The following is a 57,671-nucleotide window of genomic DNA, read 5'->3' on the forward strand; positions in this document are numbered from 1 at the left end:
TTAACTGGATATGCTCTATGATCTGATCCCTTTGCTGTTTGAAAGCGCTCCACTTATCGTCATTGGCCTTCTTAGTATCTGGAAAAAATGGTACGGCGGATGCAATAAGCTTTACCTTGCCCGAGCCGTCGTTGAGCCAAGCTAACAATTCATCCATCTGTTCTTCACCAATGATCTCGCCTTCGTCGTAATCTCGTTCCGTTCTAGTATCAGTTACAAAGAAATCACAACAGCCATCGCTAAAAGAATAAAAGTATCTATCAGGACTAGCGATGAACTTGCCTTTATTATTGTGTGGCAGTAGCGGGCTATGGCTAAGCTGGTAGATCTCATAAGCCCGAATAGCATGAGGATACTTTGTTAAATGATCTTTCTCAGTAGCATGCTTAGGCCAATTATCTTCGATTTCATGATCATCTAACGTCATGTAAGTTGGAATGTTTGCCATGAGTTGACTAATGTGAGGCTGAGAAAATGCTTCTCGATAGCGTTCGCAAAACTCATCCTTATTACTGTCAGCTCCAATAAACTTAAGATCGTCGGCATATATTTGGTCACCAACCATCAAAAGCTTATTGAGTTGGGCTCCATTTTCCATCTGGCGCAAGATTGACCGGAAGGTCTTGTCTCCCCTGTTATCAAACCAATTTCCACCAAAGAGTTTGAGTAGATACCTGCACGAACCAAAAACGAAGTTGATTTGTTCATTACTATTCTCAGTAGCCGTTTTGAATCGACCGCTGTCGCACGCTTTCCAATCCCACGACTGATCTGCAGAGAGCTCATCAAGTTCTTTGTCTGAGTAGAACCAACCCATTTGGTAATCGTAACTCTCATCAGATGAAAGGTCTTGAAAGATAGCCAAACCAGTCATGTCAAAATTTGGCGACATCTTAAAAAAGATCGGTCTTCGATAGCTACCACCAATTTTTTTAATCCTAGCGATACCAAATGCTCTTCTCGGTTCGCCATTGGCTAAGCATTCATAAGTGGCACCACCAAATACTCGTGCATGATTCGTATCAACATGACCAACTATTGGTCCTATGTTTAAGCTATTTATCTCTATCATTGCTTTCCCTTGCGCTGCTGATTAATAGTTAAATCCATTAATTACAAACGACAGTCTAGGAAGGAATTCGAGGTACAACAAAAAAGACTGTAAAGAACTGGTATAACGTTCAATATTTCTACAACCTTTAGTACGCCAACCGAGAGTATTCGACCTTTGGTAAATCTTCTACAACCATCAAAAGGTCACTTAAAGAGCGGTGGCTCCGATGCGCGTTGCAGAAACTGACGCCAAATCACGTTAATGGCATAGTAGTAATCTCGGCGAGTAGAAGGTGCCAGATGACGATTGTCACGATAAAACCGGCTGACTTGTTTTCGTCCTATCTGTTCGAGCCCTTTTACCTTCTCTTTTTCGACCATATACCCTATTACGATGCGCATTTTTTGTGCCTGTCGCTTTCGGCTCGTTTTGCCTCCGCTGCGCATATAGAGGTGAAGATGTTTTTCAAGTTGAGCTATGGCTTTGTTCATCGCGTTTCCCCCTAATACACATACACTCTCGAAATGCTTGCCCTCTCGTGGCCTAGTTGCTTTGAGATATAACTGAGAGCTTGGAAATTTAGCTCCGATGCCTCTGTAAGGAAGTCATGCACGCTTCTCAAACGAACATCACGGTAAAGACCGAATGTATCCTGGTAGGCGCAATAGAGTTCATTGGCAATAATGCGAACTTGTTGCTTTCTATCATAATGATTGTCGATTGGCGCAATCACTGAGAGCCCCCGTCTAGCAAAGAACAGCTCATATAGCGTCCTAGCAAACTCGCGGCGCTGAGTATGGGTGCGATATCCGATTTTCCCTATTTGTCGGTAATAGAAGCTTCGATACTTTTTGTAGCTGCTATTTTTGGGGATCATCGATTTGTGGTCGCCTTGATATTTAGTTGCATTTTCCAAGGCTTGATATTGAGAGTCACAAAACACGTCAACTCTCCTGGGTTTACCTCCTTTCGTACCGGCAGTGATGGAAATGTATTCATTCCGCTGCGCTTCTCGCAGTGCTCGGTGAGCATTGAGCTTCGCAGCCTCCTCAAATCTCAGCCCAAACGCGCGCTGTAGCGAAGCTATGCTGAACTCTCTTCCTCCCAAAAGCCTCTGTAAGCTTTGAAATTCCTCATCAGAGCTGCCTTTAGCTATGCCATATTCAAACGCACGCTTCGATAGCTGAGCTTCCGTTCCAGTTACTCGACATTCACTGTCGCCTCTCGCCTGCGAAAGTATCGTGTTCACGGCAGACAAGTAGTTCTGTGCCCAAGACGCGCTCTTTTGAGTGCTATTAGCTACAGTACGCAAATGCTTTGCATAACCTTCGACATGCTCACGTCTTACTCTGCGCATGTCCTTAATCTGATAGCGTTCTTGCATGTAGTGCACAAAGAACGCAAACCTTTTTACTTGCTGATGACGCGAGCTAAAACCGCATGCGCTGGCAAGGCGTCGCTCCTCCATTGCGTGTTCCGCAGCTTTCAGCATACAGCGCGCCCTGAGCCCAAAGTTACGAGCATTGGGATTAGCGCGCTCAAACCGATGCCTAGAAGGAACTTCATTTCTTTTAGACATACCAATCTCCTGAGTGGTTGCGGAATGGAGACTAGGGAACAGTAATAGTGAGTGTTAGTGGTAGGTGAAACACCTACACGCGCGAATACGTCGCGCAGCGCTGTCTCCTTTTATGTTTTTCGAGGTTTGGTATTGACCCCACAGCTTAGCGCCCTATCGCGGACTTGCTTACCATGATAAGCGAGTCATTTAGCTGCCTACTGCACCTGTTCAGAGCGACATTCGTCGTTTTTCGTCCTAGATACATGGGGGTTGTTTAGCTGCTTAGTTCTTGAATAGAAGATAAAAAATACATATGCGAGGAACCGATTTAAGTTGCCTCTATGTTTTTTCCTATATTCGAACCACACCTCTTCACGAGGAAACCTCGAGCAGCAATTGGGTAAGATTTGTCTACGTATCGGGCGATACGGGCAGATGCGAAGCGCATCTATGGTCGGGCTCTTAGCCCCGAGGGTGCGTAGCACGCATTACTATTGAGTGCTAATTAGATGAAGCAGTGGTCAGTGACATGAGTCTGCTCATATAAAGGTTATATCCCATTTTGCCCTGGGACTGAGTGGGTTGTGATGTATTTGTACATCAGAGTCGTTGGCAGCGACCCAGCTGTGCTGGAGATTGGAGCAACATAACAATGTGAACCAAATCGCCATTAGAATAATTAGAGTTCAGCAGAGAATGGAGGAAATGCAACGTAGTTTGGTTTGAGCACTCGTTTTTGGCTGCTTAAAACGTGTTTGTAATTCTTATCTTTAAATTTCATTAAAGTATCTATTGATCCTCTCACTATTGCTCTTCTGTTCATTATCCTGAGGGAGCATGGAGTGCACGTCGACCTTTTGAATTAATAACTCCCGCAAATCTATATCATTAGAGCAAAAATCATACATCGACTTCATAGTCAGCATGGTGTTCTCCATTACTTTTTGGCTCAATTCTGGGCTAACATTGAGTGTGTTGTTCGCATTTGTTGACAACAAAGACCGAATATCTTTATGGTGCTGCACATAACCCGAGTCTCTTAGTTCAAATGTCTCTACAACTAGCTCGTTGTTTTCGAAGATAGCAATATACGGTGAAAAACTGAGTGTCCCGAAGCTAATAGTCATCACTAAGTTCTCATAATAAAGTTCTATCCTACGATCCCAAATCGAACCGCCTTTTCCGGCTATGAACTGCAACGGGATACAACCCGACTCTCCTTTAATGATAGCTTCCATGCATACTTGGGATTCAGCACCTTTGTCTCTCTCTAGCGCTGAACAATTAATCGCTTCCAGCTCGACATTCTGAATCTCGATCTCGTTATAAGTAAAATTATTTTCATGGAACAGGCGCATAAGCCCAGCAATTGCGTGTACACCCATATCTAACCCCAAACCAGCTCCACCAGAATCTGGAAGACTTAGAAGTTTTCTCTTGTTTATGGCTGACAATCTTCTTTCAAAGCTGTATTCGCCCCACTCACCATACCTTTCCAATGGATTGTCCATTGCTAAAGCAATTACCTTTTTTGGTAGCCCATAAGAATCAAAGACATTCCTAACTCTATCGCTATCAAATACTGGAGAGACCATTGCACTATCAATGAAGTAAACAGTCACATTTTTTTTATTTAATGCTGGCACGAGTGCGGTGAAACCAGATTTGACTTCGTCAAGAGAGAATGAAGGCTTTTCAAGAACTACCAACGCGTTTTTAAATTGTGTATCTTCAGCCAGCTCTCTGAGAATCGAATAATGGCTACCTAAAGGCGTTAGTATCAACACTGCAGCAATCACCATATCGTTTTGGTGTTGAGTGTAATCATTTATGTTGGTAAAACATAGGTCGAAGCACAACCCAAGAGATTCACTATGAGAATTTAAGTCGACAGCCTCAAGATTAGAATCTATCGCTATTATATGGTATTCATCTTGAAGGTTTATTAGCAGTTCTAAATACAGCCTAATAACCGACGTACTTGGTTCCCCTAAAGCGCCAAATACTAGAATATTACTTTTCACCATAACAGCTCTCTGAATCGACGTCCAAAATAAAACCCTCCTCTAAGCACTCGCTTGGTTATAACCCTTAAAGGAGGTTCCCAATACTAGAATTGATATTGTACAGCTACCGCAAGCTCATTGTAATCGTGATTCTGAATGGAAGAGTTAAACTCAGATAGTATATCTAGATGCCTATTGAGTCGATATCGTACACCGAAAGTTACAGTTTCAACATCACGTTCATCTTGAAGAGCATTTCTTTTCATGAAACGAGTAACAAATCGATAACGCTGAACATCATACATGATCGATGCTTCCAGAGCTTTATGATCACCCAACTGTGCTTTATCTTTTGTATTATCTAAGATCAATGCAGCACTAAAACCTCCATTTTTATAATTTACGGCGGTAAGAAAAGACTGGCTATCCCATGAGTCACCGAGCGTTAGTGTCGCTTTTTGCGCTAAATATCCCGCTCCAAGGCTGATACTGTCAGTGACATCGAACTTTGCTGTTGCACTCAAACCTTCGCGCTTATTGTATTCCTCACTCGAATACTCGAATATTGTGTCTCCACTGAGTGTTAGGCGATCTTCAAAAAGTGCTGTTTCGAATTTCAATACGTTTGAAACTCTCGACGGCGCCATAACAGCATCATTGTCCGACATACGTGATACCCCGGTATCGGTCCAGGAAGTTAGCAAACGTATCGATGTATATTGTTTACCAAAAGTCAAAGTGCCATAGTCCTGGGACATCAGTCCAACATAGCCCAAGCGAGTATCAAATCCATCTCTACCTATTTTATCAGCTATATCGACCTCCAGCTCAGCTTCCCCTATAGCAATTACGGAATCAGTAACATATGAAGCACCTTGAAAGCCAAGTCGGAAATATGAATCAATTAGTTTCTGACTTACTTCGTCATTCTTCTTGTGTTCACTTGTTCGTAGAAAACCACTATAGATGCGTCCATTCATATTTAACTTGTTATCATCGTTAATATAAATTGGAGCAGACGTTGAGAACCCAGAATATATAGTAACTAATGAGCATAATGCCATTGTTATTTTTTTCATGTTTGTTTACCAATTTAGTTTTAGAATGACCAACTCAGACCCACACGTCCAAATAGCACTTCTTTATTTCCTTCAGAAGTTTCTACTCCATCAGTTTCTTCAAAGTGTCTATATGCGACATTCGCAACTAAACGAATAGAGTCTGTTAATCGAGTTGTCGTTTGAATATTTGTATTAAACTGATTCCAACCACTATTCTCACGTCGAGTGATCTTGAAAATATCTTGGCGTAGTGTCACCGTAAAATCTGGACTAACGCGATAAGTGATATATGGTTTTATACCCCATTTCCGAAATGTATTTTCACCATGCTGGTTAAACTCGGATTCGTACAAACCGCCTGCCCCGGTACTAAACAAATCGTTGATTCGATAGTTGTAATTTGGCTCACTTTCAAATTTGTCTATTCTCTCCCCTCGAGCGTTCTTTTCTCCATGTCGATAGATGTACAAACCATTGACATTAACCGCATGATCCCCGTTTCGATAGAAAAATGCTGGACGGAGCTTAAACATATTACGCTCTCTGTTCCCCTCTACATGCCGATACCCAACCATGACGTTGTATCGAAGATTGTTCGAAATAGAGTTCTCATACCTAGGTTTAAACTCGATGATGTCAGCATCATTGAGTCGGTTTCCATCTCGATAAAATTGAAGCCTTTCTGATACCAGTCCTAATTGCCAGTTTTTGTTAATAGTTCCCCAACCATCGAAATGAACGGTGGTCATTTCCACTTCATCAAGGGCGTTACTCAATCCAATGTCTTCGTACTCAAGACCGGAAAAGAATCGAAATCTAGGTGTATTTTCAGGGTCTGCTGCAACATCTTCTAAACGCTCTCCGAAGATGTTCTCCATACCAAAATTTGAAGCTTGGCTAGATACGGAGAAAAGCATAAAGGGCAACAGTGCACCTAACACTGCTCTATATTGATTAACCATGTGAATTCCTGAGATTAAAAGGTGGTGATTGCCACCACCTTTTCGTAGATTGAAAAACTACTATTTGTTCTCGAAGCTATGAGGGAACAAATCTTCTAAGCGTTCTTTTGGCTTGCGCTTGAGATCCATCGATTCCCATTCTTCTTTTGGCGGTACCGAATACTGCTTCTTCAAAGACTCTAACTCTTCGTGCATACGTGCGATTTCTTGCTTGTAAGCGGGATCATCAATCGCGTTATTCATCTCGTTAGGATCTTTACTTAAGTCATAGAACTCCCAGTTATCATCTGGGAAGTAGAAGTGAATCAGCTTGTAATCGCCATCGCTCACACCGTAATGACGCGCCACTCGGTGGAAACCTGGCAGCTCATAGAAGTGGTAATACAGGCTAGAGCGCCACTCTTCTGCTTCACCCGTAGTCATTAACTCAACCAATGACTCACCATCAATGTCTGGATAGGCTTCAACACCCGCTAGCTCCATGAATGTTGGGGCGTAGTCGATGTTTTGGACCAACTCATCCACAACCGTGCCCGGTGCAATGCGGCCAGGAAGCTGCATAACAAGCGGCGTTGAGAAGGTCTCTTCGTACATGAATCGCTTATCAAAGAAGCCATGCTCACCTAGGAAGAAGCCTTGATCAGACGTGTACACAACCAAGGTGTTGTCGGTCAGGTCGTTCTCTTCTAAGTAATCAAGCACTTCACCCACACTTTCATCGACCGCTTTAATCGTCGCTAGGTAGTCCTGCATGTAACGCTGGTACTTCCAAATTGCGATCTCTTCTTCAGTCATGTCCGCTTCGTTGGCGTTAAACCAATCGTTGCGCTCTTGGTAGGCTGCATCCCACTCAGCGCGCTGCTCTGGCGTTAACCTTTCTAGCAAGTGCGGCCAAATATCACGACGCCATTCCGTTTCGCCAACGCCTGTGGTCATCTTCAAGTCATGACCTTCTTGCGTATCGCGATAAATATTGAGCTTTTGATTTTGCGCGGCGACTCGACCGTCGTAATCGTCAAAGTATGTCTCTGGTACCGGAAACTCAGTTTCGGCAAACGTCTGTGTATGACGCGGCGCTGGCATCCAGTTGCGGTGTGGCGCTTTATGGTGCATCAGTAGAGCGAATGGTTTATCTTTATCACGTCCTTCATCTAACCAAGCAATAACCTTGTCGGTAATCAAGTCTGTGGTATAGCCCATCTCCATCTCAACACCCTCTGGAGTGATGAAGTCTGGGTTATAGTATTCACCTTGGTCGTTCAAAATATCCCAATGGTCGAACTTAAAGCCATCTGGAATACGGTTGATGTGCCATTTGCCGATCATCGCTGTGGTATAGCCAGAATCTTGCAATTTATTGGCCCAGTGGTCTTGCGTACCATCAAAGGTTTGACCGTTGTAGTTAAAGCCATTCTTATGGCCAAACTTACCGGTAAACATTGCAGCACGAGAAGGACCACAAAGAGAGTTCGTTACGTACGAACTCGTAAACTTAACACCGCTCGCTGCGATTCTGTCGATATTCGGTGTCGGGGCAATTTTTGAAATCTCATGACCATAAGCACTCAATGCTTGCACTGCGTGGTCATCAGACATGATGAATAGGATATTTGGTCGTTCATGTTCTTGCTGAACAGCCAAGTTCTCCTTGTTATCTACATCAGTGGAGCAACCGGTTTGCGCTAACGCACCAGCCACTACCAACGAGAGTATTTTCTTGTTCAAGTTATATACCTTTTTTAAGAAGTACGTTTGTGTTGCTACGGGGGGTTCTTTTCACCACGTGTTCCATGGAACACGTGGTGCTTTGTTCTGTACTAATTGGTGCTAATTATTCAGTGACAACGAAGTTTGCTTCTTTAACGTTATCCGAAGCCGTGCCAACGAAGACTTTGAAATCACCTGGTTCTACACCCCAGTCCATGCCTACGCGGTAGAAGGCAAGATCTTCAGCTTTCAAAGTAAAGCTAATTGTTTTGGTCTCACCTTTTTCAAAATGAACCTTCTCAAAACCTTTTAGCTCTTTAACTGGTCGAGTAATCGAGCCAACCATTTGGCGCGTGTAAAGCTGGACAACTTCTTCACCTGCATGCGTACCGTTGTTGGTTACGTCAACCGATACCTTGATTTCGCCATCAATCGACATGGTTGCGGATGAAAGCTTAATATCGCTGTATTCAAATGATGCGTAAGACAAGCCGTGACCAAAAGCGTATAGCGGTGTGTTGTCTGAATCGTCGTAGCGTGATTTGTAGTGTTCAGCACGCTGATTTGGGTTGTCAGCGTCATATGGGCGACCCGTGTTCTTTTCGTTATAGAACACAGGAACCTGACCCACTGAACGCGGGAAACTCATAGGAAGTTTACCCGATGGTGCGTAGTCACCCACCAACACATCAGAAACCGCGTGACCACCAGAAGTACCTGGGTACCATGCGTGTAGGATACTGTCAGCATTTTCGTCCAACCACGTAAGGTCATTCGGACGACCACTCATCACGACAACGTTCATTGGTTTATCTAGCTTCTTCAGCTCTTCCAACAGACGCTGTTGGTTACCTGGTAGAGTGATATCAGTGCGGCTTGCTGCTTCACCTGACATACGCCAGTCTTCACCAACCACAACCACGATCACGTCTGATTTCTTCGCTACTTCAATCGCTTCTTGAATGTTTTGCTCAAGCGTTGGATCGTTTTCGTAGACAGAAGGAAGCATTCTTAAGTGTTTCTTCACTTCATAATCTTCGGCGTTGTAGATGTATGAGTGGGTCGCACCTTGTGCGTAGTTGATTTGAACATCATCACCCAAACGTGTTTCTAAGCCTTGGCGAATCGTGATTGGTACTGTCTGACGATCACCCGTTGCCGACCAGTTACCAATCATATCGTTTGTACGATCTGCCATTGGACCAATCAGTGCAATCGAGTCGATGTTATCGATATCTAGAGGAAGTGCATTCTGTCCATTCTTCAATAGAACAAATGACTTACGAGCAATGTCACGAGCTGCTTCTAAGTTCTCTTCTTTTAGCAGTTCGTTTGCACGACGCTCACCATCTGCGTAACGATATGGGTCTTCAAATAGGCCTAGACGCCACTTCATCTCAAGAACAAGACGAACAGAGTTATCGATCTGTTCCATGTTCACTTTTCCTTCCTCAACCAGTTCTTTCATGTAGTTGAGGTAAAGCAGACCCACCATGTCCATGTCTGCACCGGCGTTGAATGCAATTTCTGCCGCGTGTTTGTCGTCCTTGGCGTAACCGTGTGGAACAAGTTCATTGATTGCAGTGTAGTCAGTTACAACAAACCCTTCGAAGCCCCACTGATCGCGCAATACGTCAGTAAGAAGCATCTTTGAGCCAGTTGCAGGAATACCGTTTAGATCGTTGAACGATGTCATGAAGGTTGCAACACCGGCATCAACCATCGCTTTGAACGGAGGCATTTGAGTAGTCCACAGCTCGTGATCCGATACATCTGTTGTGTGGTAGTCACGTCCACCTTGAGAAAGGCCATAACCAACAAAGTGTTTTGCCGTCGCCATTACAGTGTCGACGTCAGAAAGGTCGTCACCTTGGAAACCTTTAACGCGAGCCGCTGCAATTGCGGAACCTAAAAATGCATCTTCACCAGCACCTTCTGAAACACGGCCCCAACGTGGATCACGAGTGATGTCAGCCATAGGTGCAAATGTCCACATAATGCCATCAGCAGCCGCTTCACGAGCTGCAATACGTGAACCTAGCTCGATTGCTTCGAGATCCCATGACGCCGCTTCACCAATAGATTGTGGGAAAATGGTTTTGTGACCGTGAATAATGTCATGACCTACAATAAGTGGGATACCTAGGCGCGTCTCTTCGACAGCCATTTTTTGTAGCTCTTTCGTCCACTCAGCTCCGTATGAGTTGAAAATTGCGCCAACTTCACCACGACGAATCTGCGCTTCGTACTCTTCGTTAACCGAAGGACCCGTTACATTTCGAGTACCACTTTGTAGATCAAGCTGACCGATTTTTTCTTCAATCGTCATTTTTGAAATTAGGTCAGAAATGAAAGCATCCATTTCTGCTTTATCATCATTCCAAATAGCAACTGATGCAGGCTCTGTAGGCTCAACATTAATAACATCGCTAAACATGGTTTGAGCCATTACAGGCAAGCTTACTGAAATACTAAGCGCCAAAAGGCTGCGCTTTAGAGTGGTTTTCATTAGTTTTTATCTCCGGCTAAATGAATAAATTTTTATTTAAAAGGCGTGAAAAGCCCTGCAGGTATTTTTTCACTGCATAACCTAATACTTTCTATATTTAATTATTTTTATTTAATTACTCATGGCATACAGAGCCATTATATTTCTTGGAGAACCCCCGCTTTGAATTTGATGAACCATCATCTTCATTGCTGGCGATGTCTTAGAAAAAATCAACTTATAAGATTCACAAAGATAGTTTTCTTTGTATTTACCATTATTAGACTTAAATATTCTATGCTTTGGACAACCTGAATTACAAAGTGAATAATATTCACATCGACGACACAACTCTGGTACTTTTTTATTTTTAGCTTTGCCAAATTGAACCTGCTTTTTACTTGAAGCCAATTTTTCAATGCTTGTATCATGAATATTGCCAAGCTTATGTGATGGATAAACGTAGTGGTCACACGAATATAGATCGCCATTATGTTCGAGTACCAACGACGTTCCACACTCATTTAAGTGATGGCAAATTGTCGCACCATAACCAATCCAAGTTGACAGTATGCTCTCAAACGTCTGAACATAAATTTTACCGATATCTGCACGGACCCATTGGTCAAACACGTCAGATAGGAATACCCCAAAACCATGAGGCGGCACCGAGAAAGAAGCCATTTCATTGATGTTGTTGATTGACTGATTCGCGCCATTACATCCTGTAGCATTCTGATCTACCTCGACAATAGGAATGAACTGCATATGCTTCACTCCCATAGACTTTAATGCCTGATATGTTTCTTTGCCGCGATGCCAATTCTTATCGTTCACTACCGTTAAGGTGTTAAACTCAACCTTATGGTCAATCAATAGCTCAATTGAACTTTTTACTCTTTCAAAAGTTGGATTGCCGTTAATAGATATACGATACCTATCGTGTACATCAGAAAGTCCATCAATAGAAACTCCAAGTAAGAATTTATTTTCGTAGAAAAACCTTGCCCATTTACTATTTATTGAAATTGCATTTGTTTGGAAACTATTTGTAACCTGTTTTCCATTTGCGTATTTATTTTGATATTTAACTACGCGTTTAAAGAAGTCTAAACCAGCTAATGTTGGTTCACCACCTTGCCAAGCAAAATCAATCACATCGAGATCACAATCACGAATGTAGTTTTTGATATAGCTTCTCAGACTAGTATCTGACATTAGATAGTAGTCATTGGTTTCTTGAATGAAATTTTCTTTCTCTAGATAGAAACAATAATCGCATTTCAGATTGCATTTAAAACTGGCAGGCTTCGCCATGATGTGGAACTTGGTTGAACTCATAGGATCTCATGCTCAAAAACAACGTCAATAACAATACTCTTTCAACACCTCCCTGCGTTTCGTGAGCGGAATTTACCATTTATGGAATCTCAATCAACGGTACATCCGACAAAATGTGACTGCCGTCATCTAATTTCGGTTCTAAGTGAGTCAAGATCGCGATTTGAGTCTAATTCGGATTTATTGGCTTGATACTTTTTGTCAAAGCTTGTTCGACAAATTGACTGGGTTATAGCCCGTGAGTAACAACTTAACCGTTGCATAGGCTAGCGACTTTGGTTCCACTGGGACTAGTAGATGAAGTTGGCACCCTGCGTTTCGTTGAAGAGGACTCTTTCATGCGCCGCTGTTAGTGGCAGTTGAGATAGAAAGTTACATTTCCGGGCGCATAGGTGTTGATAAACCTGACCGCAATGAGGCTTTAGTCCCCATTTGATGTATAATCGGGTCATTAAAATCTAGCTATGACTCCTATGAATTACAACAAATACGATAGTTACCCAACACCAGCTTGCGCGCGTGGACTCTGGGTATTGAAATGTCTCTCAACTAACAATGAAGGTGCAAGCCTAGATCAGTTATACAAGAGCTCTGAAGTGCCAAAAGCAACGTTATCGAGAATTTTAGAAACTCTAGAAATGTTAGGCCTTGTCGTTAAAGATGAAGCAAAGCTATATAAAACCAATTATCAAATTGTTCAAGCTGCGGATTCAAGATCTAGTTTCGACGATAAGTTGTTTGAGGCAATGAATTACCTTAGTAAGCAACTAGGTTATACCTCCGAGTGGTATGTACCTACACTAAGCGGCATGGTGATGAAAAAAACATTGAGCCCCTTGAAAGAGCGTCGTGTTTGGGCTCAAGAAGGTTTCGTAAGGAACTGGGGAGGAGAAGTGGACGCAGTTTACCGAGTTGGTAAGCGCTGCTACGGAGATAAAGCACCTGAAAACGATGTTGCTTGGACTTATGGAAAGAAAGGAAAGAAGATCGCCATACCTTTGGAGAAGCTCCAAGAAGAGATTAATCAAATGAGTGACGAAGCTTCATATGCTGACAACAATTTTAACGAGAATGGTGTAAGACGCAGTGCCATATCGGTCTTTGTGGATAATAAGTTTGTTGGTGTACTCGCTGTGGCGGAATGTTGGACACCCAAAACGGATCTTAACGTTAACTCATCTTTACCCCAATTAATCAATGCTTATAAGGATTTCTTTTAAAACAAATGGGTAGTTCAACTAAAGCTCTAACCAAGGCGGAAATCGTGCAGTTTGGTGCTGGTGGGGGAGCATCAAGTGCTATATTTCAGTTTACAACTACCTATCTACTTTTTTTCTTTACTAATATATCCGGCATAGAGGCCTCCCAGGCAGCCAAGCTTATTTTAGTCATGAAGATCGTTGATGCTATATTTGACATTACCGCAGCATATATTATTGACAATTTTAAGTTTAACTTTGGCAAAGGAAAATACCGCCCTTACATTGCGGTCTTTTCTCCAATTCTTGGTTTAAGCATTTATTTTATATTTTCAAGTCATAGTTTTAGTGATGACATATCAACCATCTTCAATTATCTCGCTGTCGTTACTTTTTCAATAGCTCTGTCTTTTTGTAACATGGCTTACAATGGTTTGACGGTAAAAATGTCGAACCATTATGACGAAAGAGCCTTAATGATCACTTGTAAGCAATTCATTGGAATCGCGGTCGGATTCTTTGCTAGCTTTCTTCCATTGTATATTGCTGAATACTTTGGTGGTGGACATGATGGCTGGCAAGTTACCGCTCTAGTGATTTCATTTTTAGTCGTAAGCCTATTTTATATTTCATGGCATGGTTCTAGAAACAAAGATCAATCAGCAAACAACTCTAACAATTGTAACAATTGTAACAATTGTAACAAACCATTCTCTATTACTAGTTATAATACAATCTTGACGAAGAATAAGCCTCTAGTTGCATTGATTATTTGTCAAAGTTGCTTTATGTTCTCTGTTACATTAGAGGGAGCGACCGCAATCTACTTCTTCATTTACTACTTGGAGGAAGAATCATTATTTCCTATCTATCAAGGCCTCGTGGTAGCTCTATCGTCAATCGCTATTTTAGCTGTTCCCAAGTTAATTCGTCATTCAGACAAAAAGTTTGTATATATTTCAAGCTGTAAATTGACAATCATTCTTCTCTGTGTAGCGCTCTATTCTTCGTTATACTATTCAGCACATGTTAGTTTGGCTTTTCTGGTTCTTTTAAAAGTACTTATCGTTTTTTGTGCAAACTTAGTTTGGGTTCTATTACCTGACTGTGTTGACTATGGCGAGAAAAAATACGGAATCTCGGCAGCAGCGGCAACCCAAAGTTTATTGACTTTTTTTTCTAAAATCTTTAGTGGGCTAGGTGTGTTCTTTGCTGGAGTTATATTGACTTACGTTGGATTCGATGCAGAAAGTGCAACTATAACGAGAGAAATGAACCTGATATTTGTCTCATTTAAATTTCTTCCCATTCTTGTGTCTCTACTTATCTCAATTCTCGTAATGAAGAGTTACAGTATCACGCGAAATAACATGTACTAGAAAGGCCTTCTTTCCGAGTTTTGGTAAGACTAACAAATGTAACAAGAATGAATAAAGACAAACTCAATTTGAGTATGCAAAACTTAACTAAGGAAGCACTACGCTCGAGAAACCCTGACACAAATGCATAAAATATCTATAACCGCCGCAGCGACTATGATTTAACACTCGACCAAAAACCAGTACTCTAATTCCCCTAACCCTCTATTCTTAGGCGCTTGAATTAGATCGATTTTCCGCAAAATCACAGCCACTACCCCGACCATTTTCAGCCTCCACATTATATATATCAATTAGTTATACCTTAGATTATTTTCTTCCTACCAACACCGGGGTTTCACCGTTTTAAAAGAGAGCAAAACTCTCTTAACCTCTTGTTACTATATAGAGTGCCGGAAATACAGAATAGCTTTGTGAGGAAACTAGTTCTAGCTGTTCAATCGTATAGTTTCAAACTACCTCTGAATTCGTACAGTTAACGAAAAAAGAGCCACTTAGGCTCTTTTCTCTCTCATCACTACAGCGTGTTTTTGTATATATCACCGTCTTTCATAATCACTTTCTTAGCCTCATCACTCATCACACACTCAACACCTTCCAACGGGTTGCCATCGATAATTAAAAGGTCGGCATACGCCCCTTCCACGATTTGTCCCAGCTTACCTTCTTGGTATGGGTGCTGATAGGTAGACATTTCGAACAGTCGTCCACAGTTTGATGTTGCCATGCGTAGAGCTGTAATAGTGTCGAACGTCTTTTCAATTGCGCCTAGCTCTTGCATCTGAGTTTCATGGACATTCGATGTGCCCACACAGTCAGTGCCAAACGCCAAGTTTTCGATTTTGTACTTCTTAATCAAATCGGCTGACTTAAACATCGCCTTGCCAACGCGCTCGGTCTTACGATACGTCTCTTCGTTAGGTAGCGGAATTTTACGCTCAGCAATCAAAGATGACGTGAAGTAAGACGGTACAACCCAAATCCCTTTCTCTTTGATGATCTGGGCAACTTCGTCATCCATAATCGTGGCGTGCTCAAAGCACTTAACTCCAGCTTCGGCTGCTCTTTTCATTGCCGGAATGGTGTGGATGTGCGCTGCTACATAAGTGCCATAGTCAGATGCCGCTTCTACCGCTGCTTTCATTTCATCAAGTGTGAACTGAAGTGTATCTAATGGATCGAACGTTGAAGAAGCACCACCACCAGCCATTATTTTGATTTGTGATGCACCTAAAAACAGTTGCTCACGAACAGCCTTCATCACTTCAGCACGACCATCCGCTACTTTGAAAGTACCTGTTTTCATCAAAGGCGAGTCTTCATGTCCGTTAGCTAGGCGCTCTTGCGCTTGATTTTGGCGATAGTCTGAATGGCCACAAGTTTGAGAAATTGCCGCTTGAGATGGCAGAATTCGGGGTCCTGTTGCGTATCCGCTATCAATGGCGTTTTTAAGACCAAGCGTATTGCCACCAACATCTCGACAAGTCGTAAACCCTCGCATCAGCATTTCTTGAGATATTTTCGCTGAACGGATAGCAATCTCTTCTCTTGTCATTGCATCAAGCGTTGTAAAGCCCTCAGATAACGTGATGTGAACGTGAGCATCGATTAGCCCAGGCATCACGGTCCCGCCCTTCGCATCAATAATTTCGTCAGCGATCGATGGTTCGACGTCGCCAATTTGAGTAATCAGGTTGTCTTCAATAAGAACCGATACGTTCTCGATAAGCTTGTCATCAGTACCATTAAAAACGTTCGCGTTAGTAATTAGCTTTTTCATGTCGTGTTCCTCGTTTCTGTTGAGCATTATTAGCTGATGAACTCATCATAAACGTACACCGAACACAGAAATGGCCATTTGACGACACCAATAGAGCGCAAACTCGACAGTAACTACTTCTTCGAGGATGTAAAAAAGCCAACTCTTTCCGAGTTGGCTTTAGAATCAGACCTTGTTCTATCTACATACATTATTTGACGAAACAATTGTTGACTGACGAGAGATTTATAACAATTGACCAGCAACCGAGAAACGTCACTAATCAACCCTTATTCATTCGCTGTCACAAGAGCATTAATCGCTGTACGACTGAGACGCTAAACGAATGAACGCATTGGTCTCACCATACTTTTTATACTCATCAACTCTCTGCAGTACTTCGAAGAACAGACCATTCACTTCTTTTGTATAGAAATGGAAAAAGCTGCCCGTTTCATCTTCGGTGTACAGAATGTTGTTGTGTTTCAGCTTCTCAATCAATCCATCATCGAGATCGTATTGTGCTTGTATGTCGAGATAATAGTTGGTGGGGATCTTCAGCTGATAGATAGGCGAAAGGTTCTCTGCTGCTTTGAATATATCTTTACACTCCAAAGCAACTTGATTGATACTCGCTCCATTAGACTCATTAAGAAACCTCTGCGCGGACGTGCGCTTAGCATTGGTTGTGTTTAATGCAATCTTAATCTTCTCGTTCGGACTTTTGATGGTTCGGCTAGTAATCAATCCGTTAATATCGGGTAGATCAAAGCTCTCTTCAGGAACAAAGCCAAAGATAGATTTGTAGAAAAATAGGTTCGACAATAACGTATCCGTCGACACGACCTGACCAATATGGTCGATACGTAATAGGTTGTCATTGACGGCCTGAGATGGCTCTACAGCGACAAAATCAACGTCGTAGAATTTCTCGGCATGATTTTCATCCAGTAAATGAATCATAAGCTGACTTGAGCTTTTTAACGTTGGAATGTCTAGTTCATTTTCCTGGCGCGCCTGGAATATCGCTGGGCTATTATAGCGTTTTGCCAACTCCGCCAATCGGTCTGAATCTTTGGTCAAGACGCCCAAGGCACATACCGACTCACCATGTCCTTCAAGGTAGCTTTGCGCATTACTGTTCTTCTCGTAATTGAAAATCAGATTGATGTCCCCTATCTGATAAAGGTCAACATTTTTGCTTTTATGGTTGTGCGTTTTTTGGAAACCAAGCGACTCAATTACATCAGTAAACGCGTTATCCTCTCGATCTTTGACAGCAAACTCAATGAAACTCAGGTCAGACACACTCGGCATTTCAAATAAGTTGTCTGTTTGGTCTTCTAGCCATTTCAGAGAACGAATGCCATCAACGGCCTTCTCTTTAGGGGAAGAGGCTCGAAACTCATCATTAAACACTTCGTGTGAGAGATAGTCGTCATACCCTTTGTCCTTCAGCGTCTTCACAAAGTCTATGACCGGAAAGTCTCCTTGTCCTGGGAAGCATCGGTAATGTCGGCTGTATTGCAAGATGTCCATTTGCATTTTTGGCGCATCGGCGACTTGAACCAGAGCAATCTTTTCTACCGGAATATCATTACGTAATGTGTCTAACGTGTTGCCGCGTGCGAACATATGGAAGGTATCAAGCACGACACCAAGATTGGGGTGGTTCACCATGTTCACCAAATTCCATGCGTCATCGTAGTCAGCAATATGACGTCCCCATGCAAGCGCCTCATAACCAAGCTCCAAGTCTTCACGCTTAGCCAGTTCGGCCAACGCGTAAAGATCTTCCGCGCAGCGGTCTAAGTTATTTGTGGAACGCGGGTGTACGTTACTGCACATCATTAGGCGTTTGGTGCCAAGCTGGTGTGCGAGCTCCATTTTGCGCTCCATCATTTTGTATTTCTTCTGGCGCAAACCATCTGGCATCCCTTCCATATCACGGAAAGGCTGAAGCACTAAAATGTCCAAGCCCATACTGTCAGCAATGCGCTTTACATCGGAGGCAGAGCCACGATATTGAGTCAGATCATTTTCAAATATCTCGATAGCATGGAATCCTGCTTTTGCCGCTGCATGCATCTTCTGCTCAAGAGTACCGGATAGACAAACCGTTGCGATTGAGTATTTCATTCTGAGCTCCTATTTATCGATTAATACAGATACATCTTGAACAGAGACATACGCTTCTGTTTCGGTCGCCTTAATAATGGCGTCGACAACTAATAAGTTCTGTAGGCCATCATAAACACTCACACGTGGGGTCTTTTCATCGCCACGAATCAACGCACAAAAGTGTTCCAACTGACGCTTTAATGGATCTTCTCTTGTTACTTCTTCCTGACGCTCCTCCATTGCATTCCACCATGACGGCGTAACTTCATTTTGGAATGTCTTAATTTGCATGGTTGGGATAGACAACGAACCTTTGGTGCCCGCTACGTGGTAGCAATCTTCGGTCTCGTACGTCGCGTAGGACTTATTCTCTTGTGATGTTTGCTCCCAGCTGCGAGGACTTGCTGAAGAGTCTGACAGTAAAAACGAGCCGAGTGTGCCGTTCGTAAATCGAAGCGAAATAACCGTGGTATCTTCGACTTCAAATTCACGCGTTGCATTAGAGTTGAGCGCTTGAACGCCAACAATGTCACCCACTAAGTGACGGAGATTACCAATTTCATGGATCATATTAATAAGAATTGGGCCGCCGCCTTTTACTTTGCGCCATGGGCCTTCATCGTAGTAATCATCAGGCTTGTAAAACATTGCACAGCCCATAATCGACACGGTTTTACCCAGCTCACCACTGTCGATAATAGATTTGGCCTTCTCAAGTAGCGGACTATATGCACGGTGATGGCCAACTAACATTTTGGCTTCTTCACGCTTGGCATGTTTAAGCAGCTCAATCGCATCATCAATGGAATCGGTCACCGGCTTCTCGACAATAGCAGGCACCCCAGCTTGGATACATTCATGGGCTTGGATCGCGTGTAGTTTATTGGGTGTGGCAAGAATGACACCATCGGGTTTGTCTTGCGCAAACAGTTCCTCCAAGCTCGAGTAAACTTTCACTCCATATTCATTCGCGATCGCTTGGGCACTCGGAAATGGGTCAACAATGGCCGACAACGTCGATTGATTATTTTCCGACACAAGTTTGATGTGAGTTTTTCCGATCAAACCGGCTCCAGCAACAGCTATTTTAACTTGTTTCATGTTTTGACCTTTTATTTACGTTACGCGCTCTGGCGCGTGTTTATAGTTATGATGTGGTAAGTGAGATAACGACTGACAGCGAAAAACCCGATGCTATTGTGGTGACGATCAACGTATTTAAACAAAAGCGCTGCTGCTGATAGCAGCCACCAAGAATTGGATAGATAGATAGCATCGGTGCCGCTGCAAAAATCAGTAGTACGTATTGCATGTCCCCCTCAACTGGCAGTTGCGATAACAGCATCAACGCCACCAAGGGAAAGAAAACCAGCTTCATAGACGACACAAATGCGATGCGTTTATATTGCTCAAACTGCAGTGACTGCCCCAATGCCCCACCTATGGCAAACAGCGCTAATGCCACCGATGTTGTTGCGAAAATGGATACGCTATCAGCAACAAAACTTGGCAACGTGACACCGGTGATATTGACCATAAGTGCAAACAGAATCGCCAAGATAATGGGGTTTTTGGATACGCGCTCCAGCACGCCCATGATCTGAGTTTTCCAACCTGCGCTTTTGCCCTGAGCAAACTCCAATAACACTAAGCTAATGGGAATAAACACTAAGTTCTCCACCAGCACGCACATTAAAAACGCTTCAACGTACTGACCGTTATAGAGCGAGAGAACAATAGGCAAGCCCACAAATGCACTGTTGGGCATCCCGCTACCTAGCCCGTTGATGTAACTCTCAGTCCAGTTAAATTTGAACATGTAACGGCTTATCACTATCGAAGCTATCATCGACACCAAACCAGCAATGGCATAAATCAACATAAAGTTGAGGTCGATGACTTGAGTGAGTTCTATGCTTGTTAAACTGCTGACTATGACCGCAGGCAGTGAGACATACAGCACGAACTTGCTGGTTTCCGCGACAAACTGTTGGCTAAAAAGCCGTTTTTTGATTGAGAGAAACCCTGCCACTACAATCAATATGAGTGGCAGTAATACTTCTAGAACAAACATTATTAGCGTCTAATACCCGAGCAATTGTGGTAAGAAGAGGACGCTTTGGGGCACGAAGGTAATAAAGAACAATACCAACACCTCAAGCAAAAATAATGGCATTACCTGCTTAGATATGGCGGCTATTCCCACCTTAGAAATCGTATTCGACACGAACAAACAGATCCCCATTGGCGGCGTTATCAAACCAATCATCAGATTAAAAATCACCACAATGCCAAAATGGACTGGGTCGATACCGAAGCTCATTGCTATTGGATGGAAGATTGGAATGAGAATCAGCATTGCGGCAATGCCTTCCAAAAATAACCCAACAACCAAGAGGATGACATTAACCATAATGAGGAACATGATTGGGTCAGAAATCGAACTCAATACCTGTTGGCTAATAAACTGAGGAACTCTAGAGAATGTTAATAGCCAGTTCGCGACAGACACAACAGCAATCAAAATCAGCACAATGGATGAGTCACGCATCGATCGCATAAATACTTCTGGTAAGTCTTTAATCGTGATCGATTTATATAAGAACATACCCACAGATAGCGCATAGAACGCGGCGAAAGCTGCAGCTTCCGTTGGGGTAACCACTCCCAACAAAATAGAGCCGAGAATAAAGATTGGCATACTCAAGGGAACAAATGCTTTGACCAATGCTTTACGGCGACTCGTTCTTTGAGTCGTACCAACAATGTTGTGCTTAGTCGCGTAGAAGAACACGAAAGTAGACAGTGCGATGGCCGACAAAATACCCGGTACAATACCCGCCAGGAATAATGCAGGGACAGAAACACCACTGGCGATCAATGCATAGATTATTACCGGAATACTCGGTGGGATCATAGGACCGATAACCGATGAGGCTGCGGTCAGCGCAGAGGAAAACGCTTTGCTGTAGCCCTCTTTTTCCATTTGAGGAATAAACACACGCCCTAGAGCAGATGTATCAGCGACGGCAGAACCGGAAATACCCGCGAACATAACAGAGGACCAAATATTCACTTGAGCGAGACCGCCACGAAGGTGGCCAAACAGCGCATTAGCGAAGTCAATAATGCGATTTGTGATGCCGCTTTTATTCATCAATTCACCAGCCAAAACAAACAGTGGCACAGCAAGAATCGAGAATGAATCTAAGCCGCTAAATATGCGCTGGGCTACCAAGCTGATTGAGATAGGAGTGCTCGCTACGTAAAATGACATTGCCAACATAATGGCAAATACCAGAGGAACACCAAATACGAGCATACCGCCCATTAAAGCTATTGATGGCATAGTAAATCCTTATACGTCGCCTTGAGTTAAACGAGAAGAAGTCTGTTGATTACGCAGTACTTTCACATGTTCGGCCAAGCGCAGTAACGCTGAGACAATCAAACAAATGCCGCCTACCACTAACGCGGCCTGAAAGTAATACATGTTCACGCCAATCCCTGGGGACTCGATGCCACCGCGCTTCATCACAAAAAGGTAGCCGGAATACGTCATGACACCCGCACACACCAGTACTAAAATATCAACGATGACTTCCAGTGCTTTTTGAAATAAGCTTGATTTGATTGAGTCGAGGACTGCAAACTTAATGTGTAGCCCCTCTAAATAACACAGCGACGTACCAAACATAACGCCGTAAATCATCGAGTATTTGCACAGTTCTTCACCCCATAAGATCGACGTATTAAAAAAATAACGACTGATGGTGGTAATTAGCATCACCGAAAACAGTACAAATAGTGATGAACCTGCACAAAACGCTAAGAGTTTTTTATACTGTTCCATCATGATTACCCTTCCCCTAGCAGAGAACCGCGACACGAAACAGTGTTGTGCCGCGGTAAATAGATTTACTTGCTTGCAGCCTCAACAGCCTGAAGCGCCCCATCAATCCATTTAGAGTCAACCGTACCCTCTAGCCATTTGATAACCGCAGGTTGCGTTTGATCGCGGAACTGCTTCTGTTGCTCTGGTGTTAGCGACGTAATCTTCATGCCTTTTTGCGCAAGAACTTCGAGCCCCTCTGCTGAGTTGACTTGCTGGATCGCACGGCCGACGGTTCCTGCTACATTAGACGCGCGATCAATGATGGCTCGGTCAGTATCAGATAGGCTCTGGTAGAAATCCTCATTCATTAACAAGAAATCGGTACCATAGACGTGACCATCGAGCGTGATGTACTTTTGCAGCTCGTAAAACTTATTCGCACTGATAACACTAACTGGGTTTTCTTGACCGTCGATGACTCCGGTTGTCAAAGCTGCTGGCACTTCTGGGAATGCAATTGGCGTTGGTTCCGCTTTTAGTGACTTGAGTAACTCAACGTATAACGGTGTTGTCATTACGCGAATCTTTAGACCTTTTAGATCATCTGGGGATTTGATCTCACGCTTTGAATTAGTGAAGTGACGAAAACCCGTTTCACCGTACGCTAAGTTACGTAAACCGGTTGTTTTAAGACATTGCTCGCTTAGTTGCTGACCAAATTCACCATCTAGCACTTCCCAGGCAACCGGTGCCGATGGGAAAAGATAAGGAATCTCTAAAACGTTAGCTTCTTTACAGAGCTTAGAGTATGCCCCAGAGACCATCGCCATCGTCAGCATTCCCTCTTGCGCTGACTGTAGTAACTCGGTCTCACCACCGAGCTGACCAGATGGATAGATGTTAACGGCGATTCGACCACCCGATTCCGCTTCAACGATATTCTTGAATACTTGTGTCGCAGCACCTTTCTTAGAGATAGTCCAATCTTGAGAATCAACATGCCCAATCGAAATATCGATGTCAGCAGCGTGAGTGTTTACAGCGAAAGCCATGGATACGGCAAGGGATACAGTTTTTATAGTTTTCATCGGGTAGAACCTCCTGTTTCATTGCCGATAAAACTAACACTTGGATTTAACAAGTTAAAATTCACTTACTGAAAGCATTATTCAAAAATTATATAACAATACCGTTTATAAGAATTTAAAGAACAAAAACAATCCTTTTTAAACAGCAACTTAAGATAGAGCAAATAACCTACACACCATCAATAAATAGTCATAAACATCACGAGAATAGCCATTCATTATAGAGAATTAAGTCACACTTTCGAAACATTGTACCGTTATCACCTTCATCAAACGCCTATTTTCCGTTACTAATAGGTCATTCAGTAAAGGCACAGTGTTTGTAAGTGATATCTATATATCATTCTTAGTTTTATCGCTGGTCTCGACATCCTTATCAACACATCTAAGTTAAATTAATCACTTAAGGAAACTGCATGTTTAATATCCCTAATCTACGTCACTTACGAGCTATCTCTGAAGTCGTGCATACGGGAAGTATTAGCAAAGCATCCGATTCTGTATTTCTATCTCAGCCCGCAATAACCCAAGCCATCTCCAAACTTGAGAAAAACATCAATAGCGAGTTGTTCGAGCGCACCAGCGACGGCATGAAACCCACAGAACAAGGAAAAACGTTCGCATTTCGAATTGACCGAGCACTAGAAAACATAAGCCAAGGCATTGCTAACGCACTCAAAGTTGCAACCAAACAACGCAAAAGCAGTGTGCAACGCTACCTCTTCAATATCACGACAACCCAATTAAAAGCATTGATCGCCGTAGCAAATGGACAGAGCTTTACTGAGGCCAGTCGAATCCTGGAAGTATCCCAATCATCTGTATACCGAGCATCGAAAGATCTTGAACATATTCTCGGTTTCACGCTGTTTGAAAAAACCAGCACAGGTGTCACGCTCTCCAAAGCGGGTTCGGTTCTGAACAAAGCAAGTAAGCTTGCTTTTGTTGAAATAAAACAAGGACTTGATGAAGTTGACCTGTTAAGTAATCGTCACAGTAGTACCATCACTGTCGGCTGCCTACCTCTTGCTCGAACAGGCCTACTACCGAGCACTATCAATGAATTCTCCTTAGCTTACCCAGACTGCCAAATACAGGTTGTTGATGGCCCCTATAAAGATCTTCTTAACCACTTAAAGTATGGCGAGATCGACATCTTAATTGGCGCACTACGCTTTCCTATACCAAGCACTGACATCCGCCAAGAAACATTATTCGAGTCCAAAAACACTATACTTTGCCGAGCAAACCACCCTCTAACACAAAAAGACCATGTCAGCTTAGAGGATCTACAGCAATCCAGTTGGGTGGTATCATCAAAAGCAACGCCAACGAGAAAAATGTTCGAAGATCTTTTTACTAAAGGTGATATCGAAGTGCCAAATCGACTGGTAGAAGCCAGCTCACAGATGCTGGTAAAAGAGCTGTTACTAGGCAGTGATCGGTTGACGTTACTTTCTCAACATCAAATTCAACGAGAACTCAAAGAAGGACACCTAACTGCTCTACCTTTTGAAGGCGACGATCAGTCCCGACCTATTGGTTTAACCGTTCGCAAGAACTGGTTTGCTACCTCTGTACAAAAACATTTCCTGCAATTATTAAGAACAAACGGCGTCAAAATGGCGGTCTAATTCGACCGCTTTTTTCCAAAATTGAATACCCTTACTCTTTAATTGATTATCCATACCGAATGGCCAATGGTACTGTTTTGCTGTAACCAAAAATAATTAAAGACGACAAGGTGGTTATAGTGAGGGTCACAAGAATTGCATTTATTGGCTTTGGTGAAGCAGCGAAATCTTTTATTTCCGCTTGGAGCAATAAAGCCCCAGAAATAATGAATGCGTTTGACATAAAAACAAATAGATCCATATCTAGGGAAACAAAACTTCTCGAATATATCGATTATGGCGTCCAAGGTACATTTAGAGCGCAAGAGGCTATTCATGGCGCGCAAGTCGTGTTTTCTCTTGTAACAGCAGACCAGGCTGAAACAGCAATAAAAGATATCATCCCGTCACTGGGTCACAAGCAGCTGGTTTTGGACTGTAACTCCTGCTCTCCACAAACAAAAAAAGAGCTTGCAAGGCTAACTGAACAACAAGGCTCAAACTATGTTGATGTTGCTATCATGGCGCCTGTACTTCACAGCGCTCCAGCGATTCCAGTTAACCTTTCAGGTCCTAAAGCAAAACAAGCCGCCAGTTACCTCACCAGTTTGGGGTTTAAGACGCAAGTCATCTCAGAGAGGGTTGGAGATGCATCAAGCATTAAGATGCTGCGCTCCATACTCGTCAAAGGCTTTGAAGCACTCACTACCGAATGTCTTGTTGCTGCACGTAAGTCGGGAGTGGAAAAACAAGTGCTTAAGTCCTTGAGCGACACCTACCCTGAGCTGGCACTCACTAAACTGAGTCGCTACCACATGGAAAGAATGCTAAATCACGGAGAGCGAAGACATTCAGAGCTGAAAGAAGTCGAGGCATTGCTGAAGGATCTCAAGATAAACCACTCTATGGTGACGGGTGCCATGAACTGGCATCAGATGTTGGGCGCTATGCCTATAGAAGAGCAGCAACTGCCTTTGGAAGAACTGTCAGATGAAATAATCAAACACTTGCACGCGCCAAATTAACTCGCGAATGCAAAATATATTACCAATCCAAACCCTACATCGCTTGAATACAAAAGGAATGATTATGAACGTGTGTGTCGTAGGCGCAACCGGCGCTTTTGGTCAAAAACACCTCGAAGCTTTACGTAATATCGAAGACGTCAATGTAACTGCCTTGGTGGCACCAGAGCAGGACAAGCTTGACCAGCTAATTACCGAGAAATATCAAGCAGCACAAGGCTTCAGTTCTCTCGAACAAGCGCTGAAGTCCGACGACTTCCAAGCAGTGATCCTTGCGACGCCAACCCAAATGCACGCTGAACAAGCAATACAATGTATGGAAGCCGGCAAACACGTTTTGGTTGAAATACCAATGGCTGACAATATCGAGGACAGCTATAAAGTCGTTGAAACACAGAAGAAAACCGGTGTCGTTGCTATGGCTGGACACACACGTCGCTTCAACCCTAGCCATCAGTGGATACACAACAAAATCGCCGCAGGTGAACTGACTATTCAGCAAATGGACGTTCAAACCTATTTCTTCCGCCGCACCAATACCAACGCTAAGGGAGAGCCGCGAACGTGGACTGATCACCTACTTTGGCACCACGCTTGCCACACCGTCGATCTTTTTCAATATCAAACGGGTCAAAAAGCCTCCAAAATTCAAGCAATGCAAGGACCGATTCATCCTGAACTTAACATTGCCATGGACATGAGCATTGGAATGAAAACCCCATCAGGCGCGCTGTGTACACTGTCCTTGTCATTCAACAATGATGGACCGTTTGGCACCTTCTTCCGTTATATCTGCGATGAGGGAACCTACATTGCACGTTATGACGACTTATTTGATGGCAATGAGAACCCTATCTCGCTTGAAGGTGTTGCTGTTTCGAATAATGGTATCGAACTGATCGATAGAGAGTTTATCGACGCTATCCGCACAGGTCGCGAACCTAATTCCAGCGTTGCAAGCTGCTTACCCGCGATGGAAACCCTACATGAACTTGAACAACAACTGCAACAACAGTAGGGACGACGAATGCGAAAGATTGGCGAAACTACGTTAGCTCCAGTGGCATTAGGCTGTATGAACCTGTCCCACGCCTACGGGAGGCCACCGACTGAGAAACACGGTATTGAGCTTCTCAATCAAGCACTAGATCTCGGTTACAACATGCTAGATACCGCTGCGCTGTATGGGTTCGGAGACAACGAGCAACTGCTAGCTAAAGCGGTGGGACATCGCCGCAATGAATATTTGCTTGCAAGTAAGTGCGGCATGTTCAAAGGAGCGAATGGTAAACGCACCATAGATGGTCGCCCTGAAACACTTCGCCAGACTTGTGAGCAAGCACTCCGTCGATTAAATACCGATGTGATCGACCTTTATTACCTGCATCGTTGGGACAAATCAGTTCCGATAGAAGAGAGTGTGGGCGAGCTATCAAGACTCGTCGACGAGGGCAAGATTAAACACATTGGCTTATCTGAAGTGTCGGCAACCACACTTGAAAAAGCGCATTGCATCCACCCTATTGCAGCAGTGCAATCGGAGTATTCCCTATGGTCTAGAAATGCTGAAATCGCTGTGATTGATAAGTGTCGTGAGCTTGGCAGTGCGTTTGTTTCATTCAGCCCTGTCGGACGTGGAATTCTCAGTGGTGAATTGCAAAGCAATCAATTTGTCGCAGGAGATATTCGTAATGCTATGCCGCGCTTCAATGACGATCACTTCAGCACTAACTTAGCGACAGTCGATAAGTTTGCTTGCCTGCTTCCAATGTTTGCAGAAGAAAATACTTCTGTGCCATCCCCAACATTGGCGCAATTTGCATTAGCTTGGACACTAGCAAAAGCACCCAACTCGATTGCATTGCCCGGCACCACCAGCATCAAGCACTTAGAAGACAACTGGAATGCTCAGCAATATTCAATCTCAAGCGCTCTATTGGATCAAATTGAACGTACTGTGCCGCAAACAGCGTTTATCGGCAGCAGGTACAACACACAGACACAAGCAGAGATTGATACCGAAGAGTATTAGCCTCAAACCAAACAATGAAAACAAGCTCAAAAAAGAGCGATAAAGAAAGTGAAGGATTAATAACATGACAAAGAAAACAGCTTTAGTAATCAGTGCCCATTCTGCCGATTTCGTATGGCGTTGTGGCGGAGCCATCGCCTTACATCAAAAACTCGGCTATGAAGTGACCATCGCTTGTCTTTCTTATGGCGAGCGTGGCGAGTCAGCAAAGCTATGGAAGCAAGAAGGAATGACAATTGAAGATGTTAAACGCATCCGTCATCAAGAGGCGACCGCTGCCGCTGCTGCCCTGGGCGTTAGCGACATTCGTTTTTTCGACTTCGGGGACTACCCTCTTGAAATCGACAAAGAAGGCAAATACCAAATCGTCGACCTAATTCGTGAAGTTCAACCTGAGTTCATCATGACGCACTCTAAATGGGATCCTTACAACACCGATCACATGTACGCCACTGAGATCGCTCTTCAATGTCGAATGATCGCTCAAGCATGGGGTCATAACCCTGGTGAAAAAGTACTTGGTGCACCACAGGTTTACCTATTCGAACCACATCAAAGTGAGCAAATGGAATGGAAACCTAATACCTTCTTAGACATCTCTGAAGTGTGGGAAAGCAAAAAAGCGGCCATCGAATGCATGCAAGGTCAGGAACATCTATGGACTTTTTATGAAAATCTTGCTGAAAATCGCGGCAATCACTTTAGAAGAAACTCTGGTGGACAAGCAGGTGGCCGAAGCTGTCAACATGCCGAAGGTTTTCAAGCTATCTTCCCGCAATGTGTTGACTCATTATAACGCACATTAATGCGTGCATGAATGCATTAAAACCTTCAAAACAATAGCAATACAACCGCTCGCATATCTCTATTGCCTCACAATTGAGGCAATAGTGCAACGATCACAAAACCGACCATTTTTATAGGGATTAGACTACAAATAACAAGTTTAAGACATCGGTAAGTAACACCTTCAATATATTATTGGAAAGCTCAGCTTACACTCGCCACGACTATAAAATTACTACTCCAGGGACGAGAAAAACATGAAAAAGAACATCCTAATTGCAGCCTTGCTCACTGCTGCAATGACCTCTACCGCTTCACTTGCTTCCGAGCGCATTTCAATCGGTACGGGCGGCACTGGCGGTCTATTTTACGTTATCGGTGCGGGTATCGCAGAAACCGTAAACAAACATGTTGACGATACAACCGCTCGCGCAGAAGTGACTGGCGCATCTGTCGAAAACAACCACAGAGTCGCCGCTGGCCAAATGACGATCGGCTTCTCTTCTTCATCCACACTGTTTGAAGCTAAAAATGGACAAGGACCATTTGAAAGAACCGGGGCGTTAGATGTAGCAAGTGTCGCGTATCTTTATCCGGCGGTTTTACAAGTGGCAACCGTCAAAGGTAAAGGGATTAACTCGTTTGACGACTTGAAGGGTAAACGTGTGAGTGTAGGTCCTCCGGGCAGTAATGCTGCCGTTATCACGCAGCGTTTGCTTGAAGAGTATGGCGTTTTCAAACAGATAACCCCACGCTTTTTATCATACACTGAGGGCGTGAAAGCGCTTGTTAGTGGTCAGGTTGATGCCACAGTTGTTTTAGCCGGTGCGCCAACCTCTTCTCTCATCGATTTAAACTCTCAAGTAGATATGAAGCTACTTTCCGCCGATAAAGAGAAGCTTCAAAGCATGGTCGAAAAGTATCCTTTCTATCAAGTCGCTCAATTGCAGCCAGGGGTTTACTCTGATATTGCAGAGCCAGTTACGGTTATTAATGACCCGGCGATTTTGTTCACCAGTAGTAAAGTAGACAAAAACCAAATCTACAGCATTACCAATGCAATTTTCTCTAACTTGGATGAGCTGGTACAAGTGCATCCCCAAGCTAAAAATATCCAATTAGAAACCGCTCCAACGACCCCTATCGATTTGCACCCGGGTGCGAAACAATACTTCGACGAGTCTAAAACTAACTAAAGGAACTCTCTATGAAGCAGACCTCTTTCTCAAGTCTGCTTCTTCCATCTGAGTCCTTAGGTTGGAAGGAGCAACTTGTCGTATCTATTTTGTTCAGTGTATTAGCCGTTGCGACGGCTGGTCTTGTTCTTTACGGCGCCTATTACGGGGGCATCACTGCCCTACTTTTACGTTCATCATTTTTCTCTTTAGTCGCTTGTGCGGCCATGGTTTTCTACGCCTCCCAAACACAGTCAGTGTTTCTACGGACTGGTCTCTACTTGCTGTCCCTCATCGCGTTAATTCCCGGCCCCTACTTATGGAACTCTTATATTGACATCATCATGCGTGGTGCGATGTCCGTTTCTGAAGACATTTGGGTATTCCTCGCCCTCATCTTAGTCATTTTTGTATTTGTAAGGCAGGCCGTTGGCCGAGCTCTGATCATTTTAATGGCTACTGCTTTTGCTTATGTCTATTTTGGTGACTTAATTCCAGGTGAGTACGGACACGGTGGCTATGATCTGCACCGATTAACATCAACACTGCTTCTTTCAACAGAAGGTGTTTATGGTGTGCCTATGGGGGTCGCCGTAGAGTACATTTTCTTGTTCGGTTTATTTGGAACCATACTAACCAAGATAGGAACCGGAGCCGTATTTGTTGATATCGCTAGAGGACTAACAGGACGCGTTCAGGGTGGTCCTGGATTATCCGCTGCACTGTCGAGCGCTTTGCTCGGCTCTCTCAATGGCAGTGCGGTAGCAAATGTGGTCACCACGGGTACATTCACTATCCCCCTAATGAAGCGTGTTGGCTACAGCCCGAAATTAGCAGGCGCAATAGAAGCCGCCGCCTCGTCAGCAGGACAGATCATGCCACCTGTCATGGGGGCTGCTGCCTTCTTAATGGCAGAAATGATCGGTGTTCCTTACGCAGAAATCGCACTGGCTGCCTTAGTTCCTGCACTGCTATATCTACTCGCACTAATGATTTCAGTGCGCTTAGAAGCAGGCCGATTAGGTCTTAAACCCGACTCTGAGGCGGGTTGGGCGCTACTTAAAGCGACCCTGCAGACTAAGATTTACCTGCTATTGCCTCTGGCCGTCCTAGTGGGTCTGATGATCTCCGGACAGTCACCAACCCAAGCGGCGGTCATGGGTATTATTGCCGGCCTGGTTATTAGTCCATGGAAGCCAGAGACTCGTGTTAACTGGGTCGATCTGATTGATTCCTGCAAGGACACCTTGGTCAATACACTGCCCATCGTAGCGGCTGTTGCCTCTGCGGGTATTGTGATTGGTATTTTGAACTTAACGGGCATGGGTCTGATGATTTCTGGCCTTATCATTGACGTTGGTGACGGCAGTCTCTGGACGGTTTTGCTGTTAACGGCACTCGCTTCTTTTGTTCTTGGAATGGGACTGCCAACCTCAGCGGCCTACCTTCTCTTGGCAGTTCTCGTTGCGCCTGCAATGACACAACTGGGCATGGAAACGATTTCCGCCCACATGTTCATTTTCTATTTTGGTTTGGTGTCAGCAATTACGCCACCAGTCGCACTCGCAGCGTATGCCGCAGCCACAATATCAGGAGCAGACGCCAATGAGACGGCCATCGAATCAATGCGTTTAGGGTTTGTTAAATTACTCATCCCATTCTTATTTGTCACTATGCCAGGCGTGTTACTGATCGGTGATGGTTTAAGTATAGTAGTGGCTATCTCCCTAGCGACTATGGCAACAATATCCATGAGTATTGGTTTCTCTGGCTGGTTAGGTGTTCCATTGACATGGATGAAACGAAGCGGCTTTATCGCTGCTGCGATTTTTATCGCTTGGCCAGAGGCTGCAACTAACTTTAGTACCCCGATAGTGTTAACTAGAGCGTTGGGCTTCATTTTGTTTGTCGCACTATGCTTCCTTGTACGCGCTAAAACCAAGCAGCAAGTAGCTCACATTGTTTAGACACTAACATCGAGGACAATGGAAAGCCCTTTTCCTGAGCTCGAACCTAGAACCTAGAACCTAGAACCTAGAACCTAGAACCTAGAAAACATGTTAGGCCAGTCGTTGAATCGACTGGCCTTTTTTGTGTCGTTAAGTGCGCCAACACCATGGCTAACCAAGCCTCTTCTCTTCATGGCTTTGGCTCCGGTTCTAGCTCTGACGCCCATTCAACACTCTTGTATTTCGCGGCCTCCTTAGTAACTGGGTTGTTCGCAAAAGACTCTGCCGATAGCTTACGCTGCGCTAAAGCCTCTTATTCGATTGATGCAGTATCAGAGCATGTCCGGAGTCGTCGCTTTCCCTAGATACTAAAAAACCTCAAGCATCACTGCTTGAGGTTTCAAAAAAGAGAACGGTTAGACGTTTATGCCTAATTGTTCTCAATCAGCATGGTACCTGCACCTGTATTTGAAATAGGCGCATGATAGCTACTTTTAAGAACATTTAACTCACCCGTTAGTGCGCCTCTCATGCCTAACCACATAATCAATTCCGCGCCCTGTGCACCGCCTTGCTCGACCAGATCATAAATCGACAGTTTGGTTAGTGTTTCGGGATCATCAATGAGTTTTTCCATACAATAAAGATCAAACTCTTTGTTAATAAAGCCAGCGCGTTCGCCATCAAGTTGATGCGACAACCCTCCTGTACCAAGCACAACCACTTTAAGGTTTTGGTCGTAACTTTCGATCGCTTTACCTATCGCCTTACCGAAGTCAAAACAACGTTTCGGCGATGGCATTGGGTGTTGCTCAACGTTGATGCAAACAGGGATCACCTTCATATGACCATAGCTAAAGTTCGGCCACATAAGCTGCATCGGAACCGTTAACCCATGGTCTACTTTCATTTCTTGGCAAATCGTAATGTCGAATTCATCTTCCACCAACTGGTTACAGATATGCCAGGAAAGCTCTGGGTCGCCTTTAATTTCAGGAATAGTCGGAATCCCCCAACCTTCATCGGCATTTTTATAAGAAGGTGCAGCACCGATCGCAAATGTCGGCTTTTTATCCAAGAAAAATTCCAAGCCATGATCATTGTAGAAAACAACGGCTACATCCGGCTTAACCTCATCAAGCCAATGATGGATAGGTGGGTAGGCATCAAACAGTGGCTTCCAATAGTCTGTCTGCTGTAGATTGTTCTCAATAGCCTTACCAATTGAAGGAATGTGAGAGGTAGTAATACCACCAACAACTTTTGCCATAATTATTTCCCCGCCTCTACTAACATTTGTTTGAATTCTTCTACTGTCATACCCGTCTGTAATGCACCAATGTCTTGCATATTTAGACCCAACATTCCGACGAATTTTGCCAGATAGTAAATGCTGCCACCTTCGCGGATAAGCCCTAAGACATCACGCTGCTGAATCGCAGTTTTCTGAGCTTCTGTTAAGCCATATTTGTCGCAGTAGGCCATCTCATTAGCAGTGAATTCGTCACGACCACACTGCTCGTTGAGCGAATGACACATCTTATTTAGGCCGTAGCCTTTACGAGCCATCTCGCCGTCAAACATCGTAGTACCAGGGATAGGTTTATTATTTAAGTAAGTCATGTTACACACTCTCCGGCCAGTAGAGTTTCATTGGATTAGTTACTAACAGCATCTGTTGCTGCTCTGCAGTCGTAGCAATTTGAGGGATCACATCCACTAGGTGACCGTCATCTGGCGTATGTGACTTCATATTGGGGTGCGGCCAATCCGTCCCCCAAAGCACTCGGCTTGGAAATAAGTCAACCAGGGTCTTAGCAAATGGCACAACATCCGAATAGTCTGGTGGAGTATGTGTAAGTCGCTCAGGACAACTTACTTTGCACCAGATGTTTGGATTGCGCTCCATCAAAGAGATAAACTTTCCAAACTCAGGGCTATCGATACCTTTTTCGACATTAGGGCGGCCCATGTGGTCGATCACTACGGTCATGTTGAGTTCTTCAAGGAATGGAATGACATCGTCAATGTCTTGCGACTCAAAGTAGACAACCACGTGCCAACCTAACGGGCGAATTTTATCGGCAATAGCTCTTAGTTTTTCGACTGGCACGGTATCCACCAAGCGCTTCACAAAGTTAAAACGCACTCCGCGAACACCTGCTTTGTCCATTTCAGAGAGCTCTTGTTCGGTAATCGTCTCATCAACAAAGGCGATGCCACGCGCGAGATCACCAGCGGTTTCAAGCGCATCAACCAAAGCTCGATTATCCGTGCTGTGACAAGAAGCTTGTACAATAACGTTACGGCTGAAACCAAGAAAATCACGTAGCGCAAACAGTTGCTCTTTTGATGCATCACAAGGCGTGTACTTGCGTGCAGGTGAGTAGGGAAACTTTGAAGCAGGACCAAACACATGACAGTGAGCGTCCACTGCGCCTTCAGGTACGACAAATTTAGGCTGGCTTGGATTAGGGTGGAATGGTAAGTAATCAGCGTCCATTTTTCTTCCTTGTTATATTCAGTAGGTCTGCTGTCCAAATACGGTTCCATCAAACAACTTACGCGCTGTTCGAAGAATGGCCGCGGACTTTACCTGATTGTTTTCAACGTCCAACACCACACTCATCTTTCCTATTGGGTGTTCAACATCCATCTTAATTGGATCTTCTGTAGTGACTTTGGCAATTCGACTTGCTGGGGTTTCTGGCAACATGCATGCCGTTGCTACACTTACGGCACCTAAAACGCCAATCGAAGCATGACAGCGATGTGGTATGAACGTGCGGGTAGATACCGCTCCGCCATACTGTGGAGCACTAACCAGCGCCATCTTCGGCACTGATAACGCTCGCACATCTCCCAAGTTCATCAACGGCCCCGCTTTTAGGCGAATCGACTCCAATCGCCGCTTTAACTCCACATTGTCATCGAGTGCTTCACGTGATTCATCTCCAGTCAGACCAAAGTCTTTCGCGATTAGCACCACCACTGGCATGCCATTATCAATCAACGTAACTTCAACCCCTTCAATCACATCTACGTGATTGCCACTTGGAAGTAGCGTGCCACAGCTCGAGCCAGCAGTATCTTCAAAACAGACCGCAATAGGTGCAGACGTATTGGGTACACCGTCTATGGCACAGTCACCAACGTAGCTGACTCGTTTATTCGGAGTTTGAACCGTCACCGTAGCAATCTGCATCGTGTTCTTCATAAAGATCCGAACAGAGGTTTCTCCCTCTTGCGCTTCCACCAATCCTCGTTCAATGGCAAAAGGCGCGACACCTGCTAAAATGTTGCCGCAATTTTGCTTCTCACTGATCAACTTTTTATCCACAAAGACTTGCAAAAATAGGTAATCAATATCGACGCCTTCACGTGTTGAAGGCTCTACCACCGCCACTTTTGAAGTAAGAGGATCAGCGCCTCCAATACCATCAATCTGCCTTACATCTGGCGAACCCATGATTGATAGCAAAAAATCATCTCGTTGCTTGTCATTGCTGGGTAAATCTTGACGGAGAAAGTAAGCACCCTTTGACGTACCCGAACGCATCCACATACAAGGGGCACTCAATACAGGACTAGACATATTTCAGCCCTTTCGCAGCCAGACGGTCACGCATTTGGTAAATATCCAGACCTAGCTCACCATTGGCCAAACGAACCCGTTTGTCTTCTTCACGCTCCATGCGAGCTAATGATTCATGCAGTACTTCTTCAGCTTCTTCGCGTCGAACGACCACTACACCATCATCATCAGCCACTACAATATCGCCAGGATAAACAAGCTCACCGGCACACGTCAGCGGAACATTTACGGAACCAAGAGTTTCTTTGATTGTACCCTCGCTAAATACAGCTTTAGACCAAACTGGAAAGTTCATTTCTCGTAAATCACGAGTATCGCGCACGCCGCCTTCAATCACTAATCCCACCACGCCACGAGCTTGCGCTGATGTAGCCAGAAGATCACCAAAGTAGCCGTGATTCGACGGTGATGTTGGCGCAAAGATTAAGAAGTCACCCTCTTGCGCTTGTTCTATCGCCACATGCATCATCCAGTTATCACCTGCCGCACCCGATATGGTCAACGCAGAGCCTGCTACGGCATCGCCTTGGAAAATCGGGCGCATGTAATGAGCAAGTAACCCCTTGCGGCCCTGCGATTCATGAATCGTGGCGACACCACATTTACGTAAACTCTCAACCACATTTTTATCTGGTCTTTGAATGTGTTGGACTACAAGATTGTTCTGCATGTTAATACCTTATTATCCTTGTAAATATCTGAACATACGGTTTGTTCTTGCTCTTCAAGCCGTAAAGCCCAAAGGCTGAAAAACTGAGTAAAATGAGGCCAAAAGCATCCGTAAATGGCGCGCTGAATGACTAAAGCCACTATAGCGGCCAGGTTGGTAATGCGATATTTCAATTATTTCTCAAGGTATAAGATTTTGAGATAGAAGTGACATTTACTTCGGACAGCGCGAGGGATTAAAACCCCGCTGCAAGTGGTTCTACAAAAATGAATAGGTGTTAATAAAAAGCAATTATCGCAAACGGACAACATTTGATAGCGTGATGAAAACACAACAAGGAATGAACTATGATTCAATGCCGACTTATTGGACAGAACATCCAACGCTCTCAATCCCCTGCTTTTCACAATCAGCTGGCACGCTCACTTAATATAGATTTGAACTATGAGCTGGACGAACTCACAACAAACTGCGCTCATGAGCTACAACAACATACTCTCGAACTGTTTAACGGCAATGTTGATTCTGCCAATGTCACATACCCATACAAAGAACAAGTACTCATTGCAGCCGATAGCATCGCCCCATGTGCGCAAAGGGTAAATGCAGCCAACACCCTAGTTAAAAGAAATGACAAAATTGTCGCCTTTAACACCGATTACAGTGGGTTTATCACCGCATTTAAGCAATTTCGTTCCAAACAGCCAGGTAATGTGGTTTTACTCGGGTGTGGTGGTGTCGGCAAAGCTATCTGCTTTTCACTTGTCGATTTAGGGGCTACTCAAATTGCCCTTTACGATAAAGAACCGAGCAAAGTCGCTGAGCTTGAACAGGCGCTCTCTAACGAGAGCATCGATACCATTCACTTAGATGAGTCGAACCTCGAACACTACATAAGACGCGCCGACGGGGTTCTAAACTGCACTCCTGTTGGGCATTATTCTACGCCTGGGTGCCCTATCGACTCGTCGTGGCTTGAAGAACAGTCTTGGGTGTTTGATGCCGTCTACACGCCTCACATTACAAAATTTACAATCGCCGCATCGCGCGCGTCTATTGACGTATTAAGTGGCTTCGAGCTCTTTTTCCACCAAGCCAATGATGCCTTTATGCTTTTTACTGGTGAAACCCCCACTAAAGAACAACTCGATTCCATTAAACACTCGCAGCTTTCGAAACTAGATTAAGGACGAACTACCCCATGAAAAAACTACTGATACTTAACGGCCCCAACTTAAACTTACTTGGCTCCCGCGAACCGCAGCAATATGGTTACGAAACGCTTGCTGATGTTGAGGAAAACTGCCGTAAAGTGGCTTCAGAGTATGGCTATGAGACAGAGTGTTTACAGAGCAACACCGAAGGCCACTTGATTGATGCCATTCACAAAGCAGGCACTGAGTTCAAACAAGGGAATTGTTATGGCGTGGTGTTCAACCCTGGTGCTTATACTCATACGTCAATCGCTCTACACGATGCAATCAAAGGCGTCGATGTTCCTGTAATCGAAGTACACATTTCTAACGTACACGCCCGTGAGACCTTCCGTCATCACTCCTATATCTCTCCCGTTGCTGCGGGCACTATCATTGGCATGGGAACGAAAGGCTATAAATTGGCAATCACCTTCTTATTGGATCGATAGACATTTACTAACGAAAATCGCATCTTACTCAGTATTCAAAAAGACAAAAATGCAGTAACTAATAACTAAAAAAAACCTCCAAAGTCTGACTTTGGAGGTTTTCCTGTACCTAGTAGCTATTAGATGTCATTAATGTGCACTACCCACTATTCACCCACCATTGTGATAGTTAACCACCACTGAATAATGCTTACCGGCAGCAATATCCTCGATCAAGTTACTCGATAGCACCACTCCATCAACTTCAATACAAGCCTGGGTTTTATCACTCACCCATTGATATTTAACGTCAAATATCGCGCCCCTAAACTCACGCTTCACGCTTGCTTGTTGCCAGTCGGAAGGCAACTGAGGAGCAATCATCAGTCCTTCTTTGCATCCCTTAAGACCAAACAGATTTTCGATGACTAGGCGATAGAACCAAGCCCCTGTACCGGTATTGAAGAGGTTACTCGAACGGCCTGCTGTGTCAGGATACTGGTAATACGCACCGCGATAGTAGTTTGGAATGTAAAGTGGTAACTGTCCTCTTTGAACAAAAGACTCACACTCTGGATCGGCCAGCATTTTACGCAAGGTGCTAAAGGCTCTATCTGACTGATTAATATGGTACATACTTGCTGCATAAAACGCAGCGGCATGGTTGTAGACGGAGCCATTCTCTCCTGAGCCTGGCCATTTTTGCGTTACACGGCCTACATCTTCACGCATTGCAGTAAATGCTGGTGCGCACAGCATCACGCCGTATGGGGTATCCAGTTGCTCATCCACCGCCTTTAACATTCTCTCTGTTTGCAGTGCATTGGGCATATTGGCAAGAAATGCCCAGCTTTGGGTATTTAAGAAAATACGCCCCTCTTTATCCTCTGGCACTCCGAATGTTACACCGTCATCGGTAATTCCTCGCGCGTACCAATCTCCCTTCCATAGATACTCATCAGCAATCACAACGAGCTCATCGACGGTGTGTTGGAACCTATCCAACTCGTTAGCGTCATTCACATCTCGAGATAAACGTATCCAAGACTGCAGTGCAAAACTGAGTGCTTGAGTGAGCCAGCCGGAAACGCCTTTACCCTTTGGCCCTACCATATTCATAGGGTCACACCAGTCACCTTGAGCAATATAAGGCAAACCACGTTCGTCACGTGCGCCGCACATATGGTGCATTGCCATGTTCATGTGTTCTAAGACGGTGCTCTTGTCATCAGAGTCTTGCCACGTCAGTAGCTCATCGAGAATAGCCCAGTCATTACTTTCGTTGATGTAAGACTCAAGGATCAGGGTAAGCCAGACGGAATGATCAGTGTGTGGTATCTGGTTGATGTATTTCAGCTCTGCTTCTGGAGTTAACAAAATGCCATCTGGCATTTCACCATCGCGCTTTTGCTGACTCAGTGAAGTAAGGATGACCTGTTTTGTCGACTCATGATTAACATAGGCCATCCCCATCCCATCTTGCAGATAGTTACGCGTCTGCGGGTCGGTGGTCAGACGATGCGTATCCCCATGATAGAACACTTGTCGAGGCAGCCAGTTGTTGACGAACTGATCAAAGATCTTATCCGGCGTTGAGATGTTTAATACCCCTTTGCCAGACTCAATGTAGTCGGCGTAATCCGCTGCTGCATGCTCTTTGTTATCGCTTAGGGTAAGCTCAAGCGTGTCAGCAATCTCTTGTTTATCCAGCGCAGGACCAAAAACAAAATTGTATTCGCTCTCATCACCCGGCTTTAGGTCAAGTTCAAACTGCATAATACAGGCTGGCATTTCGTAATGACTTGGTTGGTCACTTAAACTGCGTTTGTCGCTAAGCCCCGCTGGGTTGTGAAGGCCGCCCTGCCCTTCAAATCTAGGTAAACTGGTTTCAAAATGCGTTGGCTTAACATCGGATGCCAAGTACGTGATGTCTTTTAGATGCTTGTTCTTCGCGTAATCTTCAAGCTTTTGGTAAGGAGTAATAGACGTACAAACCACGGCGTTGAGCTCATCATCAAAGTGTGCGCCCATGTTCATCCAGGACATGTATCCCACTGGGAAATACGGAACCAATGACACCTTTCTTGATTGACTGTCACCATTACGCACCTTGACATGCCATAGCTCTGCCGCCAAATCTGGGCTGAGTGTCAGTGTCATCTCAAGTTCAATATCTGAATGCTTGATCTTCCACTTAATATCACTGAGACCAGGCTGAAATTCAAAGCTGTCTAGTTCTGCCTTAATAGGCGCAAATGGTGCAGAGAAAAGCTCCCCACTTTCGTCATCTCGAAGATAGAAAAAACGTCCCGGATGGTGCGCAAAATAAGGTTGCTCCGGCTGCATGAAACTCGTCGCCGCCATGTTCGGATTATGGGCGTATTTTTTCGGTTCTGGATTCATATATTGAGCGACAGCGTAGCCCTGACAATTCATGTGAATCATCATATGTTTATTCCACAAGTATCCCGCTGAATTTGGCACCAACGTTGGGCTGTCTAGCGAAAATCGAGCGCCAGCTTCAATGTAGTTCGTCATTCTATCTCCCTCTGAAGTACAACTTTGTTTGCGATTATTTTACTGAGTGAGTTGAGTCTCGAACCGACAGTGTCGGCTCAAAACGTGTTTGGATAGGGAGAGATTCCCCGTAGCATAAGTTGAGGATCTGGTGACAGGCATTGATAGAGATATCTTCTAAAGGAATACGTACACTCGTCATCGCCGGCGACGTATATTGAGAGATATCAATGTCATCATAACCGACAACCGACATCTGTTTGCCAACCGCAATACCCTGTTTGTTGAAAGTGGCAATCGCAGCCATTGCGCTGTTGTCATTTCCACAGAAAAGCGCAGTAAATGGGCGCTTTTTGTCTATTAAGCGCTGCGTGGCTTCTTTACCAAGCTCAAAGCTGTAACCACCATGCTCAATGAGGTCGACATCAACCTCGATACCCTCTTCCGCTAATCGATCAATAAACCCTTGGTGTCGGCTGAGTGCATCTTGGGCATTCATTCGACCTGTCACGATGGCAATCTCTTTGTGCCCTAACTCTATAAGGTGTTCTGCTGCTAATCGGCCTCCTTGGTAGTGATTTACACAAAAGGTCTTATCAATCAGCTCTTCAATGTCTCTGTTTATAAACACCACTTTTGGATAACGCGCCTCAATCCGTGCCAGCTCGACAACAGAAAGCTCCGGACACGACATCAGAATTCCATCACAGTCACGTTCAATTAAGTAATCTAGGCAGCCGATGCGCTCTTTATCCGTTTTCGCATCCTCGGCATTGGCGAGAATAATATGCTTATCGCGTTTTCGTAGCTCTCGCTCGATGGTTTGCAGCATCTTTCGATGAAAGGAGCCCGAAAAAGAAGGCACCCACAGACCAATAATGTTTGAGCGCTTCGACGATAGTGAACGCGCCATACTGTTTGGCCGATAATTTAACTCCGCCATCGCCGACGCTACTTTTTCCCCAGAAGCGGATGAGACTGACGCGCTCCCAGACAAGTATCTGGAAACAGTTCCAACACCCACACCTGCGAGTTTTGCCACGTCTTTTATTGTTGCCATTAGGTTTTACTCACGTTGGTTAAATTGATGACTTATCGTTAATACTAAAGCGATATCGGGCACTTATACAGCCAATTTTGCTAAAAATTGCGCATTTTACATGGAATGTGACCGGTAACACATGTTTATAAATCAATCAAAAAACCTCTAGAACAATACGGAAATGAGCGTTATAAAATAAATAAATGGAATCGATTCCATGACGACCAACCCAATTACAAAAACAGGCACAATAACGAAAACAAAAGGTATCCCCATGATGAAGAAACTTACGCTCGCTACGATCATTGGACTTATCGCATCTCCGGTTATTGCCAAGGAAGAAGCCGAAGTTATGCACTGGTGGACTTCGGGCGGCGAATCAGCAGCTATCAAAGTATTAGCAGAATCATTTGAGGCGCAAGGCGGCACTTGGAAAGACAGTGCGGTTGCTGGAGGCTCTAATGCCCGAAGTGCAGCGATGAACCGTATGCTAGGTGGCTCTCCGACGACAGCGGCGCTATTCAATACCTCTCAGCAATACCATGAAATGATTGCTGAAGGGATGCTGAACAACATCGATGACGTAGCGACGGCCAACAATTGGGAACAGATCCTGCCTGAACCAACGCTAAACGCCATTAAAGTGGACGGACACTTCTATGCCGCTCCGGTCAACATTCATATGCCTGGTTGGTTCTGGTACTCGAAAGATGCATTTGAAAAAGCGGGCATTGATAAAGAGCCACAAACGGTCGATGAGCTGTTCGCGAGCCTAGATAAACTAAAATCTGCAGGCTACATCCCACTTGCGCTTGGTGGTCAGAATTGGCAAGAGAACCTGCTATTCGCAACGGTTCTAAGTAATGTCGGCGGCAAGCAACTTTACCTAGATGCACTAGGTAAGCGCGACGCAAAAACACTAAATTCCGACGAGTTCAAACAGGTGGTCGATACCTTCCTGAAACTTAAGCCTTACGTCGATGCAGGTTCACCAGGTCGTAACTGGAATGACACGACCAGCCTTGTCATCAACGACAAAGCGGGTATGCAGATTATGGGTGACTGGGCAAAAGGTGAGTTCACTCAAGCTAACAAGATCCCTGGTCAAGACTACGGCTGTTTCCCAGGTCTCGGTGACGACTCACTCTATATTGTCGGCGGGGATGTCTTTGTCTTCCCTAAAACGGACGATGGCGCTCAAGTCGCAGCTCAGAAAAAACTGGTGGAATCGATGCTGAGCCCAGAAACACAGGTGAAGTTCAATAACCTGAAAGGCTCAGTGCCAGTTCGTACCGATATCGACGTTTCCAGCATGGATGTTTGTGCACAAAAAGGTGCAGCCATCCTCAAAGTGGCTGAGCGTCAAGTCCCAGATGGCTCAATGCTAATGGAAGAGTACCTGTATGGCTCTTTAAAAGACGCCGTCACTGAGGTGTGGAACGCACAGAACATGACGACGGATAAGGCAGTCGCCATCTTCACTCAAGCACTTCGCGATTAATCTCACTGTTGTTAACGGCGCACCTCGGTGCGCCATTCAATGAAATGCTTCCTCATTAAGACTTACTTTGGAGTGCATCCATGAATGTTGCTGCGGTGCAAAGACACCTAAAACGTAACGCCCTAGCCTATGTGGCTGCTCTACCCATGGCATTAACGGTCATGATTGCCTACATGGGTACTATGGTTTGGTCAGTACGTCTGTCGTTTTCTAGCTCAAGAATGTTGCCGAAAAACGATTTCGTTGGCTTTGCTCAATATGAGCGACTCTTTAGCACATCCCGTTGGATCGTCTCGCTAGAAAACCTACTGATCATCGCCTTTCTCTTCTTAGCGATTTGCTTTGTGCTCGGATTTCTACTTTCTGTGTTTATTGACCAGAAAATTAAAGCCGAGAGTTTTTTCAGAACCGTTTTTCTATTCCCTTATGCAATGTCATTTATCGTGACCGGTTTAGTTTGGCAGTGGATATTTAACCCTCAGTTAGGCATTCAAAACACCATGCAATCTCTTGGCTGGGAATCGTTCACATTCGACTGGATTGTTAATCCAAATATGGTGCTTTACACCGTTGTTATTGCGGCCGTTTGGCAAGGTGCCGGACTGGTCATGGCGCTGCTCCTCGCAGGCCTTCGTGGCATTGATGACGATCTCTGGAAAGCGACAAAAATTGACGGTATTCCCACTTGGCGTGTCTACATCAGCATTATTTTACCTATGTTGCGCCCAATGATTATTACAACCGTTGTATTGCTGTCGATTAGCATCATCAAAATGTATGACGTTGTAGTCGCGATGACAGGTGGCGGTCCTGGCGTGGCCAGTGAAGTACCAGCAAAGTTCATTATGGATAACCTATTCGAGCGCGCCAATATCGGCCTTGCCACCGCTGCTTCAACGGTAATGTTGACCACTGTCTTGTGCTTGATTACGCCATTTATTTACTCGAACTATATCAAGAAACAAGGTAGGTAACTTATGTCTGCGACTCTTTCACCTACAATGGGTGCGACACCCAGCAAACGCGTCATGTCTGTTAAAGCCCGTTGGGGACGCATTGGTGTCTATGGTTTTCTGACCATTACCGCCCTGTTTTTCTTGCTGCCGCTCTACGTCATGCTGGTCACGTCTTTTAAAGAACTCGAAGAGATTCGTCTGTCTTCAATCTTTGCCCTACCACAAAACTTCACGTTAGACGCTTGGAAAGTAGCTTGGAGCAGCGCATGTACTGGCCTTGATTGTAGTGGTCTGCAAGTGGGGTTTTGGAACTCAGTCCGTATCTTAATCCCTAGCGTGGTCATCTCGGTGCTGTTTGGCGCCATCAATGGCTATGCCCTTTCGTTTTGGAAAATAAAAGGCGCTAACTTACTGTTTGCGTGTCTTTTGCTTGGGGCATTTATCCCTTATCAGGTGTTTATTTACCCGCTGATTCGCGTTTACGCCGATATCGGGATCTATGGAACGCTTACGGGTGTTGTGGTTTCACACGTTATCTTCGGCATGCCGATCATGACGCTACTATTTAGAAACTACTACAGTACGTTGCCAATGGAGCTGTTTAATGCCGCTCGTATCGACGGCGCCGGATTTTTCAAAGTGTTCTTCACCATCATGCTACCTATGTCAGTGCCCATCATCATCGTTGCGGTGATCATGCAGGTGACGAATATCTGGAACGATTTCTTAATTGGTTTGGTTTTTGCGGGCAACGACAACCTTCCAATGACGGTTCAACTGAACAACATCGTCAACACCACCACTGGTGAGCGCGCCTATAACGTGAACATGGCCGCCACTATTCTTACATCACTCGTACCACTGATCATTTACGTCGCATCAGGACGCTGGTTTGTGCGTGGTATCGCCTCTGGCGCAGTTAAAGGATAACGCTATGGGAATCGTAAATATTAGCAAACTTGATATCAGCTACGACTCAATCAAGATCGTCGACCAACTAGACCTTGCCATCAATGACGGAGAGTTTTTGGTACTCCTTGGTCCTTCCGGTTGTGGCAAATCCACTCTATTGAATGCCATTGGTGGGCTGATTGATACCTCTGGTGGTTCGATACATTTTGATGGCAAAGATGTGACGTGGGCGGATCCTAAAGATCGCGGGATTGGCATGGTGTTTCAGTCCTACGCGCTATACCCAACCATGAGTGTTGAAAAGAACATGTCATTTGGCCTTCGTATTGCGGGTGTCGACAAAGAGACGATCAATAAGAAAGTGGCGTGGGCCGCTAAATTGCTCCAGCTCGAACCACTATTGAAGCGTAAGCCTTCCGCCCTTTCAGGTGGACAACGCCAACGTGTGGCAATTGGTCGTGCCTTGGTTCGTGATGCCGATATCTACCTATTTGATGAGCCTCTTTCAAATCTAGACGCAAAGCTTCGAGCCGAGCTAAGACTGGAAATCAAAAAGCTTCACAAAACGCTCAACGCCACCATGATCTATGTTACTCATGACCAAATTGAAGCACTGACATTGGCTGACCGTATTGCAGTGATGAAGGACGGTATCATCCAACAGCTGGATAGCCCGCACAATGTCTACAACAAGCCACAAAACCTGTTTGTTGCCACGTTCTTAGGTTCGCCTGCTATGAACTGCATCGAGGGGCAGTTGGAAGTGACACAACAGGCAATCACGTTCAACTCGCACGGATTACTCATCGATGTCACTGACTATCCATTTTCGCAGCCTCCTGCGGATAAAATGAATGTCACACTTGGCATTAGACCTGAGCACTTAATGGTGAAAGAAAATGCCGTCAATAACGCGCTAGTCGGTCAAGTAGAACTCGTTGAGCCTATGGGATCGGATACGTTAGTCTGGACGAAATTTAGTGACCAGCATACGCTGTCTCATCGAGTTACGTCTGAAGAGAGTATCGCTGCAGGCGATCAAGTCACCGTAAATATTGATGCAAAAAACTGCTCAATTTTCGATTCACAGACCACGCTTAGGCTTTAGCTCTCATTAACAACGCGGACACCTCACCTTGTGGGTGTCCGTTTGCCCTTCATCATTCGACTAACCCAGTTCACACTTTTCAAATATTCAAAACTCCAATACAATATTTGGCCTATATTGATACCAATAGAATCAATATAGGCCAAATATATGTTTGTCTACAACCACACTCCAGCCAGCATTGGTGAATCGCCTATCTGGTTGGAATCAACCAAATCCATCGTTTGGGTTGATGCTGCAGGCAGAGAGATTTATAAAACCTGCACCATTACCCATACCACTCACTGCTATACAGTCCCCTTCGATGTCACCGCCATCGTACCCGGTGAGAACGACTCGTGGATCTGTGCGAGTAAACAGGGGCTATTTCTTTTAAATCATCAATTTGAGGTCACTTCAAAGATCATCGACCCTTGTAGCGAGCAGGCCCACCTGCATTTAAATGACGCCATCGCATCACCCAACGGAGAGATCTGGTTTGGAACAATGAACAGCGCAGATTTAGACTTACCTGACGGAAAGCTATACGTATTGCGCGAAGGGGATTTAGTTAAATTAGATCAAGGTTTTAGTGTTGCTAACGGCATTGCGATTAACCAAAAGCTAAAACGCGCCTACTGCTCTAATATGTTCCAGAGGAAAGTTTATGAGTATCAGTTGGATGACTCTCTGACTCAAATACTCAGCAAATCTGTTTTTATTGAGTTCGATAAATCTCAAGGTTATCCCGATGGCCTAACAGTGGACAGTTTAGGCAACCTCTACGTCTGTCATTGGGACTGTGGCGTTGTCAGTTATTACTCTCCCTCATCCACACACATTGGACATCCAACTAAGCTCGGTGAAATAGAGCTTCCCGTTAAACACGCCACGCGTTGTACCTTTGGCGGACATAATTTAGAGACACTCTACGTAACCACCGCAGCTTACGAGCTGTCACCAAGCGAGGTCGAACGCTATCCGCAATCCGGTTGCCTATTTAGCCTACCCGCCCCAACAAAAGGTCACCCTGAACCTTGGGTGAAACACCATGTAATGTCACCATCTCTGCTTGTCGCTGGTTGAAACTCAACTCAGAGTTTGGGAATATAACGTCTTGTTGTCCTTAACTATTCAAGGGCAAACTTTTTAAGGGAAGATTAAGGTGTCAGAAAAAGTAAACTCAGTTGACCGTCTCATTGATGTAATTGAGAGGATCGGAGAAGCAGGAAGCCCTATCGCTGCCTCTGATATTATTTTTGAATCTGGCATTCCTAAACCCACGTGCCATCGATTGTTACAGCAACTTGAAGAGGCCAATTACGTTCAATCCGATGAACGCGGTCACTTTTACCCTGGCTCACAACTGCTCTCTATCGCACTCGACGTGAGATGGACAAACCAACACAAGTTACAGCGACAGGCGATACTTCAAGGGCTATCCAACAAGCTTGAGGAAACCTGTGGATTAGCACTCGTCAACGAAGACCCTTCCCCTCACATGGTGTATTACGATCGAATCCAAACCAATTGGCCGCTTCAAATCGTTATTCCGGTTGGCTTCCCTACTCCTCTATGGGCATCCGCCAGTGGAAAGCTTTATTTGAGCACGTTATCCGCCACTCAACTAAGACGAGTGTTCAATAAAATCGAGTTGACTCAGTATGCCAAAAACACCATTACCGATATTCAAGCCCTCAAAAAAGAACTCAGTTTGATTCAAAAACGCGGCTTTAGCCTGGATGATGAGGAGTTCATCGATGGGATGGTTGCGATTGCGCTGCCGCTGTATGACCAAGACAACAACTTCATGGCGGCGTTATTCTGTCATTGTCCAAAGAGTCGAAAAGACGTTACTGAGCTAGAGAATTACCTACCTATCTTGCGCGCAGCACAGCAGAACTTAGAAAAGGTATATCAGGATATGAAGTCACAACTTACGACGTGATGTTATCCTTCTACTATCCATCTATTGTCCATCTGCGGCACTGCGCTGAGTGAGGGTAAAATCCAAAATCTCTTGAGCAGCGCTCTTCATAGCAGGAATGTGCTGTTTTAACGCCTCAAGAGAAACACGAAAACTTGGTGCGTGGCAGAACAGGTAACCGAAGTGCAAGGCCTCTGAGCCTATTGGTACCGATACCGCGACCATCCCATCAACAAACTCTTCATTGTCTTCACCAAAGCCTTGTGCCTCAATACGTTCGAGTTCAACTAAGAACAGGTTTTCATTGGTTATGGTCTTGGGCGTATGAGCCGTTAGCCCCATATGCTGCACGACATTTTCTCTTATCTCTGGCTCTAAACTGGAGAGATATAGCTTGCCCGATGCGGAGGCTGCAATCGGTACAGGACTGCCTTCTGCCAGATTAATTTGCAGCGGCCAGTTACAGTTCACGCGCTCAAAATAGATCATTTCGATGCCATTTGGCACTGAAATACCGCACGTTTCACCAATGGTGTCTGAAAGGCGTTGTAGCACAGACGTTCTCTGCTCTGAAAAGCGCTGATTCTTCAAGATGTCGTGAGATAGAGACTGAAGATTCGGGCCTGCGATAACGCGGCCGATGATATTTTCTTGCAGGTGACCTAACGAAATGAGTTGATTGATCAGTTTATTGGCCGAAGCTGTGGGCATCGACAGTTGTTCGGCAATGGATTCTCGGTTGAGTTGACCACGGCTGTGAGCCACGATGGCAAGCACTTGTAGTACTCGGTCTAGAGTTGAACCTTTAGTAGTATTCGCCGAACTAGAGCTTGTCATAGAGCTACATTCATCCTTGATACGGTATTCGATATGCTTTGAATAGCCTATTGCTTTTACTGATTAAGTGCAACCTTGTAAAAAGCCTAAGTGAGTGATATTAAAAGGGCTTGTTTAAACAAGCCCTTGCCCTCATGTGCTTTGTAAGATCAATACCTACGCATTACTTCATAGTTGGCATGACGAATTCAGCTTGAGTCTGTGTGCTGTCCTTTGAACCGACTTTCACATCAGATTCAGGCCAACGAGTTGTGATGGTTTTCATTCGAGTAAAGAATCGAACACCATCCGGGCCGTGCATGTGCAAAGGGCCAAACAGTGAACGCTTCCAGCCGCCGAAACTGTGGAATGCCATAGGTACCGGAATAGGCACATTCACTCCCACCATACCTATCTGAACATTGGCGGAGAAATCTCGCGCGGTATCACCGTCTGCAGTAAAGATAGCCGTACCATTACCATATTCATGATCGTTAATGATTTGCAGGGCTTCCTGGTAGGTTTTAACTCGAACAATGCAAAGCACCGGACCAAATATTTCTTCTTGATACACAGTCATATCGGTAGTCACGTTGTCGAACAAGGTACCACCCACAAAGAAGCCATCACTCGACTTGGCCAGTTCAAGATCTCGACCATCAACAAGTAAAGCAGCACCCTCTTCCTGACCCTTTTGAATGTATCCGCAAACTTTTTGTTTATGCTCTTGGGTAATCAAAGGCCCCATATCGTTTTCAATCGGTTGACCGTAACCGGGGCCTACTTTTAACGTGGCTAACTTATCTTGAAGGTGACGAGCCAATGCATCGCCCGTTTCATCACCTACCGCAACAGCAACTGAAATTGCCATGCAACGCTCCCCCGCTGCACCATAGGCGGCGCCCATCAACGCATTCACCGCACCGTCAATATCGGCATCAGGCATGACCACCATATGGTTTTTCGCACCACCTAAGGCTTGAACGCGCTTGCCGTATTTCGCGCCTTCAGAATAGATGTATTCGGCTATCGGTGTTGAGCCGACGAAACTGATGGCTTGGACTCTTGAGTCTTGCAGTAACGTATCTACCGCTTCTTTATCCCCGTGAACCACATTAAACACGCCATCAGGAAGTCCAGCTTGTTTCAGAAGATCCGCAATAAACAGTGGCGCAGATGGGTTTTTCTCTGATGGTTTTAAAATAAACGTATTGCCCGTTGCGATGGCAATAGGAAACATCCACATAGGCACCATGACTGGGAAGTTAAAGGGCGAAATCCCTGCCACCACACCAAGTGGCATCATTTGCGAATGTGAATCGACGCCAGTACCAACGTTTAGACTGTGCTCCCCTTTTTGCAGATGTGGGATACCGCAGGCAAACTCGACCACTTCTAGCCCTCGAGTGATCTCACCTAGTGCATCGCTAAATACCTTGCCATGTTCACGACTAATGATATTCGCCAGTTCATCACGATTTTGTTCTAACAGAGTTTTAAACTTGAACATGACTCTGGCGCGATTAAGGGGGGTGGTTTTAGCCCAAGAGTCAAACGCGGCCTGTGCAATGGTAATTGCCTGCTCTACTTCCTGTTTTGAGCACAGTCCAACTTGGTTCTGCACTTCACCTGTAGCAGGGTCATAAACAGGCAAGTGTCTTTCCGACTGACTTTCCACATATTGATTATTGATAAAACTACTGATCATGCTTTCATCCTTGTTTCGTATTTTTAGGCTTAATTTGAAAATTCGGGCTCTACCAAGCTGCTTTATACAACTCGATCACTTCTTCTTTGTTTGGAATACGAGGGTTGTTATTGGGCGATCCAGAAGCCAAAGCTTGTTCAGACATGATGTCGAGATTGGACCAAAACACCTGTTTATCAATCCCAAAGTCACTCATGGAAGGAACGCTCAAATCTTGATTGATCTGCTTGAGCTCTAGCAGTAGCGCTGCAACGGCATCATTGTCATTAGTACTCGCATCAACCACACCCATCGCTCTTGCACACTCGGCATAACGTGTTTTAGCCGCTGGAATCGAGTATTCCGTTACCGTCGGCAATAACATGGCGTTGCTCATTCCATGAGGCACATGAAAGTGCGCACCAATTGGACGGCTCATGCCATGTACCAAAGCGACAGAGGCGTTAGAAAACGCAATACCTGCGAGTGTCGCGCCGAGCATCATTTGCTCTTTGGCATCTTTATTGTCTGGATTATTGACGGCTTCACGCAGGTTTGGAGCGATAAGTTTCATCGCCAGTAGCGCTTGCTGGTCTGTAAACAGACCCGACTTACCACTGACATAGGCTTCAATGGCGTGAGTTAACGCATCAATTCCCGTATCCGCTGTAATGCGTTCTGGAGCCGTCATCGTTAAAGTAAAATCAATGATGGCGGCGGAAGGAATAAGCCCCGGCCCCATACATAGCAATTTTTCATCATTGGTTTCGTCGGTGATAATGGTCACTTTGGTGACCTCCGAGCCTGTTCCCGCAGTGGTTGGAATCGCAATCAATGGCATAATCGGCAACGTCACGATATTGGGAACACTGTAATCTCGAATTCGACCTTGGTGCTCCGCCAGCAAAGCAATCGCTTTAGCGCTATCAATCACACTGCCACCACCCAGCGCGATGACACCATCATATTGCCCATCAATCACTTTATTGACCGCTGGTAGTATCGACGCCTCCGTTGGTTCTGGAACGGTATCCGTGAACACATCCGCCTCAACACCCGCTTGATTCACGACCGACTTTAGCTGGTCGACCTGACCTAAGGCTTTCATCACTGGATCAGATACAATCATGACTCGGCGACAACCCAGTTGGATCGCAATGTCCCCCGCTCGCTCTGTCGCGCCTTCGCCTACCTCTAAAAGCTTTGGCAAAACAATAGATTGACTCATAATTCACCTCACAATTTATATCGATACATTTCGTATCATTATTTAAATTAATTTATTCAGGACGTAACAAGTCCCCACAACTTTGCTGTGGTAAATCCTTGTTAGTCGCTAACTAGCTAGACCTGTCGCTTGAGCTCATCAAGGTTCAATCAACCCAATGAACGTAATGCATCTCTCAGAAGACAGTACTTACTATATCGAGTCGCAAAGAACTCCGAGCGCTTAGTATTAGGCACATAACGCTTATCGGGCTGCGGCTGAGGGCTTAGTCGCTCAGTCTGACTTTCAGTAACGGTACTCATCGCCAGTTGCGCCACACCTTTTGCCCCGACCTCGTTACAATTTGTCGACGTCACCGTGACGCCCAATATGTCTGCAAACAACTGACACCAATATTCACTTCGAGAAGCGCCACCACTAATGGCAATTCGATCCACGTCATACCCTGCCGAACGTAATCTTTGGATATGCTCAAGGTGAGCAAATACGATACCCTCATAAAAGGCGTAGACCACGTGAATGTCCTGATGCCAACCCTTCAAACCAAACAGATTGGCAGATTGGCTATCTTGCCCAGTCGAACCATAGAGATACGGATGGAACATGGGTAGCGTTGGCATTAATTCGACATCTTCCAATTGGCGATTAAACTGTTCAAAAATATTGTTGCCAACACGCGCTTCCTGCTCTCTTCGCTCAGAGAAAAATCGCTCCACCAGCCACTCTAAATTGGATGCCGAACAAGTACTGGACTCTATGGCTAAGTAACGATTCTCTGCGAATTTACACGCCATAAATATCGCTTCAGGTGGCAGTTCTTCGGTCACTACCTGATTGATATTCCACGTTCCGGCAACCACCGAGATATCACCTAGCGAACTGGCCTGCGAACCATACGCGCAAGCCACCACATCAAACAAACCCGCTATGACCGGTGTTCCCGCTTTAAGCTTTGTACTGCGCGCAGCGTCTTCGGTGACTGTTCCTATCACTTGGTTACTTTCATAAATCGGCGGTAATTTGGTGCTAATGTCTGCCAACTGGTAGTGATTTAGAAGCTCAAGAGACACTGAGTCAGTTTCAAAATCGAACAAACCCGATGCAGTAATGTCTCCCCATTCTGTCGCGCACTGCCCTGTAAGGCAGAAGTTCACATAGTCTTTGCAAAACAGAACCTGACCGATTTTTTGAAACGTTTCTGGCTGGTGCTTCTGTAGCCACGTAAGTAACACTGCTGTTTGAGATGACCACACGCCTTGCCGATTACGCTTTTTGAGGTCTGTGAATCCCTTAGATGTCTGTAGCAAGGTGACTTCGCTGGCAGCGCGATTATCCAGAGACTTAATACCAAGTAATGGTTTTAGTTCAGTATCAAGCAGATACAGCCCATTCCCATGACCGCTGGTTCCTAGCGCGATAATTTGACTGCTGTCCACACCAGTTTGCTCGATCAACTTAGCGATCACCTCTGCGCACAGTGACCAGCATTGGTTTAAGTCCGCTTCAGTGTGTTCAGGTTGAGGGATATGAGTCGGATAATTATTGGCTACAGCGCCTATCTCGCAGCCATGCTCATCGAACAATGCCGCTTTGATCGCCGTGTTACCACAATCAATTCCTATCGCATATGACTTCATATCCCCTCCTTGCTTTAGTTTTGTATCTGCTATTTATCGCCAATGTAGATGTTCATTGCTTCTGAGGTAGACGCACCATTGTGAATCATCGCCATCAAAGCATCGACAACGCGGCTCGGATTTGGGTGTTGATAAATGTTGCGTCCATACACCATGCCAAGGGCACCCTGATCGAGCAGTGCTCGCGCTTTGCTAAACACAGATTCAATGTCTTCACGTCCACCACCACGAACCAATACCGGACACCTTGCCGCCTCAACCACTTTATGGAAATCTTCCGCTTGGCTGGTTGGATCTGCCTTGATAATGTCAGCGCCTAGCTCACGTGCCATTCGTACCAGCGTGACAATCTTTTCGCAGTCGCCATCGACCATGTACGCTTGTCCCTGGCTGTTAGGCTGCATCACCAACGGTTCGATCATCAGTGGCATACCGTATTTCTCACACTCAGCTTTGACCTTACTGATGTTGGCAACACATTGTTTAAACAAGTCAGGTTCATCAGGCAGCATGAATAAGTTCACCACAACGCATGCCGCATCCATTTGAAGGGCTTGAATAAGAGGCTGCTCCGCATTTTGCAGTAGCGCCCACATGTGGCGGTGACGCTCTGCGTTATATGGGTTCCCCAAATCGATTCGCATGACCAGTGCAGGCTTGTCTTTGCCATCAACATTTTGCAGTAAGTCAGCTTGTCCCGCGTTCATCTGAATCGCATCGGGTTTTGCCTCCACAAGTTGGTTTACCACTGAAGACATGTCTTCTAGCCCATCTAAAAATGAAGGCTCATTGCACACGCCGTGGTCGATAGCCACATCCAAACAACGCCCCTGTTTAAATAGGCGATTCATCCTGACTTTACTGGTTAAATACATACTCTTCTCCATCTAATAGTTGTTCATTTTCCGTAACGGTAGGTTGCAATTTGAGTTTTGAAACGGTTGATAAGGCGTCCAGCTCAACGCCATGAAAATCCAGCAGTACTTGCTTCGATTGAGCTCTATCTTTATCGCGCTCGCTTTGACTCCAAGAAAAATGGTCAGCGACCAAATTAGAAATCTCCTCGAAGCTTTCCGCGGTTAATTTGCCTTCAATAGCAATGGAAGTCCGGCGAAGCAGCACATCTAACGTTGTCGACACATACTCGCGCTCCAAAATGAACTTGAGCTCGCCTTGGGTGTAGTCATTGAGTGACGACAGCGCTTTATCTTCTGTTCCTTGAAGTGCATCAAGCAGCGATTCACAAACGGTGCCGTAGCGCTGGAACCAAGTTTCGATTTGGCGTTCTGAGTATTGCGGGTGACGCTCAGTCAGCGAGGTTAAGTAAGCGGCTTTTGATGAATCAGTGACAGGGTAACTGCTGCCACCACCAATCGCTCTTTGTTTGGTATCGCATACTCGCGTTTTGCCTAGCGATGCTAAGAGTTCATCTGCCACTTCCTCACCAAAGGCACGGAACGTTGTCCACTTGCCTCCGATAAGCGAATAGATATGAGTGTCGCCAATCGTGTCTTGTTTCAATGAATGACTGCGGGGGATTTGCCCTGTGGTCGAGGTATTGACGGACGGCAGCGGTCTCACGCCGCAGAACTGATAGACGATCTGCTCACGACTGATATCCAGGTTTGGTAGCACGCCCCTTAGTGATTCGATGATGTAATCAATTTCTTCGTCAGTACAACGCACCGATTCAGGGTCGCTTACCGGAATATCCGTTGAGCCGATCAGTACTTTTCCGAAATACGGGAACAAGATACAAACTCGTCCTTCGCTATTTTCATAAAACAGCATATTGCCATCCAGCTCTGCCAGCAGATCTGCGTTGTCGACGATGATATGTGACCCTTTTGTCCCCTGCATATACTGGCTAGGTGCACTCAGTAATCCATTGGTCGTGTCGACCCAAGCACCTGTGGCGTTGACCACATGATGCGTTTTAACTTGGATGGACTCGGCAACCTTATGGTTAGAAATCGTCATCTGCCCCTGCTCTAACCCAGAGACCATGGTGTAATTTAGGGCAACGCCGCCCGCTTCGACCCCTTCTTGAATCAATTCCAAGGCGAGGCGCTCGGGTGAGCTAATCCAAGCATCAAAGTATGTGGCACTGCTCTTTACGTCACTCCCCATCATTGGCCAGCGTTTTTGCGTTGAGCGAGCGGAATGCATCTGGTGATTTGGCATCAATTGATCACGCATAGTGAACCAGTCGTAGAGGCTCAAACCGATTTTGATGACCACAGAGCCGCGTTGTGAAGGCTTGTCTTTCAATCCTAAGAACTTAAACAAGCCATCAAACATACCCGACCAAGTAGAGAAAATTGGTATGGTGGTTTCTAAAGGAGCAACAAAATGAGGCGCGTTATTAAGCAGACGGTTTCGCTCATAGAGCGCTTCTTTCACCAATTGAAATTCACCATTTTCTAGATAACGAAGTCCGCCATGTATCATGCGAGATGGCGCAGCACTGGCCTTAGAGCAAAAGTCATCTTTCTCGACTAACAAGACCTTCACACCTTGCAGTGCTAGCTCTCGAAAAACGCTGATACCATTGATGCCTCCACCAATAACCACGGCGTCAAACTCGCTATTCTCTTTTATTCGCCTAAAGGCGGTTGAGTTATTATTCATTGTTGCTCCCTGCCACTGTTTTCCGCTTTCCTTACGTTGTATCGTTACGCCAATTCCAACTCGCCAAAAAACTCATGGGATTTTGCATCAATAAACTTCACTTCTTCCTGAGTTAACACCACAGTTCCTGCTGCGGCGTTTTCTATTGCTTGCGCGGAATTACGTGCGCCACACAGGGCATAGGTAATACCAGGTTGTTGAAGTGTTGCGGCAATCACTAGCTGCGCGACACTTACATTTTTCTGGCGAGCAATCGGCTCAATGGACTGACAGAACTTTTGCACCCAACGGCGGTTTTCGATTGTAAACATAGGATCAGTGATGCGCTGGTCATCGCCGGTGAAGACACGTTCAGGGGTGACTTTTCCGCTCAGCAGCCCCATAGCAAGTGACGAGTAGCTCAGACACGCAACGTTAGTTTTGATAGTGGTCGGCAGCAAGGTTTGCTCCAACTGACGCTCGATGAGGTTGTACTTCTCCTGCACCGCGTCGACAACGCCCGTTTGTTGATACTGTTCCAACTCCGCTTGATTGGCGTTGCTGATCCCGATGGCGCGGATCTTACCTGCTTTCTTTAGCGCCAATAATGCTTCCATGGTTTCCGCAATCGGCGTAGTTGGGTCTTGCCAGTGGGTAATGTAGAGATCGAGATAATCCGTTTGCAGACGTTTTAAGCTTTGCTCCACCTCATGTTGGATAGCGTCAGCCCCAAGGTAACGATGCACGGGCTTGCCATTCTCATCAAAGAAGTGATTACCTTTATTGGTATGCCACACCAAACCACATTTCGTTGCCAGAACCACCTTGTCGCGGCGTCCTTTAATTGCCTTGCCCACTATTTCTTCAGATACTCCAAGTCCATACGCTGGAGCGGTATCAATTAAAGACACACCGTGATCTAACGAAGCATGAATGGCATCAATGGAGGCTTTCTCATCTGTTCCGCCCCACATCCAGCCGCCCATTGCCCAGGTACCAAGACCGATAACTGATGCTTCAATACCTGAATTGCCGATTTCTCTCGTTTGCATGTTGATTCCCTATTCTGCTTGTTCTAATACACTGGCGACAGTGTCTTCGTCTGAGACTAATCCGTTAATCAATCCACCTTTCAGCGCCGCTAACATGGCTGACACTTTGGTGCGAGTAGCTGCGACACCGAAACTGTGTTCGATGCTATTAAGTTCTTGTAGATTGAGCCCAATGAGTTTTTGATTGATGTGTTCGGCGCATTTGTCGCCTTGTGCGTCATAAAGGTTGGCCAATATCTCCCCTTTACATTGAGCACTAATCAGTGTTTCTGTTTCATGACCACTTAGTGACCGAAGGTCATAGTAGCTGTCGCTTTCACTGGCGACAGAACCGATACCCACCAGAGCAATATCTGCATTACGCGCCAAGTCGAGTACGTCTTTAACGCTGCGCATCTCCATCAAAATGTTGCGCTGTTCGTCGGTATCCACGAAAAGCGGCGCGTGAAGCTGGGTGCTTGTTCCGCCCAATTTTTCCGCTAACTTGCTGGCTAGGTAATTCACATCCGTAAAGTGATGACCTTGAATACCCCCTGTTGCTGGAACCACTCGCACATTCGGAAAGTTCATCGGCTTTAGCTGCTGAACAATCTGCGCCATAGTTTTACCCGCACTAATACAAATAATGCTGTCTGGCTTAATGGTTTCTATAAGTTGTTCACCAGCGGC

At 45.1% G+C, this 57,671-nt stretch carries 48 protein-coding genes (2 of these 48 only partly in view); 17 read left to right on the forward strand and 31 right to left on the reverse strand.

Annotated elements, in window-relative coordinates; all coding sequences use genetic code 11:
* The 9 genes from ACVA6Q_RS11725 to ACVA6Q_RS11765 form a co-directional block, all read right to left on the reverse strand.
* Positions 1 to 1,072 carry the 5' portion of an alkaline phosphatase D family protein gene (locus ACVA6Q_RS11725; RefSeq protein ID WP_446647613.1) on the reverse strand. 335 nt of this gene lie to the left of the window's left edge, so the window shows 1,072 of its 1,407 coding nt (coding positions 1-1,072); the start codon lies at positions 1,070 to 1,072; its stop codon lies off the left edge, out of view.
* A gap of 185 nt (positions 1,073 to 1,257) precedes the next feature.
* Positions 1,258 to 1,545 carry a hypothetical protein gene (locus ACVA6Q_RS11730; protein WP_446647614.1) on the reverse strand — a complete coding sequence of 96 codons (288 nt, stop codon included), beginning with the start codon at positions 1,543 to 1,545 and terminating at the stop codon, positions 1,258 to 1,260.
* Between the two features lie 11 nt (positions 1,546 to 1,556).
* The gene (locus ACVA6Q_RS11735; protein ID WP_446647615.1) at positions 1,557 to 2,633 is read right to left on the reverse strand and encodes an integrase domain-containing protein; all 1,077 of its coding nucleotides are present in this window, start codon (positions 2,631 to 2,633) and stop codon (positions 1,557 to 1,559) included.
* A 752-nt stretch (positions 2,634 to 3,385) separates the two neighbouring features.
* Complete coding sequence (locus ACVA6Q_RS11740; RefSeq protein ID WP_446647616.1) at positions 3,386 to 4,642, reverse strand: hypothetical protein; 1,257 nt, start codon at positions 4,640 to 4,642, stop codon at positions 3,386 to 3,388.
* Between the two features lie 83 nt (positions 4,643 to 4,725).
* Positions 4,726 to 5,700 carry a porin gene (locus ACVA6Q_RS11745; protein ID WP_446647617.1) on the reverse strand — a complete coding sequence of 325 codons (975 nt, stop codon included), beginning with the start codon at positions 5,698 to 5,700 and terminating at the stop codon, positions 4,726 to 4,728.
* A gap of 20 nt (positions 5,701 to 5,720) precedes the next feature.
* Positions 5,721 to 6,644, reverse strand: coding sequence for a hypothetical protein (locus ACVA6Q_RS11750; RefSeq protein WP_446647618.1), 924 nt, complete (start codon positions 6,642 to 6,644; stop codon positions 5,721 to 5,723).
* Between the two features lie 60 nt (positions 6,645 to 6,704).
* Positions 6,705 to 8,369: a sulfatase family protein gene (locus ACVA6Q_RS11755; RefSeq protein WP_446647619.1), complete on the reverse strand. Its 1,665-nt coding sequence runs from the start codon at positions 8,367 to 8,369 to the stop codon at positions 6,705 to 6,707.
* Between the two features lie 106 nt (positions 8,370 to 8,475).
* Complete coding sequence (bglX, locus tag ACVA6Q_RS11760; protein WP_446647620.1) at positions 8,476 to 10,860, reverse strand: beta-glucosidase BglX; 2,385 nt, start codon at positions 10,858 to 10,860, stop codon at positions 8,476 to 8,478.
* Between the two features lie 111 nt (positions 10,861 to 10,971).
* Positions 10,972 to 12,180: an anaerobic sulfatase maturase gene (locus ACVA6Q_RS11765; RefSeq protein ID WP_446647621.1), complete on the reverse strand. Its 1,209-nt coding sequence runs from the start codon at positions 12,178 to 12,180 to the stop codon at positions 10,972 to 10,974.
* A 473-nt stretch (positions 12,181 to 12,653) separates the two neighbouring features.
* Here ACVA6Q_RS11765 and ACVA6Q_RS11770 point away from each other — a divergent pair, with 473 nt between their 5' ends.
* Together ACVA6Q_RS11770 and ACVA6Q_RS11775 are read left to right on the forward strand one after the other, a co-directional pair.
* Positions 12,654 to 13,400: a helix-turn-helix domain-containing protein gene (locus ACVA6Q_RS11770; protein WP_446647622.1), complete on the forward strand. Its 747-nt coding sequence runs from the start codon at positions 12,654 to 12,656 to the stop codon at positions 13,398 to 13,400.
* Between the two features lie 5 nt (positions 13,401 to 13,405).
* Positions 13,406 to 14,758, forward strand: coding sequence for an MFS transporter (locus ACVA6Q_RS11775; RefSeq protein WP_446647623.1), 1,353 nt, complete (start codon positions 13,406 to 13,408; stop codon positions 14,756 to 14,758).
* Positions 14,759 to 15,275: 517 nt separating this feature from the next.
* On the opposite strand, the gene ACVA6Q_RS11780 is transcribed toward ACVA6Q_RS11775, so the two are convergent.
* The 7 genes from ACVA6Q_RS11780 to ACVA6Q_RS11810 all read right to left on the reverse strand — a co-directional run bounded on the left by ACVA6Q_RS11780 (position 15,276) and on the right by ACVA6Q_RS11810 (position 23,561).
* Positions 15,276 to 16,538 (reverse strand): amidohydrolase family protein, encoded by a 1,263-nt coding sequence (locus tag ACVA6Q_RS11780; RefSeq protein ID WP_446647624.1) that lies wholly within the window; start codon positions 16,536 to 16,538, stop codon positions 15,276 to 15,278.
* Positions 16,539 to 16,832: 294 nt separating this feature from the next.
* Positions 16,833 to 18,656, reverse strand: a complete 1,824-nt coding sequence (locus ACVA6Q_RS11785) for a bifunctional sugar phosphate isomerase/epimerase/4-hydroxyphenylpyruvate dioxygenase family protein (protein WP_446647625.1) — start codon at positions 18,654 to 18,656, stop codon at positions 16,833 to 16,835.
* Between the two features lie 9 nt (positions 18,657 to 18,665).
* Positions 18,666 to 19,739 carry a Gfo/Idh/MocA family protein gene (locus ACVA6Q_RS11790; protein WP_446647626.1) on the reverse strand — a complete coding sequence of 358 codons (1,074 nt, stop codon included), beginning with the start codon at positions 19,737 to 19,739 and terminating at the stop codon, positions 18,666 to 18,668.
* Positions 19,740 to 19,785: 46 nt separating this feature from the next.
* Positions 19,786 to 20,712, reverse strand: a complete 927-nt coding sequence (locus tag ACVA6Q_RS11795) for an AEC family transporter (RefSeq protein WP_353498567.1) — start codon at positions 20,710 to 20,712, stop codon at positions 19,786 to 19,788.
* Between the two features lie 9 nt (positions 20,713 to 20,721).
* The gene (locus ACVA6Q_RS11800) at positions 20,722 to 21,987 is read right to left on the reverse strand and encodes a TRAP transporter large permease (RefSeq protein WP_353498566.1); all 1,266 of its coding nucleotides are present in this window, start codon (positions 21,985 to 21,987) and stop codon (positions 20,722 to 20,724) included.
* A 9-nt stretch (positions 21,988 to 21,996) separates the two neighbouring features.
* On the reverse strand, positions 21,997 to 22,494 hold the full coding sequence (locus ACVA6Q_RS11805) for a TRAP transporter small permease (RefSeq protein WP_353498565.1): 498 nt from the start codon (positions 22,492 to 22,494) through the stop codon (positions 21,997 to 21,999).
* 62 nt (positions 22,495 to 22,556) lie between these two features.
* On the reverse strand, positions 22,557 to 23,561 hold the full coding sequence (locus tag ACVA6Q_RS11810; protein WP_446647627.1) for a TRAP transporter substrate-binding protein: 1,005 nt from the start codon (positions 23,559 to 23,561) through the stop codon (positions 22,557 to 22,559).
* A 416-nt stretch (positions 23,562 to 23,977) separates the two neighbouring features.
* On the opposite strand from ACVA6Q_RS11810, the gene ACVA6Q_RS11815 reads away from it, so the two are divergent.
* The 7 genes from ACVA6Q_RS11815 to ACVA6Q_RS11845 all read left to right on the forward strand — a co-directional run bounded on the left by ACVA6Q_RS11815 (position 23,978) and on the right by ACVA6Q_RS11845 (position 32,159).
* On the forward strand, positions 23,978 to 25,195 hold the full coding sequence (locus ACVA6Q_RS11815) for a LysR family transcriptional regulator (protein ID WP_446647628.1): 1,218 nt from the start codon (positions 23,978 to 23,980) through the stop codon (positions 25,193 to 25,195).
* A 119-nt stretch (positions 25,196 to 25,314) separates the two neighbouring features.
* Positions 25,315 to 26,199 carry a DUF1932 domain-containing protein gene (locus ACVA6Q_RS11820; protein WP_446647629.1) on the forward strand — a complete coding sequence of 295 codons (885 nt, stop codon included), beginning with the start codon at positions 25,315 to 25,317 and terminating at the stop codon, positions 26,197 to 26,199.
* 64 nt (positions 26,200 to 26,263) lie between these two features.
* Positions 26,264 to 27,217, forward strand: a complete 954-nt coding sequence (locus ACVA6Q_RS11825; protein WP_446647630.1) for a Gfo/Idh/MocA family oxidoreductase — start codon at positions 26,264 to 26,266, stop codon at positions 27,215 to 27,217.
* A 9-nt stretch (positions 27,218 to 27,226) separates the two neighbouring features.
* Complete coding sequence (locus ACVA6Q_RS11830) at positions 27,227 to 28,231, forward strand: aldo/keto reductase (protein WP_446647631.1); 1,005 nt, start codon at positions 27,227 to 27,229, stop codon at positions 28,229 to 28,231.
* Positions 28,232 to 28,295: 64 nt separating this feature from the next.
* Positions 28,296 to 29,027 carry a PIG-L deacetylase family protein gene (locus ACVA6Q_RS11835; RefSeq protein ID WP_353498559.1) on the forward strand — a complete coding sequence of 244 codons (732 nt, stop codon included), beginning with the start codon at positions 28,296 to 28,298 and terminating at the stop codon, positions 29,025 to 29,027.
* A 247-nt stretch (positions 29,028 to 29,274) separates the two neighbouring features.
* Positions 29,275 to 30,213, forward strand: coding sequence for a TAXI family TRAP transporter solute-binding subunit (locus ACVA6Q_RS11840; RefSeq protein ID WP_446647632.1), 939 nt, complete (start codon positions 29,275 to 29,277; stop codon positions 30,211 to 30,213).
* An 11-nt stretch (positions 30,214 to 30,224) separates the two neighbouring features.
* The gene (locus tag ACVA6Q_RS11845; RefSeq protein ID WP_446647633.1) at positions 30,225 to 32,159 is read left to right on the forward strand and encodes a TRAP transporter permease; all 1,935 of its coding nucleotides are present in this window, start codon (positions 30,225 to 30,227) and stop codon (positions 32,157 to 32,159) included.
* Between the two features lie 412 nt (positions 32,160 to 32,571).
* On the opposite strand, the gene ACVA6Q_RS11850 is transcribed toward ACVA6Q_RS11845, so the two are convergent.
* Genes ACVA6Q_RS11850 through ACVA6Q_RS11870 form a run of 5 tightly spaced genes read right to left on the reverse strand, consistent with a single transcriptional unit; the run spans position 32,572 to position 36,406 of the window.
* Complete coding sequence (locus ACVA6Q_RS11850) at positions 32,572 to 33,411, reverse strand: class III extradiol dioxygenase family protein (protein ID WP_353498556.1); 840 nt, start codon at positions 33,409 to 33,411, stop codon at positions 32,572 to 32,574.
* Between the two features lie 2 nt (positions 33,412 to 33,413).
* Positions 33,414 to 33,764 carry a protocatechuate 4,5-dioxygenase subunit alpha gene (locus ACVA6Q_RS11855; protein ID WP_446647634.1) on the reverse strand — a complete coding sequence of 117 codons (351 nt, stop codon included), beginning with the start codon at positions 33,762 to 33,764 and terminating at the stop codon, positions 33,414 to 33,416.
* Position 33,765: 1 nt separating this feature from the next.
* Complete coding sequence (locus ACVA6Q_RS11860; RefSeq protein WP_446647635.1) at positions 33,766 to 34,644, reverse strand: amidohydrolase family protein; 879 nt, start codon at positions 34,642 to 34,644, stop codon at positions 33,766 to 33,768.
* 18 nt (positions 34,645 to 34,662) lie between these two features.
* The gene (locus ACVA6Q_RS11865) at positions 34,663 to 35,736 is read right to left on the reverse strand and encodes a 4-oxalomesaconate tautomerase (protein WP_446647636.1); all 1,074 of its coding nucleotides are present in this window, start codon (positions 35,734 to 35,736) and stop codon (positions 34,663 to 34,665) included.
* Complete coding sequence (locus ACVA6Q_RS11870; RefSeq protein ID WP_353498552.1) at positions 35,729 to 36,406, reverse strand: 4-carboxy-4-hydroxy-2-oxoadipate aldolase/oxaloacetate decarboxylase; 678 nt, start codon at positions 36,404 to 36,406, stop codon at positions 35,729 to 35,731. The genes ACVA6Q_RS11865 and ACVA6Q_RS11870 overlap by 8 nt, the downstream gene beginning before the upstream one ends.
* 347 nt (positions 36,407 to 36,753) lie before the next feature.
* On the opposite strand from ACVA6Q_RS11870, the gene ACVA6Q_RS11875 reads away from it, so the two are divergent.
* Complete coding sequence (locus ACVA6Q_RS11875) at positions 36,754 to 37,593, forward strand: shikimate dehydrogenase family protein (RefSeq protein ID WP_353498551.1); 840 nt, start codon at positions 36,754 to 36,756, stop codon at positions 37,591 to 37,593.
* Between the two features lie 14 nt (positions 37,594 to 37,607).
* Positions 37,608 to 38,051, forward strand: coding sequence for a type II 3-dehydroquinate dehydratase (gene aroQ, locus ACVA6Q_RS11880; protein WP_446647637.1), 444 nt, complete (start codon positions 37,608 to 37,610; stop codon positions 38,049 to 38,051).
* 150 nt (positions 38,052 to 38,201) lie between these two features.
* Here the strand turns inward: aroQ and ACVA6Q_RS11885 are convergent, their stop codons facing one another.
* Both ACVA6Q_RS11885 and ACVA6Q_RS11890 read right to left on the reverse strand, forming a co-directional pair.
* Positions 38,202 to 40,568 carry a GH36-type glycosyl hydrolase domain-containing protein gene (locus ACVA6Q_RS11885; RefSeq protein WP_446647638.1) on the reverse strand — a complete coding sequence of 789 codons (2,367 nt, stop codon included), beginning with the start codon at positions 40,566 to 40,568 and terminating at the stop codon, positions 38,202 to 38,204.
* A gap of 34 nt (positions 40,569 to 40,602) precedes the next feature.
* Positions 40,603 to 41,607: a LacI family DNA-binding transcriptional regulator gene (locus ACVA6Q_RS11890; RefSeq protein WP_446647639.1), complete on the reverse strand. Its 1,005-nt coding sequence runs from the start codon at positions 41,605 to 41,607 to the stop codon at positions 40,603 to 40,605.
* Between the two features lie 256 nt (positions 41,608 to 41,863).
* Here ACVA6Q_RS11890 and ACVA6Q_RS11895 point away from each other — a divergent pair, with 256 nt between their 5' ends.
* The 6 genes from ACVA6Q_RS11895 to ACVA6Q_RS11920 all read left to right on the forward strand — a co-directional run bounded on the left by ACVA6Q_RS11895 (position 41,864) and on the right by ACVA6Q_RS11920 (position 47,993).
* Positions 41,864 to 43,090 carry an ABC transporter substrate-binding protein gene (locus tag ACVA6Q_RS11895; RefSeq protein ID WP_446647640.1) on the forward strand — a complete coding sequence of 409 codons (1,227 nt, stop codon included), beginning with the start codon at positions 41,864 to 41,866 and terminating at the stop codon, positions 43,088 to 43,090.
* A gap of 80 nt (positions 43,091 to 43,170) precedes the next feature.
* Positions 43,171 to 44,064 (forward strand): carbohydrate ABC transporter permease, encoded by an 894-nt coding sequence (locus tag ACVA6Q_RS11900; protein WP_429759083.1) that lies wholly within the window; start codon positions 43,171 to 43,173, stop codon positions 44,062 to 44,064.
* 3 nt (positions 44,065 to 44,067) lie between these two features.
* Positions 44,068 to 44,976 carry a carbohydrate ABC transporter permease gene (locus ACVA6Q_RS11905; protein WP_446647641.1) on the forward strand — a complete coding sequence of 303 codons (909 nt, stop codon included), beginning with the start codon at positions 44,068 to 44,070 and terminating at the stop codon, positions 44,974 to 44,976.
* Between the two features lie 4 nt (positions 44,977 to 44,980).
* On the forward strand, positions 44,981 to 46,066 hold the full coding sequence (locus tag ACVA6Q_RS11910) for an ABC transporter ATP-binding protein (protein ID WP_446647642.1): 1,086 nt from the start codon (positions 44,981 to 44,983) through the stop codon (positions 46,064 to 46,066).
* Between the two features lie 150 nt (positions 46,067 to 46,216).
* On the forward strand, positions 46,217 to 47,131 hold the full coding sequence (locus tag ACVA6Q_RS11915; RefSeq protein ID WP_446647643.1) for an SMP-30/gluconolactonase/LRE family protein: 915 nt from the start codon (positions 46,217 to 46,219) through the stop codon (positions 47,129 to 47,131).
* 79 nt (positions 47,132 to 47,210) lie between these two features.
* Complete coding sequence (locus ACVA6Q_RS11920) at positions 47,211 to 47,993, forward strand: IclR family transcriptional regulator (protein WP_446647644.1); 783 nt, start codon at positions 47,211 to 47,213, stop codon at positions 47,991 to 47,993.
* A 21-nt stretch (positions 47,994 to 48,014) separates the two neighbouring features.
* On the opposite strand, the gene ACVA6Q_RS11925 is transcribed toward ACVA6Q_RS11920, so the two are convergent.
* The 8 genes from ACVA6Q_RS11925 to ACVA6Q_RS11960 all read right to left on the reverse strand — a co-directional run.
* Positions 48,015 to 48,809 (reverse strand): IclR family transcriptional regulator, encoded by a 795-nt coding sequence (locus ACVA6Q_RS11925; protein WP_446647645.1) that lies wholly within the window; start codon positions 48,807 to 48,809, stop codon positions 48,015 to 48,017.
* 163 nt (positions 48,810 to 48,972) lie between these two features.
* Positions 48,973 to 50,496, reverse strand: coding sequence for a CoA-acylating methylmalonate-semialdehyde dehydrogenase (locus tag ACVA6Q_RS11930; protein WP_446647646.1), 1,524 nt, complete (start codon positions 50,494 to 50,496; stop codon positions 48,973 to 48,975).
* 49 nt (positions 50,497 to 50,545) lie between these two features.
* Positions 50,546 to 51,703, reverse strand: a complete 1,158-nt coding sequence (locus ACVA6Q_RS11935) for an iron-containing alcohol dehydrogenase (protein ID WP_446647647.1) — start codon at positions 51,701 to 51,703, stop codon at positions 50,546 to 50,548.
* Between the two features lie 149 nt (positions 51,704 to 51,852).
* Complete coding sequence (locus tag ACVA6Q_RS11940) at positions 51,853 to 53,340, reverse strand: FGGY-family carbohydrate kinase (protein WP_446647648.1); 1,488 nt, start codon at positions 53,338 to 53,340, stop codon at positions 51,853 to 51,855.
* Positions 53,341 to 53,369: 29 nt separating this feature from the next.
* The gene (locus ACVA6Q_RS11945; RefSeq protein ID WP_446647649.1) at positions 53,370 to 54,215 is read right to left on the reverse strand and encodes a class I fructose-bisphosphate aldolase; all 846 of its coding nucleotides are present in this window, start codon (positions 54,213 to 54,215) and stop codon (positions 53,370 to 53,372) included.
* Entirely contained in the window at positions 54,199 to 55,971 is a 1,773-nt protein-coding gene (locus ACVA6Q_RS11950) for an FAD-dependent oxidoreductase (RefSeq protein ID WP_446647650.1), read from the reverse strand. The genes ACVA6Q_RS11945 and ACVA6Q_RS11950 overlap by 17 nt, the downstream gene beginning before the upstream one ends.
* Before the next feature lie 44 nt (positions 55,972 to 56,015).
* On the reverse strand, positions 56,016 to 57,002 hold the full coding sequence (locus ACVA6Q_RS11955) for an aldo/keto reductase (protein WP_446647651.1): 987 nt from the start codon (positions 57,000 to 57,002) through the stop codon (positions 56,016 to 56,018).
* Between the two features lie 9 nt (positions 57,003 to 57,011).
* Positions 57,012 to 57,671: the 3' portion of a sugar-binding transcriptional regulator gene (locus ACVA6Q_RS11960; protein WP_446647652.1), read on the reverse strand. It continues 300 nt past the right edge of the window; 660 of the gene's 960 nt are visible here — the last part of the coding sequence; its start codon lies off the right edge, out of view; it ends in the stop codon at positions 57,012 to 57,014.

This window comes from Vibrio sp. DNB22_10_4 (assembly GCF_052879755.1).

Excerpts from the sequence above, each read along its gene's own strand:
- ACVA6Q_RS11730 (WP_446647614.1), bottom strand. The coding sequence starts at position 1,545 with ATGAACAAAGCCATAGCTCAACTTGAAAAACATCTTCACCTCTATATG.
- ACVA6Q_RS11735 (WP_446647615.1), bottom strand. The coding sequence starts at position 2,633 with ATGTCTAAAAGAAATGAAGTTCCTTCTAGGCATCGGTTTGAGCGCGCT.
- ACVA6Q_RS11740 (WP_446647616.1), bottom strand. The coding sequence starts at position 4,642 with ATGGTGAAAAGTAATATTCTAGTATTTGGCGCTTTAGGGGAACCAAGT.
- ACVA6Q_RS11745 (WP_446647617.1), bottom strand. The coding sequence starts at position 5,700 with ATGAAAAAAATAACAATGGCATTATGCTCATTAGTTACTATATATTCT.
- ACVA6Q_RS11750 (WP_446647618.1), bottom strand. The coding sequence starts at position 6,644 with ATGGTTAATCAATATAGAGCAGTGTTAGGTGCACTGTTGCCCTTTATG.
- bglX (WP_446647620.1), bottom strand. The coding sequence starts at position 10,860 with ATGAAAACCACTCTAAAGCGCAGCCTTTTGGCGCTTAGTATTTCAGTA.
- ACVA6Q_RS11765 (WP_446647621.1), bottom strand. The coding sequence starts at position 12,180 with ATGAGTTCAACCAAGTTCCACATCATGGCGAAGCCTGCCAGTTTTAAA.
- ACVA6Q_RS11770 (WP_446647622.1), top strand. The coding sequence starts at position 12,654 with ATGAATTACAACAAATACGATAGTTACCCAACACCAGCTTGCGCGCGT.
- ACVA6Q_RS11775 (WP_446647623.1), top strand. The coding sequence starts at position 13,406 with ATGGGTAGTTCAACTAAAGCTCTAACCAAGGCGGAAATCGTGCAGTTT.
- ACVA6Q_RS11780 (WP_446647624.1), bottom strand. The coding sequence starts at position 16,538 with ATGAAAAAGCTAATTACTAACGCGAACGTTTTTAATGGTACTGATGAC.
- ACVA6Q_RS11785 (WP_446647625.1), bottom strand. The coding sequence starts at position 18,656 with ATGAAATACTCAATCGCAACGGTTTGTCTATCCGGTACTCTTGAGCAG.
- ACVA6Q_RS11790 (WP_446647626.1), bottom strand. The coding sequence starts at position 19,739 with ATGAAACAAGTTAAAATAGCTGTTGCTGGAGCCGGTTTGATCGGAAAA.
- ACVA6Q_RS11795 (WP_353498567.1), bottom strand. The coding sequence starts at position 20,712 with ATGTTTGTTCTAGAAGTATTACTGCCACTCATATTGATTGTAGTGGCA.
- ACVA6Q_RS11800 (WP_353498566.1), bottom strand. The coding sequence starts at position 21,987 with ATGCCATCAATAGCTTTAATGGGCGGTATGCTCGTATTTGGTGTTCCT.
- ACVA6Q_RS11805 (WP_353498565.1), bottom strand. The coding sequence starts at position 22,494 with ATGATGGAACAGTATAAAAAACTCTTAGCGTTTTGTGCAGGTTCATCA.
- ACVA6Q_RS11810 (WP_446647627.1), bottom strand. The coding sequence starts at position 23,561 with ATGAAAACTATAAAAACTGTATCCCTTGCCGTATCCATGGCTTTCGCT.
- ACVA6Q_RS11815 (WP_446647628.1), top strand. The coding sequence starts at position 23,978 with ATGTTTAATATCCCTAATCTACGTCACTTACGAGCTATCTCTGAAGTC.
- ACVA6Q_RS11825 (WP_446647630.1), top strand. The coding sequence starts at position 26,264 with ATGAACGTGTGTGTCGTAGGCGCAACCGGCGCTTTTGGTCAAAAACAC.
- ACVA6Q_RS11830 (WP_446647631.1), top strand. The coding sequence starts at position 27,227 with ATGCGAAAGATTGGCGAAACTACGTTAGCTCCAGTGGCATTAGGCTGT.
- ACVA6Q_RS11835 (WP_353498559.1), top strand. The coding sequence starts at position 28,296 with ATGACAAAGAAAACAGCTTTAGTAATCAGTGCCCATTCTGCCGATTTC.
- ACVA6Q_RS11840 (WP_446647632.1), top strand. The coding sequence starts at position 29,275 with ATGAAAAAGAACATCCTAATTGCAGCCTTGCTCACTGCTGCAATGACC.
- ACVA6Q_RS11845 (WP_446647633.1), top strand. The coding sequence starts at position 30,225 with ATGAAGCAGACCTCTTTCTCAAGTCTGCTTCTTCCATCTGAGTCCTTA.
- ACVA6Q_RS11850 (WP_353498556.1), bottom strand. The coding sequence starts at position 33,411 with ATGGCAAAAGTTGTTGGTGGTATTACTACCTCTCACATTCCTTCAATT.
- ACVA6Q_RS11855 (WP_446647634.1), bottom strand. The coding sequence starts at position 33,764 with ATGACTTACTTAAATAATAAACCTATCCCTGGTACTACGATGTTTGAC.
- ACVA6Q_RS11860 (WP_446647635.1), bottom strand. The coding sequence starts at position 34,644 with ATGGACGCTGATTACTTACCATTCCACCCTAATCCAAGCCAGCCTAAA.
- ACVA6Q_RS11865 (WP_446647636.1), bottom strand. The coding sequence starts at position 35,736 with ATGTCTAGTCCTGTATTGAGTGCCCCTTGTATGTGGATGCGTTCGGGT.
- ACVA6Q_RS11870 (WP_353498552.1), bottom strand. The coding sequence starts at position 36,406 with ATGCAGAACAATCTTGTAGTCCAACACATTCAAAGACCAGATAAAAAT.
- ACVA6Q_RS11875 (WP_353498551.1), top strand. The coding sequence starts at position 36,754 with ATGATTCAATGCCGACTTATTGGACAGAACATCCAACGCTCTCAATCC.
- aroQ (WP_446647637.1), top strand. The coding sequence starts at position 37,608 with ATGAAAAAACTACTGATACTTAACGGCCCCAACTTAAACTTACTTGGC.
- ACVA6Q_RS11885 (WP_446647638.1), bottom strand. The coding sequence starts at position 40,568 with ATGACGAACTACATTGAAGCTGGCGCTCGATTTTCGCTAGACAGCCCA.
- ACVA6Q_RS11890 (WP_446647639.1), bottom strand. The coding sequence starts at position 41,607 with ATGGCAACAATAAAAGACGTGGCAAAACTCGCAGGTGTGGGTGTTGGA.
- ACVA6Q_RS11895 (WP_446647640.1), top strand. The coding sequence starts at position 41,864 with ATGATGAAGAAACTTACGCTCGCTACGATCATTGGACTTATCGCATCT.
- ACVA6Q_RS11900 (WP_429759083.1), top strand. The coding sequence starts at position 43,171 with ATGAATGTTGCTGCGGTGCAAAGACACCTAAAACGTAACGCCCTAGCC.
- ACVA6Q_RS11905 (WP_446647641.1), top strand. The coding sequence starts at position 44,068 with ATGTCTGCGACTCTTTCACCTACAATGGGTGCGACACCCAGCAAACGC.
- ACVA6Q_RS11910 (WP_446647642.1), top strand. The coding sequence starts at position 44,981 with ATGGGAATCGTAAATATTAGCAAACTTGATATCAGCTACGACTCAATC.
- ACVA6Q_RS11915 (WP_446647643.1), top strand. The coding sequence starts at position 46,217 with ATGTTTGTCTACAACCACACTCCAGCCAGCATTGGTGAATCGCCTATC.
- ACVA6Q_RS11925 (WP_446647645.1), bottom strand. The coding sequence starts at position 48,809 with ATGACAAGCTCTAGTTCGGCGAATACTACTAAAGGTTCAACTCTAGAC.
- ACVA6Q_RS11930 (WP_446647646.1), bottom strand. The coding sequence starts at position 50,496 with ATGATCAGTAGTTTTATCAATAATCAATATGTGGAAAGTCAGTCGGAA.
- ACVA6Q_RS11935 (WP_446647647.1), bottom strand. The coding sequence starts at position 51,703 with ATGAGTCAATCTATTGTTTTGCCAAAGCTTTTAGAGGTAGGCGAAGGC.
- ACVA6Q_RS11940 (WP_446647648.1), bottom strand. The coding sequence starts at position 53,340 with ATGAAGTCATATGCGATAGGAATTGATTGTGGTAACACGGCGATCAAA.
- ACVA6Q_RS11945 (WP_446647649.1), bottom strand. The coding sequence starts at position 54,215 with ATGTATTTAACCAGTAAAGTCAGGATGAATCGCCTATTTAAACAGGGG.
- ACVA6Q_RS11950 (WP_446647650.1), bottom strand. The coding sequence starts at position 55,971 with ATGAATAATAACTCAACCGCCTTTAGGCGAATAAAAGAGAATAGCGAG.
- ACVA6Q_RS11955 (WP_446647651.1), bottom strand. The coding sequence starts at position 57,002 with ATGCAAACGAGAGAAATCGGCAATTCAGGTATTGAAGCATCAGTTATC.